This window comes from Comamonas sp. HJ-2, assembly GCF_053615495.1.
This window is the reverse complement of the sequence record NZ_JBSIFD010000019.1, coordinates 1-55,374: the sequence shown is the minus strand read 5'-3', so window position 1 is coordinate 55,374 and position 55,374 is coordinate 1. Positions and strand designations below refer to the sequence as shown.

Genomic DNA, 55,374 nt, shown 5'->3' with positions numbered 1-55,374 from the left:
AGGTTCATGCTGCCCCAGGGTGCCTGGCTGACGCCCCCCTCGCGCGAGGTGCAGATGGCATGCACGCCGGGCAGAGCCGGCCAGTCGGGGACCAGCCAGGAGTCAGGCCAGAGGTCCGGTGGACCCGGCCTATAGGTCTCGCTCATGACGCCCTCTTCACTCAGCATCCGGACAGGCCGAAGGATGGGCCTGCTGGAAAGCCGGCAAGGCGTTGCATCGCTCGACCACGTCCATCAGGCGCGGCAGAGCCTCGAGATTCACATTGAAGCGCTGGGCGTTGTAGATCTGCGGGACCAGGCAGCATTCGGCCAGCGTGGGCGCGTCACCCCAGCAAAACGTCGACGGCGCCAGGCCCATGGCCTTGCGTTCGGCATCCAGCAGCGCCAGCTGACGCTCGAAGGCTTCCAGGCCGGAGCGCACCCAGTGCGCATACCAGCCATTCTTGGCCTCGTCGCTGGCCCCCATTTGGTGCACCAGGTACTTGAGCACGCGCAGGTTGTTGAGCGGATGGATCTCGCAAGCCACCATCTGCGCCAATGCGCGCACATGGGCACGGCCCAGTGCATCCCTGGGCAGCAATGGTGTTTCAGCATGGGTCTCATCGAGATATTCGATGATGGCCATGGACTGCGTGAGCCAGTGCCCTTCGTCCGTCACCAGTGCGGGCACCAGCGCGTCACCCACATGGGAGGCATAGGCCGCAGCCTTTTGTTCGCCGCGCACCAGATGCACGGGCACGGAGTCATAGGACAGCCCCTTGAGTTGCAGCGCAATGCGCACACGATAAGAGGCGGAAGAACGGAAATAGGTATGCAGCTTCATGATGTGAGCAGCATAGCGCGAGCCGCACGGACTGGCATTTTCCCTAGGGCCGGAATACGTAAAAGCCGTCATCTGCCACGCCGTCTCCGGGCCTGCATCGTGGCACACTGCTTGCCACATCAACCATTGCTGATTTCAGCGCGTGTTCCTGCCGAGGACTTCATGAGTTACGTGTTCAATCCCCCTGCCGTTGCCAGCCTGCCTGTTGTGGGCCGCGGCGAGCGCTTTCCCATTCACCGCATCTACTGCGTGGGCCGCAACTATGAGGATCACGCCAAGGAAATGGGCTTTACCGGCCGCGAGCCGCCGTTCTTCTTCATGAAGCCTGCGGACGCGACCGTGGCAGTGGAAGCCGGCAGCACCACCACCGTGGCCTATCCCACGCTGACCCAGAATCTGCACCATGAAATCGAGCTGGTCGTTGCCATCGGCAAGGCCGGCAAGAACATCAAGGCAGCCGATGCACTGCAGTACATCTACGGCTATGCCGTGGGTCTGGACATGACACGTCGCGACCTGCAAAACGACATGAAGAAGCAAGGCCGCCCCTGGTGTATCGGCAAGGCTTTCGAGCAATCCGCCCCCGTAGGCCCCATCACACCAGCCGATCAGGCGGGAGACATCGTCAACGCCGAGATTTCGCTGCAGGTCAATGGTGACTATCGCCAGCGCAGCCACATCCACAAGCTGATCTGGAATATCGCCGAAACCATTGAGCATCTCTCCAGCGCCTGGGAGCTGCAGCCCGGCGACCTGATCATGACCGGCACCCCCGAGGGCGTGGCCGCCGTGGTCAAGGGCGATGTGCTGGAAGGCGCAGTCACCGGACTTGAATCCGTCAAGATCCAGATCGCTTAAGAATCCCTGGCGCACAGGCAGTTTGCGCCGGCCAGGTACTCCGGGAGTCGCACCGCAAGGTGTGACTCCCTTTTTCATAGCTGTTTGCGCATGTTGTACCTGCGCTAGCGGCCTGATTTGCTTATAGTTGCGGAATGATTTTTCGCAGCCCCATCAAGTTCTGCCGCAATTGCGGCACCGCAGTCACCTACCGCGTTCCTGACGATGGGGATACGCGCGAGCGTGCCGTTTGCCCGGCCTGCCACACCATCCACTATGAAAACCCGCTCAATGTGGTCGGCACCCTGCCCGTGATGGACGACGGGCGCGTGCTGCTGTGCAAGCGCAATATCGAGCCGCGCCGCGGCAAATGGACGCTGCCTGCAGGCTTCATGGAGCTGGCCGAAACCACCAGCCGCGGAGCCCAGCGCGAAACCGACGAGGAAGCCGGAGCCGACATCGAGCTGGGCAGGCTGTTCAGTCTCATCAACGTGCCCCAGGTAGGACAGGTCCATCTCTTCTATCTGGCCCGCCTCAGAAGCACGCAGTTCTACCCCGGCCCCGAGACCATGGAGGCCCAGTTGTTCGCTGAGGCAGACATCCCCTGGGAAGAAATCGCGTTTCGCACCGTCAAGCTCACCCTGGAGCGCTTCTTTGCCGACCGCAGGGCCGGCGTGCTGGAGCAGCCGCAAGTGCACTGCATGGACCTGCTCTGAATCTGCCAGATTGGTTACCCACTTTCTCACAGAAAACACCGCTCTGTCTTGGGGGGACAGTGGAAGTTGTCCGACGCCGGGTTCACTTCTACAGGCCAGAAATTACCAATAAATACAAATTGCGTGTGATCTGACATACCTCCTACGCAATACCGTGAAAGGTCAAGCCATGAGAGCGGGCATCGTGACGGTGTTCTGATCGTCAGCAGGCACATTGCCTTCTGGCAGTTTCATACCAGTCTGCCTTGTTGATGCCCTGACTCATGCATTTACAGTCAATTTACTGGATGAGGCGTCATGAAGGCATCTTTGAGCCCCACACTGAAGTCTCAACAATTGCTGCAGCGCGTCTGGGCTTTTGCGCTCCTGGCACTGATCCTGATGCTCAGCGCCAGCTGCAGCCTCTATCTGCTCTCCGCCGTGCGAGCTTTTGTCAACGGAGAAAGTCTCTGGTCCAAGGCCCAGAAAGATGCGATTTACTCGCTTTCCCGCTACGCGGATGAAGGCAACCCGATCGACTTCGCCCATTACCAGCGGGCCTTGCAGGTACCGCGTGGCGATGCCGAGGCACGTATTGCCCTCTACGACAAGCCCCTGCGCCTGGACCTGGCGCGCAAAGGCATAGAGCAAGGCCAGAACCACCCCGATGATGTCAGCTCCCTCATCTGGCTGCTGCGTACATTCCGCTATTTCAGCTGGGTGCAGGAACCCGTCGCGTACTGGAAGATGGGTGACGAATACCTGAATCAACTCGACACACTGGCCCAGGAAATCCGGCAAGGATACGAGGTCGGCAACATCAGCCGCGAAAACATTGCCACCTGGAAGCGCGAGATCGACCTGATCAACCAGGGCGTGACGGCCCTGACCAGAGCCTTCAGCGACTCTCTGGGCCAAAGCTCGCGCAACATCGTCTGGCTGCTGCTCGCCCTCAACGGCGCCCTGGCCATTGGCCTGGTGAGCCTGTGGGTCTGGAATACCTGGCGCCTGATCCTGCTGCGAGAGCAGGTTCAAGAGGGCCTCAACAGCGAAAAAGAGCGCGCGGAGACCACGCTGGCAGCGCTCAGCGATGCGGTCATCACCACCAATGCCAAGGGCATGGTCAACTATGTCAACCCCGCCGCCATAGGCCTGCTGGGTCTGCAAAAGCAAAGCTATCTGGACAAGCCCATCAAACAGGTGTTGCAGTTCTACACCATGGACGCCTCCATCACCAGCGAAGGCCTGCTCGCTCAGCTTGTCAATGACACCAGGGAGACCACCGTCGTGCGTGACGAGCAAACGCACTGGGTTCGCCGCACCGACCACAGCATCGTGCCAGTCAAGGTGCTGGGCTCCGCCATGCAGCGCGATGGCCAGGCATCAGGGGCGGTCTTCGTGCTGCGCGATGTGTCGCGCGAGCAGCAGTACATGGACCAGATCTCCTGGAATGCACGCCACGACACGCTGACGGGGCTGGAAAATCGGGGGGAATTCGAGCGACGGCTGCAAAAAATGCTGACCCAGGGTCTGCACCAGGTCAAGCCCTACGCTCTTCTCTACATCGACCTGGACCAGTTCAAGCTCATCAACGAAACCAGCGGCCATGCCGCCGGTGATGAGGTGCTGTGTGAAGTCTCTCGCATGTTGCAGGCCAATCTTCGCGAAACCGATTGCCTGGCGCGCATGGGCGGTGACGAGTTTGCCGTGCTGCTGGAGAACTGCCCTCCTTCCAACGTCGCGAGCATTGCCGAGAAGCTGCGCCTGGCGGCCCAGCAACTGCAAACCACCTGGGGAGAGAAGATATTGCGCACCGGTTTTTCCATCGGTGCCGTGCATGTTCCCGGTGATGCGGTCAATGCCTCCGATCTGCTGCGCATGGTCGATATGGCCTGCTATCAGGCCAAGGAGCGCGGGCGCAACAAGGTCTTTTTCTACAAGGCCGAGGACGGAATCTACAGCCGCTATGTCAGCGAAATGGAATGGGCCACACGCATTCGTACCGCACTGGACGAAGACCGCTTCTGCCTCTATGCCCAGAGCATCGCACCGCTACAGGCCCGCAAGCACAGCCGCCACAGCGGCATGCACTTCGAAGTCCTGCTGCGCCTGCGCGATGAAAACGGCCAGATCCTGGCCCCCGGACATTTCATACCCGCAGCCGAGCGCTACGGCCTGATGCCATCGCTTGACCGCTGGGTGATCACCAGGGCCCTGCAGACACTGGCGCAGCAGCCCGGACATGCCAAGCTGGTGGAAACCTGCGCCATCAACCTCTCCGGTCCCAGCCTGGATGACGACGGCCTGCTGGAATTTGTGAAGGAGCAGTTGCAGCAGCACGGAATTGCGCCGCAAAAGCTATGTTTCGAAATCACCGAAACCAGCGCCATTGGCAACCTCAGCAATGCCACACGGCTGATTCAGTCGCTGCGCGCCCTGGGTTGCCGTTTTGCCCTGGACGACTTCGGCGTCGGCATGTCGTCGCTGACCTATCTGAAGCAGTTGCCCGTCGACTATCTCAAGATCGACGGCGGCTTTGTGCGTGACATGCTCAAGGACAAGGGAGACCACGCCATGGTGGAGATGATCAATCGCATCGGCCAGACACTGGGCAAAAAGACCATTGCCGAGTTTGTCGAGAGCCGCGAGATTGCCGAGGAACTCATGACCATGGGCGTGGATTATGTGCAGGGCTACGCCATCGCCCGCCCCAAACCCATGACCAGCGAATACTTTGCCCCCACGCAGGAAAACCAGCTGCCGCAGTGGTGCGGGGCTCTGGCCATGGGCTGACAGCAGCGCACGCCAATACAAAAAACGACGCATCAAGCGTCGTTTTTTTGTCGGCGGCAGTCAGGCTTCAGCCATCAGCGCGGCTTGCGCGAACCCTGGCCCACTGGCTTGGCGGGCCTTGCCGCAGTTTTGAAACCGGGCTTGGCCTTGCCAGTCACACCCGCGCGCGGCGGCAGGCCGGTATGCTGGGTCAGCAGCTTGCCCGGTTGAGGCTGGCTGCTGCGGAAGCGCACATCGCCCTTGGGCTCCAGGCTCGCCTCTTCGCTGCGGCGTCGCACGGCCACGGCCTTGCCGTCCTTGTTGGTGGTGTAACCAATTCCGCCACCCGCCTTGGACGAGGTGCTGTTCTTCTTTCGTGCACTCTGATAGCTGCCGTCGACCAGGGGCTGGAAGGTCGGGATCAGGTGCTGCTTGCCGTTGCCGATCAGATCGGCGCGCCCCATGGTCTTGAGCGCCTCGCGCAGCAGCGGCCAGTTGTTCGGGTCGTGATAGCGCAGGAAAGCCTTGTGCAGACGGCGGCGCTTTTCACCGCGCACGATGTCCACGCGCTCCTCGGCCTCGTCGCGCATCTGGCGGCGCACCTTGGTCAGCGTGTTGCGGCCGCTGTGGTACATGGCCGTGGCCGTGGCCATGGGGCTCGGGTAGAAGGTCTGCACCTGATCGGCACGGAAGCCGTTCTTCTTGAGCCAGATGGCCAGATTCATCATGTCCTCATCGCTGGTGCCCGGGTGGGCGGCGATGAAATAGGGAATCAGAAACTGCTTCTTGCCGGCCTCTTCGCTGAACTTCTCGAACAGCTGCTTGAACTTGTCATAGCTGCCGATGCCCGGCTTCATCATCTTGGTCAGCGGACCTTGCTCGGTGTGCTCGGGCGCGATCTTGAGATAGCCGCCCACATGGTGCTGGACCAGTTCCTTGACGTACTCTGGCGACTTCACCGCCAGGTCGTAGCGCAGGCCGGAGCCGATCAGAATCTTCTTGATGCCAGGCAGCTTGCGCGCGCGGCGGTAGATCTTGATCAGCGGACCGTGGTCGGTGTGCAGGTTCTGGCAGATGCCGGGGAAGACACAGCTGGGCTTGCGGCAGGCCGCTTCGATCTGCGGGCTCTTGCAGCCCAGGCGGTACATATTGGCCGTGGGCCCGCCCAGGTCGGAGATCGTGCCGGTAAAGCCCTTGACCTTGTCGCGGATCTCCTCGAGCTCCTGGATGATGGAGTCTTCGGAACGGCTCTGGATGATGCGGCCCTCGTGCTCGGTGATGGAGCAGAAGGTGCAGCCGCCGAAACAGCCGCGCATGATGTTCACCGAGGTGCGAATCATCTCCCAGGCCGGAATCTTGGTGGCGCCCTCATGGCTGCCGCTTTCGTCGGCATAGACAGGATGCGGGCTGCGCGCGTACGGCAGGCCGAAGACCCAGTCCATTTCGGCCGTTGTGAGAGGAATGGGCGGCGGATTCATCCACACATCGCGGGCCGTGGTCCCCTCGCCGTGAGCCTGTACCAGCGCACGGGCATTGCCGGGGTTGGTTTCCAGGTGCAGCACGCGATTGGCGTGGGCATAGAGAATCGGATCGCTCTTGACCTCTTCGTAGCTGGGCAGACGCAGCACGGTGCGCTCGCGCGCAGGCAGCTTGGACTTGCTGCGCAGCGAGAGATTGGGCACGAACTGGATGGGCTGGACCTTGGCTACCGATGCGCCGTCATTGGGGCCGTCCGCTTCCGATTTCGCAGCATCTTCCTTGGAGCAGCTCTGGCCCTGGGCCTCGGCCTGCTCGCTGGTCGTCATATAGGGGTTGATATGGGGCTCGACCTCGCCGGGCTCGTCCACCGTGGTGGAATCGACCTCGAACCAGCCCTCCTCCGAAGCGCGGCGAAAGAACGAAGTGCCGCGCACATCGGTGATCTGCTCGACCGGCTCGCGCGCCGCGATGCGGTGCGCCACTTCGACCAGGGCACGTTCTGCATTGCCGTAGAGCAGGATGTCGCACTTGCTGTCCACCACGATGGAGCGGCGCACCTTGTCGCTCCAGTAGTCGTAGTGGGCAATGCGACGCAGCGAGCCCTCGATGCCGCCCAGCACGATGGGCACGTCCTTGTAGGCCTCGCGGCAGCGCTGGCTGTAGACGATGGCCGCGCGATCGGGGCGCTTGCCGGCCACATCGCCGGGGGTATAGGCATCGTCGCTGCGAATCTTGCGATCAGCCGTGTAACGGTTGATCATCGAGTCCATGTTGCCGGCCGTCACGCCCCAGAACAGATTGGGCTTGCCCAGGGCCTTGAAGGCCTCGGCGCTGGTCCAGTCGGGTTGGGCGATGATGCCCACGCGAAAGCCTTGCGCCTCCAGCACACGGCCGATGACCGCCATGCCGAAGCTGGGGTGATCCACATAGGCATCGCCCGTGACCAGAATGATGTCGCAGCTGTCCCAGCCGAGCTGATCCATCTCCGCACGGCTCATGGGCAGGAACGGCGCCGGACCGAAGCGCTTGGCCCAGTACGGCTTGTAGCTGGTCAGCGGCTTGGCATCGCGGAGGAAAAAGGAAACATCAACCGGGGCGTTCATGTGGATGGGCTTTATATGGCCTCATGGCCTATTCGGAGAAACAACCCGTCAGTGTACTTTTCCGCCCTCAGCCTTGCACGAGCAAGGTCTTGCAGAAACAGGGTTGAACTCTGAACTTCATAGCATCCAGCGCTTTCCTTCATTGAAATTCGATGCATAACACACCTTAAATCATTGAAATGCAAGCGCCAGGCACTCACTTCTTAATAGCACCAGAATCCAGATAACGCGCCGACTCAGTCCTTTTCCTGCCTCGTCACAGCGCCGGTGGCAGGATCAAGCCTGAGCTTCATGACCGTCTGATCGGCGCGCAGCATCTTGACCTTGTAGCTGGTCTTGCCCCAGTCCGAATCCAGCTGGGCCTCCAGCGGCTTGCCTGGCAAGGCGGCAACAGCTGCATCGACGGCCTGTACCAGCGTGATCCGGGCATCGGCCAGGCGCTTGGCATGCTTGCCCTCGGCTCGGCCCTTGTTCTCCTCCACTGCGGCATCGCCCGTGTTGGCATTCACGCGCAGCTTGATTTCCTCATTCACGGGCGAGATCAGGGTGACCGAGTAATAAGGCGCAGCGCCTTTCTTACCCTCTTCCAGCTCGACATCGATCGCTTTTCCGGGAGCAACGGCCTGGGCTTTTTCGACGGCCTGGCTCAAGCCGATCTGCACGGCACCTGTCAAGGCCAGCCATTCGGCAGCCGACTTGGCCAGGGCCGGAGCCGCACTCAATCCACTCAGGCTCAGGGCTGCAGATAGCAGCAAGGTGCTGGGACGCAATCTCATGGACCAATCCTCCTACAGTGGCAATGACTCCAGTCTGCCTGGATTCCGTGGCACGGCCTTGTCGGATATCAAGCCATATCGACTTGTGGAAAATCCATCTCAAGCTATTGATAGGCAAAGATTATCCGCTATGAAATCCGAGAGTCAGCACGCCGAGAACCCGCCAGGAACGAGCCTGAGCGGGTCGGGCTGACCGCCACGGACAAGCCTTTTGCTTACAGATCTTGCTGGGCCGCCGCAATCATTTCGCCAAACTGGCGGGCATCACCGAGCCGATTGGCTGCCAGCAGCGCCAGCTTGACCAGCAGCAGCTCGGACTTTTCGGCGCCCACGGCATCGATGGCGACAGCCAGCTGGTCGTACACGGTCTCCAGACCGGCGATATCAAGAGTGGTTTGGGTCATTTGAATCTCTCCTCAGGCTGGCAAGGCAGCTTTGAATGCGGCTTGCAAACGATTGGCGTCCAGCGCCATCCAGCGCGCACAGACATGCTGATCGGGGCGCAGCAGATAGGCGGCGCCGTCGGCCATCACTCCGTAGCGGGCGCGGCAGCGGCCTTCGGTGTCATCAAGTACCAGATCGGAACCTTCGACAATGCCTGAAGCGTGGCTGCTGACGGCGATCAGGCGCACGGCAACACCGCGAGCTCTGACCCCGGCCGCGACCGCTTGCAGTTCGGCGGGAATCGCCTGGCCGCTCGTGAAATACAGCAGATCGAAGCCGCCGCCCAGATGGTCGAGCAAATAGCTGTCCGGCGCAAAGCGCACGTTGAGAGGCGGCGCGCCATGGCCGGGGCCGGCCTTGAACAGCAGGTTGTCGTCACCCATGCTGTTGAGTGGCGAGCTGCCGTACTCATGCGGGCGCGAGGTGCGCCAGTGATAGAGCGGGCCGACAAAGGGCTGGCTCAGCGACAGAGACAGCACGGCATCGCGCAGCAGCCTGAAACCTCTGCTTGGCGGCGCCATGAAACGTGTGCTCTTGCCGGCCTCTTCCACAATCTCGCGGGCTGCGCCCACTCGCTCGCTGCTATAGCTTTGCAGCAGCGCTGCGCTGGCCGCGCCCTTGGCGACGAGTGCCAGACGCCAGCCCAGGCCCTGAGCATCCTGAAAACCGGTGTTGGCGCCGCGCACGCCGAAGATGGGCAGCATATGGGCTGCATCGCCCGCAAAGATCACACGGCCAAGCACATAGTCGGGCAGGGTCAGCGCGCGGGCCGAGTAGACGGAGCTCCAGTCCATCTCCCAGGGCGTGCCGCCAAAGCCTATCATCTCCAGTTGCGCATCGATGCGCGCCTTCAGCGACTCGGGCCTGAGCGCATCCTCGGGATCTTCGCCGGCAGGCAGCTGGTAGTCCACACGCCAGATGCCGTGCGGCTCGCGGTGCATGAGGATGGTGTTGCCCGGGTTCCATGTGGGATCGAAGAATGCGAGACGCTCGGTGGGCAGAGGCAGGTCGATGCGGATATCGGCAATCACGAAGCGGCCTTCGTAGGAAGCGCCTTCCATCAGCAGATTCATGGCCGTGCGAATCCCCGAACGCGCGCCGTCGCAGGCCACCAGCCAGTCGGCCCGCAGCTCGTAGCTGCCTTCCGGGGTATCCACCTCCACCAAAACCTGCTCGCCCTTTTGCTCAACCTTGTTCACGCGGTTGCCCCAGCGCAGCTCGATCAGCGGGTTGGCCTGCACTGCATCGACCAGGTATTCCTCCAGGTACTGCTGCTGCAGATTGATCATGGGAAAGAAGCGATCGTCGTCCGCCCGCGCGTTCTCCATGCGAAACACGCGCTGGCCGCGGTAAATGCTGTTGCCGTAGCACCAGGGCAGTCCGGTCTCCGTCACGCGCTGGGCCACGCCCACCTGCTGCAGGATTTCCATGGAGCGCCGCGTGAACACAATGGCACGGCTGCCTTCGGACACCTGCAATTCGGATTCGAGCACCACGCAGCGCTGGCCGTGGCGGGCAATCTCCAGCGCCGTGGTCAGGCCCACGGGGCCGGTGCCGACGATGACGATGGGGTGGCTTTGCTCGCCCGGATTCCGGGAGGCAAGCCAGGGCTGATGAACCTGGTACTGGTAGTAGATGGAGCGGCGTGGCTCGGCAAATGGCTGGTGCATGTTCTTGTCTCCTGGGGGCGCTGTCGTGGTCAAACCGGTGCGCTTTCATCCCCTTTCGGTCTGGCTTGAGATGCAGTGTAGAAAAGCAGCTCAAGGCCGATGTCACCAGATGGAGACAATGCCGACCGGCAACCGATACTCAAGTCGAATCAGCCTCCCGCCTTTACAGGTCAACCCCAAGCAGCTATCAAAGTTGACCATCGACAGCTTCAGCGGGCTCCATCAGCAGCGCAAACAGCTCGCGCTGCCCCTGCACGCCCAGCTTGGCGCAGACGCGTTTGACATAGGTGCGCGCGCTGCTGACGGTAATGCCCAGGCGCTGCGCCAGCGCATCGGCATCCAGGCCCTGGGCCAGTGCCCTCACCACGTCGAGGTCGCGCGGCGTCAGCTGCTCGAAGCGCCTTGCCAGTCGCGCCAGCACCAGCCCGACCAGGTCGTCCTGCAGCGTCTGCCCCGCGTAATGCAGACGCATGGCCTGCATGACCAGGGGTGCAAAGGCCTCGATCCGGGCAATGGCTGCGGCGTCGAAGCAGCCATGCTCCTCGCCTCGATACAGGTTCACGGAAAGCCAGCGCGCGTTTTCCTGCAGCATCAGCAGCGACAGCCGCTCGGCAATGCGCGGCAGCTCATAGCAGACATGGCGGTACTCGGGGTGCTGTACATCGTGCGGCCCCTGGCGATGCAGCCAGACGCGCGGCCTGGCATGCGGGTCCCTGGCAAGGCGCGCCAGCTCGGCCTGCATCACGCGCTGCGAACCATCGAGCGGATAAAAGCGCTCGCTGTAATCCTGGGAAATCATGGGCAGCGCCCCCGTGCGCGCCCTGTCGCCCATGCCCACCACGCGCGGCCTGGCCATGCCCTGGAAGGAGAATATCGTGCACTGCGCCAGCGGCACATGGCGCCCCAGCAGCTGCAGGATCTGCTCGGCCACGGCATCGCTGCTGCTGCGCCCCACTCTTTCCATCATGGCCGTCACATCGGCCAGGGCCACGGGCAGTTGCGCTGCCTGCGCGGCAGCCGGCAGCAGCATCCAGTGCGAAGAATCGGGAAACGGCGCAGGGCTAGCAGTCATGGCTGCGATTCTCGCCGCTGTATCGTGGCCGCGGACAGGAAAAACCGGCTCTCCCTTTCAGGAGCGGCCGGTCTGGCTTGAGACAGAAAATGCGCCCGGGCCTACCATTCGCCCACATTGCGTATGCGCTGCAGCAACTCCCATTCATCTTCGGGTGCCGCAGCCTGCAGAGCCTGGGGCTCTGCCAGCTCCTGCGCCAGCGGAGGCGGCGTGAAATGCTCGCGACCAAAAGTATGTTCGCTCAGGGACTGTGGATGCGGATTGTTCATGACGGCCTCCTTTGCTCAAAGCTTAAGGCTCGAGGCTTGCCGAAATTGTAGGAATTGGCTTAAGGACACTGTCGAGCAACCCCCACAAGCCGCGTCGTCATGTCATGGATAGGTCACAACTGCCGCTACCCGGCCCATGTACCGCAACGCTGCTCGGCCCCGACTTTGCGGTTATGCTGCCGCCGCTATGCCTCAGACTCTTCGTGCTCCCGTCTCCAGTGAACTGATCATCAAGAAAAGCCGCTTCATCGGCTGCGTTCAGCCGATGACGGACCGCTCCAGCGCGCAGGCCGTGGTGGATGCACTCTGGCGCGAGCACCCGGGCGCCGCCCATGTCTGCTGGGCCTTGCTGGCGGGCGGACAATCGGCGGCGGTGGATGATGGCGAGCCCAGCGGCACGGCCGGTCGCCCCATGCTGGACGTGCTGCGCCATCAGGATCTGGAGGGCGTGCTGGCCACCGTGGTGCGCTATTTTGGTGGCGTCAAGCTCGGTGCAGGCGGACTGGTGCGCGCCTATACCGACGCCGTGGCACAGGCCTTGCTGCAGGCCGAAAAAGTCGCCATTCAGCGCATGCAGATCCTGCAATGCACGGCTCCCTATCCGCTGGAGGGCCTGGTGCGGCGCATGGCCGATGCGGCGGGTGCCGAACTGCTGGAGGTCGATCACGGCAGTCTGGTGAGCTTCAAGCTGCAGATGCCTGAGCCCGACGCCGCCGAATTTGTCAGCGCACTCAATGAAAACGGTCAGGGCCGCATTGGCTGGCTCAAGCCGGACGAGCTGTAGATAGCAAAGAAAAACCCGCTTTGGGCGGGTTTCCGAGCGGGCAATTTCAGCAATTGCCTTTCTTGGCCTGGCCCGGTGGGCAGCCGTGGGGGTGAGGCTTTTTGTAGCCATCGTCGTAGTATCCGCCACGGCTGTCATAGACAGCGCAGCCGCTCAGCACAAACATGGCTGCGGCCAAAGCAAACATCGTTTTCATGGGGTGACCTTTTCAGATTTTTGAGGGTGTCAGTCTATAGGCGACCCCGCCCGCATTCTGTCAACAATCCTGTACGCGGCTTTCAATTGGCCGGCTGCTGCTGCTCGACCGCCACCTGCAGGTGCAGCAAGGTGAAATACAGGGTTACATCGCCCTGCTGGTCGATGAAGGTGCCTACGGCGCGCTGCAGGCGAGCGGCAATGCACATGCACTCCATGGCCTCTGGACGGCCGCCGGGAATCCGGGCCGTGGTCAGCAATGCCAGCTGGTTCTGTCGGCCGAACTCATGCACGACTTCCAGCGCTTGGCCATGCTGCTTGGGAATGGCTTCGTTGGCCCAGCTCCAGACAAAGCTGCCGTCCTGCTCGCTACTGGTGCCCACAAGGCAGACCGTAGCGATCACCTCATGCAGCGGAGCTTCCAGCGCCAGCAGGGCGCGGTCCAGATCCCAGCGGTAGCTGGGGCTGCCCTGCAAGCCAAATTCCAGCGGCCAGTCTGCATTGCGGGCCTGCATCATTTCAACGGCCTCACGGCTCCAGGCAGCCCAGTCGGTGGTTTGTGCGTCGTTGCTCATCGCGTATCCATTGCTTTTCAACAGACCGCATTGTCAGCCAATAAGCAGGCTGCCACTGTGTTTACACCCACTCCATTTGGACGATTCAGCTGGCGAGAGTCCCGCTGCAAACTGGTCTCAGGCACTCCCTTGGAGGCCGCCGCACAACAAATGGAGACTACTATGCCCCTCGTACCCACAGGACTGCGACGCGCCGCAGCCATTGCCACCCTGAGCACGCTGATTCTGTCCAGCTGGCCGACTGGCTTCGCGCAGACCCAGGTGTCTTCCAAAATGACGACAGGCTCTGCGGGACAAATGCTGGCTATCGAGCCGCTAGCCCCGGCCTTCAGCCTGGCAGATGCCGACAAGGCCTATGCCATCTGGTACTCATCAACCGATGGAACGGCCGCAGGCAACGACCAGGCGTCTCAGCTCACGACCTCGGGAGTCATCTTTCTGCCCAAGGGGCTGCCGCCTGCCGGTGGCTGGCCGGTAATAGCCTGGGCGCACGGCACCGTAGGCATCGGCGACAGCTGCGCCCCCTCCCGCAACCCACGCTCGGAGCGCGATGCGCAATATCTCAACAACTGGCTCAAGGAGGGCTATGCCATTGTCGCAACCGACTACCAGGGCCTGGGAACGCCCGGCCCTCATGCCTATCTGCACAGCCGCGCTGCGGCCTATGCCACGCTGGACTCGCTGCGCGCGACTCTCAACACCAAAGAGCTTCCACTCGGCAACAAGATAGTCATCGTGGGCCAGTCCCAGGGGGCGGCTGCCGCATTTGCGACTGCCGGCTTTGCCCCAGACTACGCCCCGGAGCTGAAGATTCTGGGCACGATCGCCACCGGTACACCCCACTCCGGCAGGCCCAGCAAGGACGGCAAGATCGCCTACCGCTCAAGCCCTGCCGAGCAGGAAAGCACGGACCCGTCCATTGCCTACATTCTTTACATCGCGGCGGTAGCCAACCAGTCCAAGCCGCGCTTGCCAGCCGAACAGGTGCTGAGCGAAAAAGGCCTTGGCGCCATGAAAGCCGCCGAAACCACCTGTGTGCAGCAGATGTTCGATGTGGTGAAAAAAGAGCAGTTAAGCTGGAGCAACACCTTCAAGTCGGACTTCATGAGCTATTACGCTCAACCTTTCAGCAAAGGCCAGTTTCCCACGCTGAAGATCGCCACGCCCGTGTTCTTTGGCATAGGAGGCGCGGACAGGGACGCACCGACCAAATTTCAGCAGGACCTGGCCGAGCAAAGCTGCGAGGCCGGCACGGTGGTTGAAGCCCACACCTACCCGGGCATGGACCATTCGCCGACCGTCAACAGCTCCTTCCCCAACTCGCGCCTGTTCGCACGCAAGCTGTTCAATGGGGAGAAGATTGCTGGCAACTGTGTTGCAAAGCAAGAGACGCTCAGCCTGCGCTGAACCGCGTGGGATATCCGTCTGCGTTCAGCCTTGCATCTGCAGCTGAATCCAGTCGACCAGAAGCTGCTGCACCGAGCCCGCCTCCCAACTCTGTACGGCCAGCAGACAGTATTGCGAGCCATCGGGTACAAAGCCCAGCGGCGCCACCAGCCGGCCGGCGGCGATATCGTCCCCCACCAGCAGTTGCGGGCCCAAGGCTACACCCAGGCCCGCTGCTGCGGCCTGCAAGCTCAGGTAGAAATGCTCAAGCACCAGATCACCGCCTGTTTGCGCCTGCCGGATCTGGGTGGGAGGCTGATCTGGCTGGGTTTTCCACCAATCCTCCCAGGCCTTGGGACGCGTCTTGCTATGCAAGAGCGTTGCATCGCCACGAAGCGCAAGGCCGCCATCGGACTGCAACGCAAAGAACTGCGCCAGACTGTCCGGATGGCAGACCGGCCCCATGCGCTCTGCGCACAAGGGCTGCATTTGGACATTGGGCCCCCAGTCAAAGTCGTTGCGCCGAATGGCCAGATCGATGCCGCGCCCCCATTCCACGGCGCCACCGCCCGCAACCAGATGCACGGTGTGCTGCGGGTAGCGCGCCTGGAAGTCGCCCCAGCGCGGAATCAGCCAGCGCATCAGCAACGTGGGCTCGCAGGACAGCAGCAGCGGCCTGCCTGCCACCTGCTGCCGCACCGCCTCGGCCGCACGTGCCATCTGGCTCAGACCGGCATGCACTCCGTCGAACAACAGCCTCCCCGCAACATTGAGAAAGACACGGCGATTGCGGCGCTCAAACAGCTGCGCCCCCAACTCATCCTCCACCGAGCGCACCGCGCGGCTGATAGCTCCATGGGTCAGGTGCAGCTCATCGGCAGCGCGGCTGAAGCTCTCCAGCCGCGCTGCCGCTTCAAAACAGCGTAAAGCGACCAGCGAAGGCATTCGTGGTGGACCGCCAGCAGAAATATGTGAGTTTGAATCACTATTTTCTTGAGAAATCATCGTTATTCAAAAAACTTTGACCGCCCTAGAGTTCTTAGCTGTAGAGCACTGCTTGCCATTCTCGTGCAACAGAGCCATCTCACAAACAGATATTTGAACTCAAGCAATACACAGTATGAACGCCTGGCCCACCGTGATTCTCGTTACCTCTCTCGCCGTCATCAGCCCCGGCGCCGATTTCGCCATGGTCACCCGCACCAGCCTGATGGAATCGCGCCGTGCGGGTCTCTGGGTGGCGCTGGGCATCGGCTGTGGCGTTCTGATCCATGTGGCCTACACCCTGCTGGGACTGGGTATGGTCCTGCAAGGACTGCCCTGGCTTTTCAATCTGCTCAAATATGCGGGCGCAGCCTATCTGGTATGGCTCGGAATTTGTCTCTGGCGCGACGCCAGCCGTGCAAATGACGATCTGCCAGATTCCCGGTCCAGCGCCGAACCCGGCCAGCGCAATGCACGCAAAGGCCATGCGCCAGGCCGCTCGCTTTTTGTCCTGGGCTTTCTGACCAATGCACTCAATCCCAAGACAGCGCTCTTCATCCTCAGCCTGTTCATGCAAATCGTCGGCCCTGCCGTGCCCATGCCCACCCAGTTGGCCTACGGCCTTTTCGTCGCCATGGCCCACGTGCTGTGGTTTGCGCTGGTAGCCTGTTTCTTCTCGGCCCCGGTGCTCCAGCCCAAGGTTCAAGCCATACGTCCCTGGGTAGATCGCAGTCTGGGCTGCGTACTGCTTGTCCTGGGCCTGCTGCTGATCGCCACCGGCACACCGGCCACGTCGAATCTGATGGATGCCAGCATCTGACGGGAAAAGCCTGACAGGCCCAATGCCGCAATAGCAGCATCTGCAACGCAAACGACAGCTTTGGAGCGCCCACCCGTGCCATGCTTGTCATGGTTGGCACATATCAGCAAAACTCCAAAGGAGACAGGCACCATGAAAAGCCGCTACCCCTTTCCCGATCTGAACAGCCTGCCTGAAGACATCAGGCAGCGCATCGCCGAGGTACAGCAAAAGTCGGGCTTTATTCCCAATGTTTTTCTGGCCTTTGCGCGCCGGCCGGCCGAGTGGCGCGCCTTCTTTGCCTACCACGATGCGCTGATGCTCAAGGAGGACGGCAGTCTCAGCAAGGGCGAGCGCGAAATGATCGTCACAGCCACCAGCGCTGCCAATCAGTGCCTGTATTGCGTGGTGGCTCATGGCGCCATCTTGCGCATCTATGAGAAAAAGCCGCTGATTGCCGACCAGGTGGCGGTCAATTACCGCAAGGCCGACATCAGCCCGCGCGAGCGGGCCATGCTGGACTTTGCCATGAAGGTCTGTCTGCACAGTGCCGAAATCGACGATGCCGACTACGAAGCCTTGTACCCTCACGGTTTTGACGACGAGGATATCTGGGACATTGCGGCCATTACGGCCTTCTTCGGACTGTCCAACCGGATGGCCAGCTTCGCGGGCATGCAGCCCAATCCCGAGTTCTATCTGATGGGCCGGGTGCCGCGCGAGAAAAAAGCCTGAAGCAACAAGCAGTAACTCGTGGGCTGCAATCGATGCAGCTTGCACGGGAATGACGCATCATCCCTCACAGAGCAGCGGCCAACCCGGCAAAATGCTGTTTGCCGGAGGTCATCCAGATGCGCAATACCGTTTGCTGCCTCGCCGCCCTGCTCGCCACGCTCTGCGCCACTGCAGCTCATGCCACCTCGTGGGAGCTCAAGCCCGGTGGCGATAACCGACTGGAATTCACCGCCACTTTCGAGCAAACGCCGGTCACCGGCGTGTTCAAAGACTTCCGGGTTCGCTTTGACTTCGACCCTCAAAAGCCAGACAGCAACAGGCTGAATGTCCTCATTCGCATCAGCAGCGCCGACATGGCCAATCCGGACATCAACCAGGCCATTGCCGGCAAGGACTGGTTTGACTTTGTGCGTTATCCCGAGGCAGTCTTTGATGCCAGGGAGATTCTTGACGCCCCCGGCGCAGCCCGCTATCTGGCACGTGGCACCCTGCTGCTCAAAGGCCGCAGACAGCCGCTTGTGCTGCCCTTCAGCTGGAAGCCCGAGGAACGCCGCATGGAAGGCGAATTCGTTACCCATCGCTCGATATTTGATATCGGCACAGGAGAGTGGAAGAGCAGCAATGCCGTGGGAGACGCCGTGACAGTGAAATTTCGCATCCAGCTGCGCGAGTTGCCATGACATTGCGCAGACAGCTGATTGCAGTCCTGCTGGCTCTGATCACAGGCTGCTCGCAACCAGGCATCGAGCCAGCCCAGCCTCCCGGCCCGACGGCAAGGCCTGCGGACTTTCCTGCGGCCTTCTATGCCGATGCTGCTGCACGGGGCCAGTCGGTGCTTCAGATCGATTCCTCGCATTCCCTGGTCTCGATCACCGTTCGACGCGCTGGCGCTCTGGCCAGACTGGGGCACGACCATGTGATTGCCAGCCATGAGCTGCAAGGCTATGTGGCCCCCCGGCTTGGCCGGGCCGATCTCTATGTGGCGCTGGACAGGCTATCGGTCGACGACCCCGCTTTGCGCGCCAAGGCGGCTCTGGACACCCAGCCCAGCGCAGCCGATATTGAAGCGACCCGTGCCAATATGCTGAACAAGCTGCTGCAAACCTCGCTCCATCCATTTGCACTTATCCAGGCACATGCTTCCCCCGAAGCGGACGGCGATGTATTGCTGGCCCTGGAACTCACTCTTCACGGCGTTACACGCAGCCTGAGCGTACCGGCCCGAATCAGGAGGACGCCGAGCGAATTCCATATCAGCGGCTCGCTGAGCATCGATCAATCGAGTTTTGGCATCACGCCTTTGTCCATCCTGGGCGGTGCAATCCAGGTCCGCGACAGGCTCGAGTTGAACTTCGAAGTACGCGCCGCTCCACCTTTGAAGCAGGAATCCCTGTCATGAGAACAGGGCTTGTCGGTGCCTGCGGCGCAGCTCTGACCCTGTTCTGCGGCGGTTTGCAGGTTTCGGCACAAGAGCTGCGCATAGAGACTGCCGAGCACAATGAGGCCATGACCGTGAACGCCTCGGCCGTCATGCAAGTTAGGCTGGCTACGGCCTGGAGCGTGATTTCCGACTACGAGCATCTGGCCGACTTTGTGCCGGATATGCAAAGTTCGCGCGTGCTGCAACGCGATGGCAACCAGGTGCTGCTGGAGCAAAAAGGCAGTCTGGGGTTTCTGTTTTTTCGCCAGGCAATCGAGGTCAGACTGGCTGTGACCGAATGGCCACAGCAGCGCATTGCCGCGCATGCAATAGGCGGCAATCTCAAGCAAATGGACGGCAGCTATACCCTGGAAACCCAAGCCGACGGCCGGGTACGCTTGGCTTACAGCGCTCGCCTGGTCCCGGCTTTCGCCATCCCGCCGCTGGTCGGGAAGCCAGTGCTGCGCCAGTTGTTGAGACGCCAGTTCAAGGCACTGGTGGATGAAATCCAGCGACGCGAGGCCCTGACGCCTCAAGAGCAGAAGCAGACACCAGGAAATTAGCAGCAGGCCGTTACAAGGGCAAGATGGCATTGGACGCATGCAAGCCCGGCCCCTGTGCCTCGGGTTGCCGTCATGACTGCGCAAGCATCTGCAAGAACAAAGACTTAAATCGCAGAGGCCCTGAGACGGCGCGTGAACTGCTCGAACTCTGCAGCCATGGGGGCAATGGCTGCCCTAGGCAGTACCAGAGCCTGCATAGCGTCGATGAACAGATAGTAGTTCACGTCATCTTCGGCAAGCGCCAGCACTCCTGACCACGGCAGTATCGTGTCACCTCGAACCGAAGCTACCCTGATGGCGTCCGACGAGAGCGTGACCGTTTGTCGCGACAGAAACGCTCCATCCGGCAGGAGCATGAGCTTGCGCATGGATGCCTGTGACAGGTATGGCATCGTCACGACGGCGATCAAAGCGACGACCAGAAGGCAGGCAACCACTCCCAGCGGGCGGGAGATCTCGGGAAACTCACGCATCAGTCGCGCGTAGGCTGCACCAGCGAGGCCAATGCAGAGCCACACCACAACCCTCAAGAGGAACGGCCAGGAAAGCATCCCTGCCTTCTGATGCCAGCGCCGCGAAACCATTTTCTGCAGGCGAACGAAGTCGGCGGGAACGAGAGTAAAGCTGGCGGTCATGTTCATGGTTGGCTCATGTGGCCACAGGCATGAGCGACCTGCAGCAGCGAGTATTGATCGAAAGGTGACTGCGGCATCTCACACGGTCGCTGACTCTGGTTCGTGAACGAATTCGTTACCGGCACTGCTAGCTGCACTATATGCCGGCGCACCGGGCATTACAGAGTGCGACCAGAGCGGTGCATGCGATACAAGCACAAGCCATGCAGCTGCAAGATGTGAAATTGCAGCAAATCGAGACAGCCATCTCCATGGCGTGACGGGTTTGAAGCACTGATCTGATTGCCTGCCACGTATCGATATCGCTCCATCTTCCTCGAACGCCCGAATAGTCGAACAGCCTTGCTGCCAGCACTTGGCCATCAGGCGCTGGCTGCAGCTTCAACATCAGGCCTTGAAAGTCAACCAAGGCTTCAACCGCACACTCGCACGGATCAGCCCCGCCTCTTCCTGCGCCTGCAGCACCGGCCCTACGGGTTTGTAGGCGCTGGGCGCTTCTTCGATCAGTCTCTCTTCACGCAAGGTGATGCACTGCCAGACGGATTCGACCAGCGGCTGCTTCATGCGCCGCGTGTCCTGCCTGCGCACCTGACGGCCCGCTCCGTGGCTGCAGGACCGCAGCCAGTCTTCATGGCCCAGACCTTTGACGAGAAAGGAGTAATCACCCATCGATCCCGGAATCAGCGCCCACTGGCCGTCATGCGCGGGAGTGGAGCCCTTGCGGTGCACATTGAACTCGCCCTCGGTCATCACCACATTGTGGGGCACATCCACAATCAGGCGCGATGCATCGGGCGCGGCAATGCCTGCCAGCTCTTTGCGCACCAGCTCCGCCAGCGCCATGCGGTTGAACCACGCATAGCGCGCAGCCACGCCCATCGCTTGCAGATAGTCCTGCGCCAGCACGCCGCTCAGGCCATACAGACCATGCTGAGGGTGTTTGATACCTTGCGGCCATTGCTGCCTGGCCAGGTCCATCCAGCGGCGACCGACATAAAAGCCGACATCGCGCGAGCCGGTGTGGATCATCACCGTGACATCGCCCTTCTTGAGCCCCGCAGCATAGGCGGCATGACGATCGTAGATTTCATCGACCACGCAGAACTCCAGAAAGTGGTTACCGCTTCCCAGGTCGGCAGCAGATGGCGGGCGCAGCAGCTCGCGCGCCTGCAACAGGGCTTCAGGCGCGTAGCGACTCTGTCCCGCAAAGCCTTGCAGGCCCACGCACTCGGCCAGTTCGGCCTGCAGCCGGTCGCGGTTCACACCTTGCCATAGACCCACGTCAGGCAACTGTTCAATAAAGGCCTCTGGGCCCTCATCAAACAGCGCCTTGAAGCCTGCGCTGCGCACGGGTACATCGCGCCCGTTCTGCAAGATGACGCGGGTCAGCCGCTGCACGATGGTGCTTTTGTGCAGCTCGGCCTGCGCCTGCGTCAGGCCCGTGCTCAGCAGGCGTATGCCGCAGTTGATGTCCGTGCCGATGGCCGCAGGAATCACGAAGTCTGGCGACGTGGCCACCACCGCCCCCACGGGCGCAATGCTGCCGGGGTGAAAGTCCGGCGTGGCACAGGCTTTGCAGACCGCGCCATGGCCTTGCGGGTCGGCAACCGAGGCGAAGTCCAGCAATTGACTAACGGCTTTGTGCTCCAGCGGCAGGCTGTCGGGCAGCAAAATGGTGGCTGCTGCCTGCTCGTTATGGATTTGATAGATATTGTCTCGGTAGGAGACCTGGATGCCCTGACGTGACAGGGCTTTTTGCAGTCGGGAAAGCTTCCCGGAAGAGTGCGGCATGATGCTGAGAAAAACAGGTACGCAACAGCACATCTCCGAATCTGGGAGATGCAACGCACCTTCGAGCAGCAGCATCAAGAAGGACTGATAAGCGATCTATTCTAATGAGTAAGCGCCGGGCCGCCTAACCGGCGTTGCTAATATGCTGCAATGCGCAATGCAACTCGGTCCTTTCAGATCCCCGCACCGCTGCAGACTTTGTATGACGCGGCTGCAGCCACAGGCCCGAAGTTCGGCCTGTCGCCCGAAGCCGTTTTTGGGGACTGCGGCCTGTGGCTGGAGATCCCCCCGTACCCAGTTACATCGGTTGGTGCACGCCGCGCAATGTGATGACGTTTGCAACCACGGGCTGCGACAGCGTTCATTACAGCTATCTGGTCGATGAGCGCCTGCCCGGTAGCGTCAGCCCCATCGTCATGACACTGCCCTGCGTGAACGAATTGAGCTGGGTGATTGCCGAGAACTTTCAGGAGTTCTTTGACTACGGCTACTACGTGGGCTGGCGCGAACTGGAACAGTTGTATTACGAAGATGAAAAAGGCGAAGCCTGCTTTCACGAGCCAAGCCAGTCATTGAACCATCCCGGCATGCAGCTGTTGCCGCTGCTGCACAAGGCGTTGAATATGCAAGCTGTGCTGCCGACACTGCAACGCTTTGGCGATCTGCAGAAAAAGTACCAAGCCCTATTGAATATTCCGCCCATGCCGGCAGAGCATGCCTGATTGCGTATCCATCAATCGTATTGATCTCCATATTCGCTGAGCGATACCGGTTTTCATCCGAAATTCAGTCCAGAAAGCGGGCAGCCACAGCAGGGTCCGGCATCATGCACTGCTCGCTTTTGCCAAACCAGTGATAGCGGTTTCTGGCAATCATGCGGTAGAGCGCATCGCGCAATGCAGCGGGTATCAACCTGATCACTGCCGTCAGTCGCCAGGGCCAGCCCAGTGCGTGCAGCACGCGCAGGATGGCATCCGTGTGCTGCCAGGAGCGCTGGCCGTCCACCAGCAGCAGGGTCTGCAGACCTTCCATGCGCAAGCCTGCATCGGCCAACAGCTTGCCGCCGACCTCGCCCTGTATGGCGGCGAACTGAAAAATGCCCCGCTTGTCGTGCTTGAGCAAGAACTGCACCCAGCCATTGCACAACAGACATTGCGCATCAAAGACCACAATCATGCTTTTTCCTCGGGCAGCAATAGATAGCCACGATAGCTGGCCACTACACCAATCAGGGGGACGGCCGCTTCGACACGAAATTGCATATGCTCCCCGGCTCCGGTTTCTTCGGCCACGATGCGCGGTGCCAGCCAGCCCGGGCATGGGAAGCCCAGAAAATACAAACGCTGCAGTCGCATGAGAAGCCGTCCATCCACCGCCTGCAAGGCAAAGCACAGTCGCGCCAGGCCAAGGCGCTCGATCAGGCAGCCATTGTGCAACTGCATGGTTGAACGCATGAGCTGCGAGGGGAAGATGCGAATCCAGGTTTCCACCTCGGGACTGGCCTGCAGTTCGAAATGAATCGTCCCCTCGCTGGCGGCGCGTGGCGTGCCCAGAGCCAGCGCCAGCAGCTTGGCCGCCAGAGTCCGGGGGGCGCCGGTCTGCACCCTGCCCTGAAGCTCATGCTCACCCTGCAGGCCGTGAAAGCGTTGCAGGGCGACATCGAGCTTGCAGAACTCATCGCCCATGGCCTGCTGAAACAAAGAGGCGCTCTGCATCATCAGGCAAGCTCCCGCATCTGAATATCCAGTCCCTGCGCTTCGGCTGCAAAGTCCTGCAGCGTCAGCAGCCCCATGCAAGGCCTGGCGCCCGGCTCCAGCGGTACACCCGCAGCCAGCTTGCGTACCAGCGCACTGGCGGCCAGCGTGGGAACATAAGGCCCGTCGCCCGAGCCCGCCATAAGCACCCAGCAGCGCAGGCAGGCTTGCCCCTTTGCATCCAGGCCACTGACCGTGACATGCATGGCCCCTGCATCGCTGCCCCAGTTCCTGAACCAGTCCGCCATGCGCTTGAGCCTGCGCGCATGTGCAGACCAGTCCTGCACCAGCCCTCTGTGAGCCAGCCAGGCCATGGCATTCATCCCGCGCTGCAAGAACGACAACTCAAGCCCAGCACCGAATCTGATGGAAGGACTGCCTTCATAGCGAAGCGGTAGCAGTGCGAGATCCGGTACATCGCAGGCCGACAGCAGCCGCCGCCCAACAGGGGCCGGATAGTCATGCCCATAGCTGCGCAGCCAGCCAATCACGGCTTGCTGCTGCCCGGAGCCAGGCAGCGGCTTGCCACAATAGCTGAGGATGGCAGCGACGGTGGACAGGCCTCTATCCGTACGATTGCCCGGGCTGATGCCTATGTCGATATCGCTGACGCGAGCCATGCCCGAAGCCAGCGCATCCACGACCGCCGAGGACAGAGCTGGCACCGAACTGGCACCGCTGAGCAGCAGCACGCCCGCAGTTTTGGCCTGCGGATCGAGCACATCGATGCCGCAGACAAAGTCACGCCCATCGGCCAGATCCACATAGTGGACGCCGGCGTAGGCACAGGCTCGGGCCACGCGGTAGTCCTGCCCCTGAAACGGGCCCGAAGTGTGAATGAGTGCGTCCACCTCCAGCATCTTGAGCCTGTCCTCCAGACCGGGCGCCATCACGTCCACCACTACGTGGCTCAGGCTTGAGCAAGCGTCCGGGGCCAGACTTTCAAGCAGCGCCTGCGCCGCAGAGGCAGAGCGCCCTGCCACCACGATGTGCAAACCGCTTTGCCTGGCCAGCCTGGCAACCAGCCGGCTGCCGAAGAAGCCGTAAGCACCGACGACCATGACCTTGAATTCACGCATGCCTCAGTGTAGCGGGACGCGGTTTCGCTCCGAAGCGCAAGCCCCGCAGCGGCGAGCCTGCTCAGCCGCGCTCATGGCTCGGTCACAGCCCGATCACAGTCCGTACTTGCGAATCTTGTCGTGCAGCGTGGTCTTGGGGGTGTGCAGCGCCTGCGCCGTGCGCGTCAGGCTGCCTTCGTTGTTGCGCAAGGCTTCGGAAATCAGGGAACGCTCTATGGACTCCATGGTTGCCGCAAGCGAAGCCGCTGCCTCGGGCGCCGTACCGGACGGGGACAGGCCGGCATCCAGCCCCAGCGTGATGCGCTCGGTCGTGTTGCGCAGCTCGCGCACATTGCCTGGCCAGTCGTGGGCAAGCAATGCCTGCAGACGCTGCGGCGTCAGCTCTGCCACGGGACGCTGGTGGCGAGCGGCGGCCTGCAACGCGAAATGCTCGAACAGCAGCGCAACATCCTCGCGGCGCTCGCGCAGCGGGGGCAGGTTCACCGTCACCACATTGAGACGGTAGTAGAGATCGGAGCGAAACAGGCCCTGACGGCTGAGTTCCAGCAAATCGACCTTGGTTGCAGCAACCACACGGCAGTCGACGGGAATGAGCGTATTCGAGCCCAGGCGCTCCAGCACTCTTTCCTGCAGCACGCGCAGCAGCTTGGCCTGCATGGGCAGGGGCATGCTTTCGATCTCGTCGAGAAACAAGGTACCGCCGCTGGCATGTTCGATCTTGCCGATGCGCTTTTTGCCCGCGCCGGTAAAGGCCCCGGCCTCGCTGCCGAACATTTCGCTGTCAAACAGCGTCTCCGGCAGGCCGCCGCAGTTGACGGCAACAAAATTGCCGCTCTTGCGCCGGCTGGATTCATGCAGGCTGCGCGCGACTCTTTCCTTGCCGGTGCCCGTTTCCCCCCAGATCAGCACATCGGCCTCGCTGGCCGCGAGGCTCTGCAATGTGCTGCGCAGCTGCTGCATGGGAAGCGAGCGCCCCAGCAACTGGTGCTGCAACACATCCCGACTTTGTAGCTGCTGGCGCAGGCTGCGCACCTCCAGCACCAGGCGACGGCGCTCCAGCGCACGGCGCACGGCTTCCACAAGGCGCTCGGGCGCAAACGGCTTTTCCAGAAAATCGGCGGCGCCATCCTTCATGGCTTGCACGGCCATGGAGATATCACCATGCCCGGTGATGAGAATCACGGGCAGTTCGGCATCCAGCACGCGGGCGGCGGCCAGCAGCCCAAGGCCGCTCATCTGCGGCAAGCGGATGTCGCTGACCACGATGCCGGCAAAATCCGGGGACAGGTGCTTTTGCGCCTGCTCGGCACTGCTCACGCAGATGCAGTCCAGACCTTCGAGGCGCATGGTCTGCTCGCAGGCCATGGCGACATCGGCATCGTCTTCAACGATCAGGACTTTGAGGGAAGGGTTCATGGGCTGCAGGCAATCAGGACAGCGGCCGAGTATCCACCAAGGGCAGGCTCAGCGTGAAGATGGCCCCGCCTTCCGGATGGTTGCCGCCGGTCAGGCTGCCGCCTGCGGCCTGGGCAATCTCGGCCGACAAAGGCAGGCCCAGACCCAGGCCCAGTCCCTCGGGCTTGGTCGTGAAAAAAGGCTCGAACAGTCGCGCTTGCGCCTGATCGCTGAGTCCGGGGCCATGATCGCGCACCGTGATCTGCGCCCAGGCACCGCAACGGTTGCAGGCAATTTCCACGCACCGCGTATTGCCGCCCTGCACGGCGTCCAGCGCATTGCTCAGCAGATTGATCAACACCTGCTGTACGCGATTGGCATCGCACCAGGCGCTCAGCTCAAGATCCGATGGCTGTCGCACGATCATGACGCCGCTTTGGGCAATGCGCGGCTCCATGAGGGACAGGGCGCCATCGACAACCTTGGCCAGTTCAACCTGCTCGGGCTGGCCGGCGGACTTGCGGGCAAAGTTGCGCAACTGCCCGGTAATACGCCCCATGCGCTCGGTCAGCTCGGCCATGCGCTGCAGATTGCTTTGAACCATCTCGCTCTGACCGCGCTCCAGAAAGCGCTGACTGTTGCCGGCAAGAGCCCGCAAGGCCGCCAGGGGCTGATTCAGCTCATGGGCCACTTCCGTGGAGAGCTGACCGATGACGGCCAGTTTGCCTGCCTGTACCAACTCGTCCTGCGCCGCGCGCAGCGTGGTCTCGGCCTGCATGCGCTCCATCACCTCCTGCTGCAGCGCCACATTGGCACTCTGCAGATCGGCTGTGCGCTGCTGCACCTTGTTTTCCAGCACCTCGTTGGCCTGTTTCAGAGCTTGCTGGGCCGCCAGTTGCTCACGCACATGTCTGCGCCGCTGGTACAGCAAAGCTCCCAGCAAGAGCATCAATGCAATCAGCGCCCCCGTCACCCAGGCGCGACTGGCCGCCAGCTGCAAGGCAACGCTCAGGGGGGAGAGCACGGTAATCTGCCAGGGCGTGCCGGCCATGGGTCTGGACTGGGCCAGAAAGCGGCCAGCGCTCTGGTCTGCCGCAGCGTCCTTGACATCGGGAATGCTCACCTGCCTGACGCCCGTGACACTGCTCATGCCACGCCAGCCCAGAGGCCGCAGGTTCAGGCGGTTGTATTTCTGCGAAGCTTCCAGCTCGGCACGCCTTGCCTCATCCAGCGGCAGCAAGGTGGCAAAGCGCCAGGCCGGCATGTTGCTGAGAATGACCACGGTATTTTCATCGCTGACCAGTACCGGAGACTCTGCGCTGGCCCAGGATTGCTCGAGCTGCGCCAGCCCGACCTTGACCACCACCACGCCATGCATCTCGCCCTGCCCCAGGGTAGTGGTCAGGTAATAGCCGGGCTCGCCGCGCGTGGTGCCCACGCCGAAGTAGCGCCCGCGCCCTTCTCGCAATGCCTGCTGGACATAGGGCCTGAAACCGAGGTTCTCGCCCACAAAGCTGTCGGCACGACGCCAATTGCTGGCAGCCAGCACATGACCGTCGCGATCGAGCATGTAGACGCTGAGGGTGCCCGCACGACGGCTCAACTCCTCCAGATAGAGATTGGCGCGAGACTGCAGTCTTTCGTCGTCCGGCGATTGCAGCAGCGACAGGATCTCGGGCTGCAGGGCCACTACATCGGGGAGAAAGGCAAATTTGTCGATCTCGCGCCGCAGGCTGGCAGCATAGAGATCGAGGCGGTTGTTGCCGGCAGCCACCACGGTCTCGAGACCGATCTTGACAAAGCCCTGATAGCCCAGCCAGCCCCCCAGGCTGCTTGCGGCCAGCCAGAGCAGGATCAGCAAAGCAGCACGCAGGCGCGGAGGCAGAAAAGCTAACATGGTGCGAACCATGGTAGCAGCGCCCGGCACCGCAGGGGACAGGAATCCGGGCAAGGGGACGATCAGGCTCGGGCGCGAATGGGCTCGGGCATCAGCTGTGGCTCGACAGCCAGATCTGCACACGACTCCTGCTCTTCGTCGCCTTCCCATTTGGCAACCACGGCCGTGGCAATGGCATTACCCAGCACATTGGTCAATGTACGGCCCATGTCCAGGAAATGGTCGATACCCAGAATCAGCAGGATGCCCGCTTCCGGCAAACCGAACATGGGCAGCACGGCGGCAACCACCACGAGCGAGGCACGAGGCACGCCGGCAATGCCCTTGCTGGAGATCATCAGCACCAGCAGCATGGTCAGCTGCGCGGTCAGCGACATCTCGATGCCATAGGCCTGAGAGATGAAGATGGCCAGGAAGGTGGTGTAGATCATGGAGCCATCGAGGTTGAACGAGTAACCCAGAGGCAGCACAAAGCCTGTGATACGTGGCTTGATGCCGAATTTTTCCAGCTGTTCCATGAGTTTGGGCAGCGTGGATTCGCTGCTGGCCGTGAAAAAGCCCACCAGCACCGGGCCGCGAATCAGCGACAGCAGACGGAAGACATCCTTGCCCAGCACCAGATAGCCGGCACCGATGAGCAGCACCCACAGCGCGGCCAGCGCAATATAGAAGCCCAGCAGGAATTTGCCGAACACCAGCAGCATGCCCAGTCCGTGGGTGGCAATGGTGCCGGCGACAGAGCCGAACACGCCCACGGGCGCAAAGCGCATCACGTACTCGGTCACGCGCAGCATGACATGCGAGGTCTCTTCCATCAGATCGACCAGCATGTGCTTTTTCTGATGGTTCAGGTAGCCCAGAGCGATACCGAAGAACAGCGCGAACACAAGGATCTGCAACACCTCATTGGTGGCCATGGCCTCGAAGATGTTCTTGGGGAAGACATGGGTGATGAAATCCTTGAAATTCAGCGCACCGGTCTTCAGACCCAGGCTCTCGGCATTCGTGGGAAGCTCCACCGTCAGGCCGTGGCCGGGCTGCAACACATTGGCAAAAACCAGACCCAGAAACAGCGAGCAGAACGATGCCGCGATAAACCAGCCCAGCGCACGACCACCCACGCGGCCCACAGAGCCGGCATCGCCCATATTGGCCAGCCCCGCCACCAGCGTGGCAAACACCAGGGGCGCGATGATCATCTTGATCATGCGCAGAAATACGTCGGTGAGAATGCCGAAATAGCCGGCAATGTCTTTGGCTGTCTCCGGTGTCGCGGCGTTGGCGTGGACGAGATAGCCCACAACCACACCCAGAACCATGGCCAGCAGAACCATGATGGTCAGGCGATTGGATTTCATTTCTTGGAATCTTGGTATGCGTTGTTTGAGCCGCTGCCTGAATCCGGGCCATGCAGGCACCGGGTTCCGGCAGCGACAACAAACCGAGACGGACCGCCGACGGAACCGAGGTTTCGTCAGCAAGGCCCAGCCCCAGTCTCACTTGGTCAGCCGCAGTGAAGCGGCGTGCCGTCCTTTAAGCACATACCGTGCCAGCCAAAAAATCACGTCCAAGTCTTTGATTTGCTTATATTCAAAATACTTTTTTGCATAACCACAATCGGTTTTCCGGACGATATTCGAAGCGATATACGGAATTCCGAACGGGACTCAGGCCGTTACCGCCGAAAGTATCCAGTCCGGCAGCGCAGCGGCTTTCTGCCGGGGGAAATCCACCCAGATCACCGTGCCTCCGCCAGCGGCGCAGATGACTCCCGGCTGCGCCAGGCGCTCCATGGTGGCCCAGGTCTCAAAAGTGGTGCGCGCGGGATCGCTGACAAACATCTTGAGCAGCACCTCGTCGGGATACGCAAGCTGCTGATAGAAATTGCAAAAGGCGTTGACGATGACCGGCCCCTGCCCCGCGGGGTCCGGATTCAGGCCCATGCCGCGCATCCAGTCGATGCGCGCAGTTTCCAGATAGCGAAAGTACTGGGCATTGTTGACATGCCCCATGGCGTCCATATCGCCCCAGCGTACGGGAAAACGCGTTTCATAGACTTGCTTCTTCAGCTCGGGCAGCTCGATTTTCATGCCGGTATGTCTCCTGATTGAACGAGATTTGCAACTGCATCACCACCTTGTTCTAGTTTCTTTGAGGGATGGCACGCCCTGGGGCGATCACTAGCCTATGGACTTTGCCGCAACACCGATTGATGCGCTGTCGCCAAATCTGCACGGTCGTGCCGGGCTGTCAGCATAGAATCGCCCGCATCGCGGTTTTTGCAGACGCACCTGCCAAGGCCGCGCACGCCAGTTTTCCCAATCCAATATCAAGCGAGACTTTCCCGATGACAAACGAAGAGATCCTGGCCCAGTACGGCCCGCGAGAGGCCATGGAATATGACGTGGTGGTGGTGGGCGGTGGCCCCGGTGGCCTGGCCACTGCCATTCGCCTCAAGCAGCTGGCGGCCGAAAAAGGTCAGGATGTATCCGTAGTCGTGCTGGAAAAAGGCTCCGAGCCTGGCGCACACACGCTGTCTGGCGCCATCATGGATCCTCGCGCGCTGACCGAGCTGATCCCCGACTGGAAGGAAAAGGGTGCTCCCCTGAACCAGCCCGTGACCGAAGACGCCATGGTCTTCCTCGGCGAGAAGAGCTCCTTGCGCACGCCCAACTGGCTGCTGCCCAAGTGCTTCCATAACGAAGGCAACTACATCGTTCGCCTGGGCTTTGTTACCAAGTGGCTGGCAGAGCAGGCCGAAGCCCTGGGCGTGGAAATCTTCCCCGGCTTTACCGCGGCCGAAGTGCTCTACAACGAAGACGGCTCCGTCAAGGGCGTGGCCACCGGCAATATGGGCATCAGCAAGGAAGGCGAGCCCACAGGCGACTTCCAGCTGGGCATGGAGCTGCACGGCAAGTACACCATCTTTGCCGAAGGTGCGCGCGGCCACCTCGGCAAGCAGATCATCGCCAAGTACTCCCTGGACGCCAACCGCGACCCGCAGACTTACGGTCTGGGCATCAAGGAACTCTGGGAAATCGACCCCAAGCGTCACAAGCCCGGCATGGTGCTGCACACCGCAGGCTGGCCCATGAAGAGCGACACCTACGGCGGTGCCTTCCTCTATCACCTGGAAGACAATCTGGTCACACTGGGCTTCATCACCGGCCTGGATTACTCCAACCCCTATCTGTCTCCATTCGAGGAGATGCAGCGCTGGAAAACCCATCCCAATATCCGCTACTACCTGGAAGGCGACGAAGCCAATGGCATCAAGCCCGGCAAGCGTATCTCCTACGGTGCCCGTGCCATCACGGCCGGCGGCATCTCCAGCCTGCCCCGCTTTGTCTTCCCCGGCGGCGCGCTGGTGGGCTGCGAAGCCGGCTTCCTCAACGTCAGCCGCATCAAGGGCAGCCATGCCGCGATCAAGACCGGCATGCTGGCCGCAGAAGCTGCCTACGCCGCCATCGTCGCAGGTCGCCAGAGCGACGAACTGACCGCCTACACCTATGCGTTCGAGAACAGCTGGCTGTATGAGGAGCTGTGGAAGGCACGCAACTTCAAGGCTTGGTTCAAGAAAGGCCTGACCACCGCCTCGATCATGAACGGCCTGGAGCAGTTCGTTCTGCGCGGCAACATTCCCTGGACGCTGCATCGCAACAAGCCCGACCATGCCTATCTGAAGCCTGCGGCCGATTGCACGCCCATCGAGTATCCCAAGCCCGATGGCAAGCTGACCTTCGACCGTCTCTCCAGCGTGTTCATCAGCAGCACCAATCATGCAGAGAACCAACCAGCTCACCTGACGCTCAAGGACGCCAGCGTTCCTGTCGACGTGAACCTGACCAAGTTCGCCGGTCCCGAGCAGCGCTACTGCCCCGCAGGCGTCTATGAATTCGTCGAGGACGAAGCCAATGCCGGCAAGCAGCGCCTGCAGATCAATGCACAGAACTGCGTGCACTGCAAGACCTGCGACATCAAGGACCCGACACAGAACATCGTCTGGGTGACACCCGAAGGCGGCGGCGGCCCCAACTACTCAGGCATGTAACACGTCCGCGATTGCATTCGGCAGCAGCTGCTCCGGATGCTGCGCCACAAAGCCTGCGCCAGCCATTGCTGGGCAGGCTTTTTTCATGGGCTGAATGTTTTTAGCAACGCAGGCCGCCAAATGTCCACAAATTTGCAGCATCACAGAAAAAACGCATGCCACCGCAATCGCCGCAAATCACTCATTGAAGATCGCTTGACGGCGCAGAAAGAGCCATGTTCAAAAAACAGGCAATTGCATCAATATGCCTGCCCATATCGCATCATGCGCAGGAAAAATGCGGCACAAAACCTAAATCAGGCACCACTCAACGCAATATTGCGCGCCATAGCCCTGCTTCCACACACACTAACTCCTGCCAATTAGCGCTTTGCGCAGCTTTCATGCCATTTTTTCGCGATCATCGTATAGGGATAAACAAGGTTATCTCAATCGCGAAGACAGCCAGATCGGTGCAGTAGACTTTGCCGCGAGGCGACGCGCATCACGCACTGCCGTCTTAATTCACCTGCAACACACAACAAACGCTGGAGATACACATGAAGCAGCTGTCCTTGGCCCGCATGGGCGCACTGGCCCTGGCAATTTCCGCCATGTCGGGTGCCTATGCCGCCGATACCAAGTCCGTGGCCGTGACCGCCATTGTTGAACACCCCGCCCTGGATGCGGTGCGCGACGGCGTCAAGGATGCCCTGAAGGCAGCCGGCTACGAAGAAGGCAAGTCCCTGAAGTGGCAGTACCAGAGTGCACAGGGCAATACCGGTACGGCTGCCCAGATCGCGCGCAAGTTCGTGGGTGACAAGCCCGATGCCATCGTCGCCATCGCCACGCCTTCCGCCCAGGCCGTGATCGCGTCGACCAAGACCGTGCCTGTCGTGTTCTCTGCCGTGACCGACCCCGTGGCCGCCAAGCTGGTCGCCAGCTGGGAACCCTCCAAGAACAATGTGACCGGCGTTTCCGACCTGCTGGCCCTGGACAAGCAGATGGATCTGGTCAAGCAGGTCGTGCCCAATGCCAAGCGCATCGGCATGGTCTACAACCCCGGTGAAGCCAACTCCGCCGTGGTCGTGAAGGAACTGCAGGCCCTGCTGCCCAAGATGGGCTGGACTCTGGTGACTGCTGCGGCTCCCCGCTCGGTGGACGTCTCCAGCGCCGCACGCTCGCTGGTGGGCAAGGTGGACGTGATCTACACCAACACCGACAACAACGTGGTGTCGGCCTATGAATCGCTGGTCAAGGTTGGCCAGGACGCCAAGATTCCTCTGGTGGCTTCTGACACCGACTCCGTCAAGCGCGGCGCCGTGGCCGCCTACGGCATTAACTACCGCGATCTGGGCGAGCAGACCGGCCGCATGGTGGTGCGCATTCTCAAGGGCGAGAAGCCCGGCGACATCAAGCCCGAAGTCTCTACCAAGATGGAACTGTTCGTGAACCCCGGCGCCGCTGAAAAGCAAGGCGTGAAGCTGTCCGACGCGCTGATCAAGTCCGCCGCTACCGTGGTCAAGTAATCCACTCCCTGTCGCCAGCACTGCCGCTCTCAGGCGGTGCCAGCACAGCGGCAGGTGCCGTGGCAACATGGCCCTGCCGATTTTTTTAGACGTTTGCCGCGCCTGTCGCTCTCTCTATGTCTCTATTTTCCATCCTCGGTGCCATTGAAATTGGCCTGATCTTCAGCCTGGTGGCGCTGGGCGTCTTCATCTCCTTTCGCTTGCTGCGTTTCCCCGATCTGACGGTCGACGGCAGCTTTCCCCTTGGCGGTGCGGTGTGCGCCATTCTGATTTCCACGGGCACCAACCCCTGGCTGGCCACGCTGGCCGGCACGGCAGCCGGTGCCGTGGCGGGCTTCATCACAGGCTGGCTCAACGTCAAGCTCAAGATCATGGACCTGCTGGCCTCCATCCTGATGATGATCGGCCTGTACTCGGTCAACCTGCGAATCATGGGCGGCCCCAATGTGCCGCTGATCAACGAACCCACGCTGTTCACCATGCTGCAGCCGGCGAACATTGACGACTATGTGATGCGCCCTCTCATCATGCTGGGCTTCGTCATCGTGGCCAAGCTGGCTCTGGACTGGTTCTTTGCCACCGAACGCGGTCTGGCCATCCGCTCCACGGGCTCCAACGCCCGCATGGCCCGCGCCCAGGGCGTCAACACCGGCGCCATGATTTTGCTGGGCATGGCAATTTCCAATGGCCTGGTCGGTCTGGCCGGAGCGCTGTTCGTGCAGACGCAGGGCGGCTCCGACATCTCCATGGGCATCGGCACCATCGTCATCGGTCTGGCGGCCGTGATTGTGGGCGAGACCATCCTGCCCTCGCGCAAGATCATCTGGGCCACGCTGGCCGTGGTGCTCGGCGCCGTGGTCTACCGCTTCTTCATCGCTGCGGCCCTCAATATCGATGCCATCGGCCTCAAGGCACAGGACTTGAATCTGGTGACGGCAGTGCTGGTGACCATCGCACTGGTGATTCCGCAAATCAAGAAAAAGCTGAAGAGAAAGTAACCCCCTGAGCGGCTTTGCCGCGTCCCCCAAGGGGGACGATGGCCTTTGCTGCGGGGCGGCCCTTGCTGGCCCTCTCGCCAAGGAACTGCAGCACTAACAAATGCTGCGCCCTCAGTGACTGATCGGAATACATCATGCTGAACGCACAAAACCTCGAACTCACCTTCAATCCCGGCACGCCGATCGAAACCCGCGCCCTGCGCGGCCTGTCGCTGTCCATCCCCGACGGTCAGTTCGTGACCGTCATCGGCTCCAACGGCGCAGGCAAGTCCACATTTCTGAACTGCGTCTCGGGCGACCAGAGCGTGGACAAGGGCAAGATCGAAATTGCCGGCATCGACATGACGCGCATGCCGGTATGGTCCCGCTCCAAGCAGGTGGCCCGCGTGTTTCAGGACCCCATGGCCGGCACCTGTGAAGACCTTTCCATCGAAGAGAACATGGCGCTGGCGCACGAGCGCGGCAACCTCCGCGGCCTGTCCAAGGCAGTGAAGGCCAGCAATCGCGAGCTGTACCGCGACCGTCTGGCCACGCTGGGCCTGGGTCTGGAAAATCGCCTGACCGACCGCATCGGTCTGCTCTCGGGCGGACAGCGCCAGGCCGTGAGCCTGCTGATGGCGGCGCTGCAGCCTTCGCGCATTCTGCTGCTGGACGAACACACGGCAGCTCTTGACCCGCGCACCGCGGACTTTGTGCTGCAGCTGACGGCACGCATCGTGCAGGAAGCCAATCTGACCACCATGATGGTGACGCACAGCATGCGCCAGGCGCTGGATGTGGGCACGCGTACCGTCATGCTGCACCAGGGCAATGTGGTGCTGGACGTCAGCGGCGAAGAGCGCTCCAAAATGGACGTGCCCGACCTGCTGCATATGTTCGAGAAGGTGCGTGGCGAGAAGCTCGCGGATGACGCCTTGCTGCTCAGTTGATGGAGGCCGGACGGCCTGACCGCACACAGTTCACTATCAAAAAAGAAGCTGCCAGTCCTTGATAACCATTGGCTGGCGGCTTTTTTCATCTCAAGATAGAAACTATCGACAACCAACATTGACATTTCGGCATTTATTTTTGACGAAATTGACAATAAAACAATCAAATAGACAGATCCATGCCGAATGCACGCCAAGTATGAAGCCGCTCTCGTCGACGATTTGACGAAGATTTAAGGATATTTTTTGGAATTCCTGATCCAGTCATTAATTCTGAAATATCAAACACTTAGATATCGATTCAAGCCATGGCTGCCCTAATCCACAGCTCACGCTGTACGGCTCATGCGCAAATCGCTCACAATCTGCACCCTATCGGAAGCCACTGAGCACGATGCATGTCATCGCCGTTCACGCTGACCGCGTTGATACCCGGGGACTCCTGATATCAGGGCGCAACAAACGGGCATGGGGCCCAGGCTTTTACCAGCCAGGACCGCCAAGGCTTCATGATCCGCAAAAAACCAATATCTCTCATGAGCGATAGCCAAGCAAAAACTGACAACGGTGGCTTGCACCGTTCCCTCAAGGCCCGACATATGTCGATGATCGCCATCGGCGGCTCCATCGGCACCGGCCTTTTTGTCGCCTCTGGCGCAACCATCTCGCAAGCAGGCCCCGGCGGCGCATTGCTGGCCTACATGATTGTGGGCCTGATGGTCTATTTCCTGATGACCAGTCTGGGCGAGATGGCTGCACACATGCCAGTCTCCGGCTCTTTTGCCACCTATGGCGCCAAGTACGTGGATGAAGGCTTTGGCTTCGCCCTGGGCTGGAACTACTGGTACAACTGGGCCGTGACCATTGCCGTGGACCTGGTTGCGGCGCAGTTGGTGATGGCCTACTGGTTCCCCGGCACCAACGGCGTGCTGTGGAGTGCACTGTTTCTGGCACTGATGTTCGGCCTGAATGCACTGTCCGCCAAGGGCTTTGGCGAGTCCGAGTTCTGGTTTGCCGCCATCAAGGTCACAACGGTGCTGGTCTTCATCGCCATCGGCGTGCTGATGATCTTCGGTATTTTGCAAGGCGGCGCGCCTGACGGTATCTGGGGCAATATCGCCAACCTGAGCACAGGCGACGCGCCGTTTGCGGGTGGTTTTGCAGCCTTGATCGGCGTGGCCATGGTGGTGGGCTTTTCCTTCCAGGGCACGGAGCTGATCGGCATCGCTGCCGGCGAATCCGAAGATCCCGCCAAGAATGTGCCCAAGGCCGTGCGCAAGGTGTTCTGGCGCATTTTGCTGTTCTACGTCTTTGCCATCCTCATCATCGGCCTGCTGATTCCCTATACCGATCCCAAGTTGCTGCGCAACGATCTGGGCGATATCGCCGTCAGCCCCTTCACACTGGTGTTCGAACGTGCCGGCCTGCTGGGTGCCGCTGCCGTGATGAACGCCGTGGTGCTGACCTCCGTGCTGTCGGCCGGCAACTCCGGCATGTATGCCTCCACCCGCATGCTGTATGCGCTGGCCAAGCAGGGCATGGCGCCCAAGCTGTTTGCCCAGGTCAACACGCGCGGCGTGCCCGTGCTGGCATTGATCGCCACCACCGTGATTGCCGCCCTGTGCTTTCTGACCAATATCTTCAGCCCCGAAGTGGTCTACATCTGGCTGCTGAATCTGTCCGGCATGTGCGGCTTTGTCGCCTGGCTGGGCATTGCCATCAGCCACTACCGTTTCCGCAAGGGCTGCGAAGTGCAGAACTACGATATGAACCAGCTGCCTTACAAGGCAGCGGCCTTCCCCTTCGGCCCCATCTTCGCCTTTGTGCTGTGCCTGATCATCACCTTGGGCCAGAACTATGAAAACCTGATCAAGGACCAGATCGACTGGGTCGGTGCCATCGCCACCTATATCGGCCTGCCTCTCTTCCTGGTCATCTGGTTTGGCTACAAATGGGTCAAAGGCACCAAGATCGTCAAATACTCGGAAATGGATCTGAACGGCTCGCGTTAATACCTAGTCATTTTTGATCCCACCCAAGGCAGCGCCGGCAACGGCGCTGCCTTTTTTGCGTCCCGGGCCTGCCTCGAATGCCGTCGATTAGTCCCAACAGACGATTCATGTCATGACAAATATCTGAAGAATAAATGCTCACAGGCAACGGCCTGCAAGGTTTTTTCACTAGGAAAACAAGAGCAATGCAACAAAAGACGATGAGCACAGCACTGATGCTGTGCATAGGTTTGCTGAGCGCAGGAGCCGCCTGTGCCAAGGTTCTCGCCACGGAAGCCGACAAGCTGGGCAAGGAGCTGACCTGCACCGGCGCCATCAAAGCCGGCAATGCCGACGGCAGCATCCCGCCATTCACGGGCAAGATCCTGGGCGTTCCTCCCGGCGTGAAGTTCACCAAGTCAGTGGGACAGTTCCAGCCCGATATCTACGCCAACGAAAAGCCGCTGTTCGAAATCACGGCCGCCAACATGGCGCAATATGGCGACAAGCTCAGCGCCGGCCAGAAGGCGCTACTCGCCAAGTTCCCCACCACCATGCGCATTCCCGTCTATCCGGGCCACCGCGACTTCCGTTATGACGACGACATCTGCGCCGTCATCAAGCGCAATGCACTGGAAGCCGAGGTAGTCAACGACGGCAATGGAGTCAAGGGCTTCATGGGCGCTCTGCCCTTCCCCATTCCAAAGACCGGCCTGGAACTGCTATGGAACAACCTCATGCCCAGCCGCGCCAGCACCGAAGAGGTGGAACGCGACATGGCACTGGTGGGCGCAAGCGGCGATATCGCCTGGGGCCGCACCAGCTATATCCAGCTCAGTCGTTATGACTCCAAGGAAAATCTGGGCAAGCCCAACGAAGGCAAATACGCCTATGTGACGAATTTCTCCATCTTGCCCGAGCGCGAAAAAGGCGGAGTGATTCTGTCCATCGAGCCCATGAACTTCGGCACGGACAAGCGCCTGGCCTGGAATTACGATCCCGGCACTCGCCGCGTGCGCCAACTGCCCGAGTTCGGCTATGACCAGCCCTCCCCCGGCACCAGCGGCAAGGCGACCATCGACTCCGAGCGCCTGTTCAACGGCGGCTCCGAGCGCTACGAGTGGACCATGCACGGCAAGCGCGAGATGTTCATTCCTGCGAACACCTTCCGCATCAACCAGCAGATGAAATACGCCGATCTGCTCAAGCCCGGTCATCCCAACCCTGCCTACACCCGCTATGAACTGCGCCGCGTCTGGGTGCTGGAGGGCAAGCTCAAGCCCGGCTTCCGTCACCTGTACTCCAAGCGTGTGATGTTCATCGACGAAGACACCGGTCACGCCGTCTCGGGCGACTTCTACGACGCACGCGGCCAGTTGTGGCAGCACGGTGAAATCAATTACTACTATGCCTACGACATCAAGAAATGGCATGCGGGCACATCGTTCTACTATGACCTGAATGCCGGCTCCTATGTGAGCATGAATCTGGTCCAGGAGCGCCCCAAGGCACCGATTCTGGGCAAGGACGACCTCAAGCCCAGCCAGTACACTCCCGAGGCGATTCGCAACCTGGGCAACTGATAGACAACAGGTGGCTCAGCCACCGCGCGCACCGCACCGCAAGGTGCAAAGAGAGGCCATGAGCCTCTCTTTTTTATGGCCGCTGCCGCCCCGAAACTGGTGCGCACCCCGGCATATGCGCGGGCTGCGTGCTAGGATGAAACACGGTGCCAGCATTGAAAACCATAGCAGCTGGCGTCGTTTTTTCTGTCTTCGAGTCGATTTCAACGTGAACATCATTCACAAGCAGCCAACGACCCACCCGGTCGCATGGCAGGGCACGGATCTGGCGGGCGACCCCTTCCGGACTCATCGGCCATCCGCCGACACCCTTGCCGCCATCGCTGCCATGCGGGCCCGGTTCGAACAACGCCTCGAGTCACTTTGGAACAAGGCGTCCCGCTCGGCCAAGGTCGCAGCCTCGTCCTGTTTTAATCCCTGCACAACAAAGCCCGACTAAGCTTGCAGACGATTTAGTTCGCCGCAATCATGACTTCCATGCAATCCCTGGCCCGATGGCTGCCCTTTCTTAATTGGCCCAAACCGACTTTCGGCCTGCTGCGCGGCGAGTTCTGGGCCGGCTTGACCGTGGGCCTGATGTTGCTGCCCCAGGGCGTGGCTTACGCCGCGCTGGCGGGCATGCCGCTGATTACTGGCATCTATGCCTCCATCATTCCTGCTGCGGTGGCCATCCTCTTCAGTCCGTCGCCCCGCCTGGGCGTGGGGCCGACGGCGCTGAGCGCCTTGCTGATCGGCGCCTCTCTGACCGGCATGGCCGAACCGGGTTCGGCCCAGTGGGTGGTGCTCGCTGCATGGATGGCCATTCTGTCGGGCCTGGTTCAATGGAGTCTGGGCGTGGTACGCGCGGGCTGGCTGCTCAATCTGGTCACCTCGCCGGTACTGGCAGGTTTTACCCAGGCTGCTGCGCTGCTGATTCTGGCTTCGCAGCTGCCCACCCTGCTGGGCATGCGCGCTGACTGGTCCACCGTCTGGCATTCGCCGTCCATCTATCTGTTCAGCATCCAATCCATCGCCTACGGTCTGGTCAGCATGGGCTTGCTGATGTTGGCCAAGAAATGGCGTCCTGCTTTTCCCTCGGCCATTTTCATCATCGGTCTGAGCGGGTTCATCAGCTGGCTCACGGGCTTCGCCGATGCGGGCGGAGCCGTGATCGGCCACCTGCCTGCGGGACTGCCCAGCTTCCAATGGCCCGGCATGCTGGACTGGGAGCAGTTCGGCGCCCTCGTCATGCCTGTGCTGGTCATCTCCATGGTCAGCTTTCTGGAAACCGCGTCCAGCGCCCAGGTCGAACATCAGCAGGCCGGCACGCGCTGGAACGAGAACCAGGATTTGATCGCCCAGGGCCTGTCCAAGATCAGCGCCGGCCTGTTCGGCAGCTTTGCCACCAGCGCATCTTTCTCACGCTCTGCCGTCAATCTGCTCGCAGGCGCCAGGACCGGCTATGCCAACGTCTTTTCCATTTTGCTGGTGGTTGTGGTCGTGCTCTGGTTCATTCCCTGGCTCTACCATGTGCCCCAGGCAACGCTTGCTGCCATCGTGATCACCGCCGTGCTCAACCTGGTCAAGCCCAGCGCGATTCTCAAGCTTTTCAGGATCTCCAAGGTCGAAGCCAGCATCAGCGTCGCCACGCTGGTGCTGACCATCGTCACCGCCCCGCGCATGTACTGGGGTGTGTTCGCGGGCATCATGCTCAGCCAGGCTTACTACCTCTATCACCATCTGCACCCGCGCATCATCGAGGTCGGCGAGCATCCCGACGGCAGCCTGCGCAGCCGTCTGCTTTGGCAATTGCCACCCCTGGCACCTGAAGTCGTGGCTCTGCGCATGGATGCAGACCTGGACTTTGCCACGGCCACGGCACTTGAGCGCTACGCGGCCGATGCCCTGCAGCAAACGCCCCAGGCCAAAGACCTGGCACTGCTGATGCAGTCCATCAACAGCATAGACATCACCGGAGTCGAAACATTTGCCCGACTGGAACGCCTGGTCGCATTGCGCGGCGGTCTGCTGCACGTGGTGGGATTGAAGTTGCCGGCCGAGCAACGGCTGGAACGCGCCGGACTGCTGCACAAGGAAGGCAGCCCCATCAGGCTCTATCGCACGGATGCCGACTTTCTGCGAACGCTTGGCAATTTCCCCACAGAACTGAGTCGGATCAACGCTGACGAAAAGCCTACATCCACAAAAAGCTAGGGGTCGCTGCTACACTGACGGTCATCATTGATAGTTTGTCGTGACTTCATCCGCCCCCCACCAATCTGTGTTTTTGCGCGATCTGCGCCTTGCCACCGCACACAATCTGGTGACTCGCGCGGGCGGTAGCGATAACCGTCTGCCCACTGACACTCCCACCCATTACCTGCAAGCACTCATTGATGGCTTGTGCGCACTGTCTTTGCGCGCCCCCCTCACGGGGCTGGCCAACCGACGCCATTTCCGCTCCGTGATCGAGCGCGAAATCGACCGCGTGGCCCGCTCCGGAGAAACCGCACTGCTGCTGATGCTGGACATCGACCATTTCAAGCAGATCAACGACGAGCACGGTCATATTGCTGGCGATATGGTGCTGCAATCCGTGGCACAGACCCTGTCCGAAATCATTCGCCCCATGGACACCCTGGCGCGCTTCGGTGGTGAAGAATTCGCCATAGTGCTTCCGGTGTGCCCTGCGCATCAGGGCCGCGCGGTCGCCGAGCGCCTGCGCCAGGCCATCGAAAGCAACTCCATCGCTTTGTCCTCGGGCCAATCGCTGAAGGTCACTGTGAGTATCGGCGGGGTCTACGCCCAGCAATGGATTCGCAGCACGGCGCAACTGTGGACCGAGCGTGCCGATCGCCAGCTCTACCTGGCCAAATCGGCGGGACGCAACTGCGTCTGCGTGGAGGATCCGCCCGACAGTACGGTGAGTGCCGAGGAAAAAAGCCTGCTTTTCAGCCCTTTGCCTGCCGCTTCGTTAGAGGAAAATGTCTCTGACAATACAGCATCAGACGTAAACACCGACGCCGCAAGCCAGGTCATAACGCCTTGAGACGATGGACACCTTGGCCCCTCACCCTACTTTGCCCGCTCATATATCCATGGAAGATGCCCTGCGGGCGCCTGGCCGCAACAAGCAGGCCCACATCATTGCCGTCACCAGCGGCAAAGGCGGTGTCGGCAAGACTTTCGTCTCGGCCAATCTGGCTGCTGCGCTGACGCGTCATGGCTTCAGCGTGCTGGTATTGGACGCGGACCTGGGCCTGGCCAATCTGGATGTAGTGCTCAACCTCTACCCCAAGGTCACGCTGCACGATGTGTTCACGGGTCGCTCCACGCTGGAAGATGCCATTCTGACCACGCCGGGCGGCTATTCCGTGCTGCTGGCCGGCTCGGGCATGATCGAGTACTCGCGCCTGACCCCCGAGATTCGTTCCCAGTTCATGCGCACGGTGGAGTTGCTGCGCCCGCGCTACGACATCATCCTGCTCGACACCGGTGCCGGCATCTCGGATGTGGTGCTGTTCTCCGTCTCTCTGGCAACCGAAGTGCTGGTCGTGGCCACGCCCGAGCCCACTTCGCTGACCGATGCCTACGCTGCCATCAAGGTGCTGGCCCTGCAGCAAAAGCGCCAGCAGATCCGTCTGGTCATCAACCAGGCGCAACGCCCCGGCGATGGCCGCGCCATCACGGGCCAGTTGCAGCAGGTGCTCAACCGCTTCGTGACCACCGAGTCCGGCCAGCCGCTGCAGCTGACCCACTGGGGCGATATTCCGGTCGACTCCGCCGTGCGCGAGGCCGTGATGCGCCGCCAGCTGCTGCTGCAGGCCATGCCCGGAGCACCCGCATCCCTCGCAGTGGCACAGCTGTCCAATAAAATCAAGGCAGAGCTGACGGCCCCGGTCTGAGCTGCATCACCGTCGATGCAGCAGCCGCGCGGCCGCCCCCCCGGATATCGACGTGGCCGACATACTCAACATCTCCTGCTACAAATTCACGCCCCTGCCCGACGCCGACCAGTTGCGCCAGACGCTGCTGGAGCGTGCACATGACCTAAGCCTCAAGGGCACGGTGCTGCTGGCCGAAGAAGGCATCAACTTTTTCCTGGCCGGCCCTGCCCAGGCCGTGCGCAGTTTTGTGGACCAGCTGAAGCAAGACCCGCGTTTTGCCGACCTGGCTCCCAAGGAAAGCTGGTCCGAGACCGCGCCCTTTCGCAAAATGCTGGTCAAGGTCAAGAACGAGATCATCCGCATGGATCATCCCGCCATTCGACCCGCCCATGGCCGTGCGCCATCGGTCAGCCCGGCCACGCTGCGCCGCTGGCTGGAGCAAGGCCATGACGACGAGGGCCGCGAGGTGGTGACGCTGGACACGCGCAACGACTACGAAGTGGACGAAGGCGCGTTTGCCGGCACCATCGACTGGCGCCTGAGCAAGTTCACCGAATTCCCGCCCGCACTGCGCCAGCACAAGGACGAATTCGCCGGCAAGACCGTGGTCAGCTATTGCACTGGCGGCATCCGCTGCGAAAAGGCCGCCATCCTCATGCAGGACGAAGGCATCGAAAACGTCTACCAGCTCGAAGGCGGCATCCTCAAATATTTCGAGGAGACCGACGGCAAGTTCTACGACGGCGGCTGCTTCGTCTTTGACGGTCGCGACTCGCTGGGCACCGATCTGTCGCGCACCGAGCTGGTTCACCCCCGCCCCATCAAAAAGCATCTGATGGAACAGGACGCGGAGTAAGCAGCGCCAAGGTGGCGCTCAGCGCTACTATCAAAAACTAAGCGGCTAGCGCTGACTCAAGCTAAGTTTCAGAAACATTCATCCCTGAAACCCATGCAGGGCCATCGCTATCCGCTTTGAATTGGATAGCACCCAATTTAGCTGAACGCTTATCTGGCCCAGCGTGCTGCGGCCTTGGCCACACGCTCGCCAAACTGGCGTGCGGTTTCCAGATCACCGCCGGCCATCTCGCCGGCCGATGAGTCAGAGGGCGACTGCGCCATGGCACCGCAGAAACTGCCCATCCAGTTCACATCGTTGCGCTGGGCGGCCTTGGTATTCGAAGGCAGCAGGCCCAGTCCCACCCACACGCCGCCATGCTGCATGGCCAGGTGGTAGAAATAATCGAGCGTGACCTGCTTGTCGCCCTGCACGCTCGCGCTGTTGGTAAAGCCGGCAAACAGCTTGTCCTTCCAGGCCTGGGCAAACCAGGCCTTGGACGAGGCATCGGCAAATTTCTTGAATTGCCAGCTCGGAGCAGCCATATAGGTCGGCGCGCCGAAGACGATGGCATCGGCCGCGGCCAGTTGCTCCCAGCCGCCCTCGGGCAGATTGCCATCGGCGTCGATGGCCAGCAACTGTGCGCCCGCGCCCTGGGCCACGGATTGCGCCATGCGCTGGGTATGGCCGTAGCCTGAGTGGTAGACCACAACGATATTGCTCATGATTTCTTCTTTCCTGCTTGCATCGGCGCGGCCATCCGCCGCACCATCCTGTATCTGTGCCAAATAAAGGCCCGCCGGATTGACACCCGGCGGGCCTTGTCTTTCGAGAGCGCGCTAGCTTAACAAAGCTATGACCGCTTGCGCACTTTCAGCCTGCGCTGCCTCATGCTTCAGCCTTTGCGGCCGTCCATGCTCCAGGCGCCTGCCCCATGGGCGGCGTAGCCAAGCAGGCCCCCGACCACGGCGATGTTCTTCCAGAACAGCAGCTGCTGCATCATGGCGGCCTCTGCGGGCACGCCCCAGAAGTTATGGAAGAAGAAGCTGGCGATCAGCGTGAAAAATCCCAGGATCAAGGCCGCGCAGCGCGTGTGCCAACCCAGCAATATGGCCAGACCGCCCACGATCTCGATCACCAGGCCCACCGCCACCGCTACCTGAGGCATGGGCATGCCCGCCGATGCGGCATAACCCACGGTGCCCGCAAAGCCACTGATTTTCTGAATGCCTGCTGGCAGAAACAGCAGGGCAATCAGCACACGGCCCACCAGGTCCAGAGGATTTCGCAATTGATTCAACATTTAAACTCCAGTCATTGCGACCCAGGGCCGCGTTGGTTCATATCAGTACAAGCCTTGAAATTGTCAGACTCAAGGTTCCAGGTCAAACACCAGAACTTCCGCAGCCCGGCCATTGGCAAGGCGCAGGCGCTCCTCATTTTCAATAAGTGCAGCGTCGCCGCTTGTCAGCTTTTGTCCATTCACGTCCAGCTCGCCACGCACCAGGTGCACATAGGTCTTGCGACCGGCTGGCAGGGCCACATCGGCAGCCTCTTCTGCATCGAACAGACCGGCATACAGGCGTGCATCGGCATTCATGGGAACCGAGCCCTCGGCACCGTCGGGTGAAGCCACCAGACACAGACGTCCACGCTTTTGCGCCTCGCTGAATGTCTTCTGGGCATAGCCTGGCTCGATACCCGTCCGTGCGGGCAGCAGCCAGATCTGCAGAAAGTGCGTGGTCTGCTCCTTGGCGTAGTTCTGCTCGCTGTGCACCACCCCCGAGCCCGCACTCATGCGCTGCACCTCTCCAGGCAGGATGGGGGTTTCATTGCCCATGCTGTCCTTGTGCGAGAGCGCACCTTCGAGCACATAGCTGATGATTTCCATATCGCGGTGGCCGTGCGAGCCAAAACCTGTGCCGGGGGCAATCCGGTCTTCGTTGATCACGCGCAGATTGCCGAACCCCATATGGCGCGGGTCGTAGTAACCGGCAAACGAAAAGCTGTGATAGGACTTGAGCCAGCCGTGGTCGGCGTAGCCGCGTTCCTGGGATTTGCGCAGAGTCATCATGGTGTGCTTCCTTTCGTTCAAGTGACTGTCTCTATGGGCTCTACTGTAGAAGTCACCTGCCAGGCTGTGGCTGAACGGCGTTGATGGCATCATTCAAACTGTTTGAATCATCAATCTCACCATGCCCAGCTCCCGCGATGTGCTCACCCCCGACAGCCTGGCCATGCTGCAGGCCATTGCCGAAACCGGCAGCTTTGCCGCCGCTGCGCGCTCCCTGGGCCTGGTACCCAGTGCGCTGACCTACCGCGTGCGCCAGATCGAAGATGCGCTCGATGTGCTGCTGTTTGACCGCAGCTCGCGCCATGCCCAGGCCACGGAGGCCGGCCAGGCCCTGCTGCGCGAAGGCGCCCGCCTGCTGCAGGAGATCGATGCCGTCGCGCACCGCGTCAAGCGCGTGGCCACGGGCTGGGAGCCGCAGCTGACCATCGTCATCGACGGGGCCGTGGCCCGCACGCCCATCTTCGAGCTGGTCGAAGCCTTCTATGCGCTGACCCCGCCCACCACGCTCAAGCTGCGTGATGGCATTCTCAACGGCACACTGGAAGTGCTGACCAGCGGCCATGCCGATCTGGCCATTGGAGTGGCGGTCAACACCAGCAATGTCTCCGAGCTGCAGACGCGCGAAATCGGGGAGATGGATTTCGTCTTCGCCGTCGCGCCGCACCACCCCCTGGCCGGACTCGACGAGCCGCTGTCCGACGAGTTGCTGCTGCAGCATCGCATGGTGGCCGTGGCCGACTCCGGCGTGCGCACCAACACCAGCTTTGGCCTGGTCAACGGCCAGGACGTGCTCACCGTGGACAGCATGCAGGCCAAGCTGGAGGCCCAGATACGCGGCATTGGCGCCGGCTTTCTGCCACGCGGCATGGTTCAGGCCTATCTGGATGCCGGCCTGCTGGTCACAAGACAGGTGCAGCGCGCCAGTCGCAATCTGCGCCTGCACTATGCATGGCCCGGCCCCGCCCACCGTACGCCTGGACGTGCCCTCCAGTGGTGGCTGACGCAACTGGAAAGCCCCGCCACGCGCAAGGCGCTTATGGAAAACCATCACCGTCAATAAGCTGCTGCGCGTCGCAGCCATCACGCGGGAGGTGTAGAGTGAGTTGCGCTGCAACAATTCAGCACAAGCAGCACTTGCTATCTTTTGGATAGCTGCTACGCTAGAACTCAAACGGTGTCGAAAAGGCTTTTTCATGAATGCTTCCCGCACTCACGCGTCCGCAACTGCCTCCGCTTCTTCCCCTTCCCCGCATACCGGTGCCAAGCGCATTGCCGTCATCGGCGCGGGCATTGCAGGTCTGGCCTGTGCCCGCACGCTGATGCAGGCCGGGCACGACGTCCATGTCTATGAGCGCCTGACCCAGGCCGGCGGACGCATGCGCTCGGTCAGCGGCCCCTACGGCAGCTTTGACATCGGCGCCCAGTTCTTCACCGTACGCGACCCGCGCTTTCAGCAAGTGCTGGACACCACGCCCGGCAATCTGCGCGCCTGGAGCCTGAACAGCGTGCAGACCCGCAACGCCCAGGGCCGCAGAGTCGACAAGCACACGCCGGTGCGCGAGACCCACTGGGTCGGCATGCCCGATATGCAATCGCTGCCACTGGCCTGGGCAGCGCCGCTATGGGATGCCGGACGCCTGCATCTGGGCCAGTCCCTGCGCGCCATGAGCCACCACATTGCCAGCGGCAGCAGCCACAGTCGCCACCAATGGTCCCTGATGCTGGATACCGAAGACCACGGCCCGCAGATTGCTGCCGACTTCGATGCCGTGGTGCTGGCCGTGCCGGCGCCCGTGGCCGCGCAGCTTCTGCAGACCGCGCCTCAGGGTGCGGCCCTGGCCAGGACACTGGCCCCTGTGGAAATGGCCCCCTGCTGGGCCATGACGCTGTCCTACCCCATGGCTGCTCAGGCCGGCCTGACCACACTGGGCCCGCAGTGGAATGCCGCACGCAGCACGCATGAGCGCGTTGCCTGGGTGGCCCGCGAGTCCTCCAAACCCGGCCGCGCCCAGACCGAGCGCTGGACGATTCATGCCAACCCACTGTGGTCCAACGAGCACCGCCACGACGACGCCACGCGCGTGCTTGCCAAGCTGCAAAAGGCCTTCGGCGAGATCACGGGCATCCGCGTTGCGCCGCGCCATGCCAGCGTCTACCTCTGGCAGCATGCCCAGACGCTGGCACCCCTGGGCAGGCCGTTCAGCCACGACCCCTCGGTCGGCCTGAGCCTGTGCGGGGACTGGTGCATAGGCATGCGGGTGGAAGACGCTTTTGTCTCTGGTCTGGAAATGGGGCTGGCCCTGGCCTGAGCCAACTGCGCGCAGTCAAGGGGCGTAAGATGGCGTCCCTCATGACTGCGGCCCTCTCCCGTTCCTCCTCCAGCGCTCCCTGCACGGGGCCATATATCGGGCGCTTTGCGCCCTCTCCCACCGGGCCGCTGCATGCAGGCTCTCTGGTCGCGGCACTGGCCAGCTGGCTGGATGCACGCGCCCACCACGGACGCTGGCTGATTCGCATCGAAGACATCGATCCGCCACGCTGCCAGGCTGGCGCCGACCAGGAAATCCTGCGCCAGCTGGCCGCCTGCGGCCTGCATTCCGATGCCCCCGTGGTCTGGCAGTCGCAGCGCCACGCACTCTATGAAAAAGCGCTGCAACAACTGCAGGCGCAAAAAATGGCCTACCCCTGCGGCTGCACGCGCAAGGACATCGAAGCCGCCTGGCTGGCACAGGGACTGACTCACGAACGCCATGTGGAGCGGCCCTACCCCGGCACCTGCCGTCATGGCCTGCAGGGCAAGCCTGCCAGAGCCTGGCGCTTTGCGCTGGAGCAGCAGGTATATGACTTACAAGAGAATCAACCCGAAATACCCTACCAACAAGCGCAAGCAGCTACGCAAAGCATAGCAATCGGGCACTCTTTCCTGGAAAGCAAGCGTCCCGTGCTGCACTGGCAGGACCGGCGTCTGGGCGCGCAGCAGCAAGACCTGCTCGCCAGCGTGGGCGACTTTGTGCTGCGCCGAGCGGACGGGCTCTGGGCCTACCAGCTGGCCGTGGTCGTCGACGATGCCGAGCAAGCCATCACCGATGTGGTGCGCGGCGAAGACCTGGCCGACAACACCCCTCGCCAGATCGTGCTGCAGCACGCCCTTGGTCTGACCCAGCCGCGCTATCTGCACACGCCGCTGGTCTGCATGGAAAACGGAGAAAAGCTCTCCAAACAGCATGGCGCACCCGCCGTGGATGTCAGCCAGCCGCTGACCGTGCTTTCTGCCGCAGCGCAGCAGCTGGGCCTGCCACAAGCGCCCGCAGCCGCATCCTGCAGCAGCGAAAGCCCCGCAAGCGCCTTGCCTTTGGCACTGGACTTCTGGGTCCGATGCTGGCGCCAAACCTACAATATTGCCCCGTGACTTCTTCAAATCCAACACCTACCACCGATATGGCCGAAAACGTGCCAGCCGCTGACGCATCCGCAGCATCTCAAGGCCAGGCGCCCGAAGGCGTGGCCTATCCCAAGACCATCAAGAGCTATGTACGCCGCGCCGGCCGCACCACCACGGGCCAGGCCAAGGCTTTTGAAGAAGTGGGTCCGCGCTTCCTGCTGCAATACCAGAAGGCTCCTCTGGACGCCGCTGCCGCCTATGGCCGCGACGGCAAGCTGATTCTGGAGATCGGCTTCGGCATGGGTGAAGCCACCGCTCATATCGCCCGCGTGCGCCCCGACGATAATTTCCTGTGCTGCGAAGTGCACGAGCCCGGCGTGGGCGCGCTGCTCAAGCGCATTGGCGAGCAGGAGATCGAGAACATCCGCATCCTGCAGCACGATGCCGTGGAAGTCATCGACAACATGCTGCCCGAAGCCTCGATCGACGGCGTGCACATCTTCTTCCCCGATCCCTGGCACAAGAAAAAGCACAACAAGCGCCGCCTGATCCAGAGCCCGCTGATCGCCAAGCTGGCTGCTCGCATCAAGCCCGGCGGCTACATCCACTGCGCCACCGACTGGGAACCCTATGCGGTGCAGATCCTGGAAGTGCTGAACGCAGAACCCATGCTGCAGAACACGGCTGAGAACTACGCCGAAAAGCCCGACTACCGCCCGCTGACCAAGTTCGAAAACCGTGGCATTCGCCTCGGTCATGGCGTCTGGGATCTGGTGTTCAGGAAGAAGTAACCCCCTGAGGCGCTTTGCGCCTTCCCCCTTTTCTCTACGCGCTTCGCGATAAGGAAAGGGGGACGACACCCTCGGTGCGGGGCGGCGCGGCCGGCCCAGGCCCTTCCTCGGTGTCTCCGACTTGGGTTATGCCAGTTTCCAAGGGTTCGCTCCAACAATAAAAAACGCTCCTCATTGAGGAGCGTTTTGTTTTGGGTCAAGGCAGCCCCAGCTGCCTTTTCCGATGCGCTTACAGGCGCTCGGCCACCCAGGCTTGCACGCTGGCCAGCGCTGCGGGCACGGCTGCGGCATCGGTGCCGCCGGCCATGGCCATATCGGGCTTGCCACCGCCCTTGCCGCCCACTTGCTGGGCCACAAAGTTCACCAGCTCGCCGGCCTTGACCTTGGCTGTTTCAGCCTTGGTCACGCCTGCAGCCAGTTGCACCTTGTCGCCATCCACGGCAGCCAGCACGATCACGGCTGCGCCCAGCTTGTCCTTGAGCTTGTCCATGGTGTCGCGCAAGGTCTTGGCATCGGCGCCTTCGAGCTTGGCTGCCAGCACCTTGACGCCATTGACGTCGGCAGCCTGCGTGGCCAGCTCATCACCCTGGCTGGAAGCCAGCTTGCCCTTGAGCGCAGCAATTTCCTTTTCCAGCGCCTTGATCTGATCCAGCGCACCGCCGATGCGGTTGGTCAGCTCGGCCGCAGGGGCCTTGAAAGCGGCTGCGGCCTGGTCCACGGTGGACTCCAGCGACTGCAGATAGGCCAGCGCGTTCTCGCCGGTAATGCCTTCGATACGGCGCACGCCAGCGGCCACGCCGGATTCGCCCACCACCTTGAACAGGCCGATGTCGCCGGTACGGCTGACGTGAGTGCCGCCACAGAGCTCGCGGCTGGAGCCGATGTCCAGCACGCGCACGGTTTCGCCGTACTTCTCGCCGAACAGCATCATGGCGCCGGTCTTCTGGGCGCTTTCGATGTCCATCACGCGGGCGTCGGTGGCGGTGTTGGCCAGCACCTCGGCATTCACGCGGGCTTCGATCTCGCGGATCTGCTCGGCCGTCACCGGGGCATTGTGCGCAAAGTCGAAGCGGGTGCGCTCGGCATTGACCAGCGAGCCCTTTTGCTGCACATGGCCGCCCAGCACTTCGCGCAAGGCCTTGTGCATGATGTGGGTGACCGAGTGGTTGCGCATGGTCGCGGCGCGCACGGCCGTATCCACCTGTGCTTCAACGGCATCGCCCACCTTCAGGCTGCCGGCTTCCAACACGCCGTGGTGACCGAATACATCGGCCTTGATCTTGAGCGTGTCTTCCACAGCAAAGCGGTTGCCGCCTGCGGCAATCACGCCCTGGTCGCCGACCTGGCCGCCGGATTCGGCGTAGAAGGGGGTCGTGTCCAGCACCACGACACCGCTTTGGCCGGCCTTGAGTTCATTCACGCTCACGCCATCGGCGTACAGCGCGACGATCTTGGCAGCCTCGGCCAGCTTGTCGTAGCCGGTGAACACATTGGCGTCCCCCGTGTATTCCAGCGCGCGGTCCATCTTGAACTTGCCGGCTGCGCGCGCCGTTTCCTTCTGGTGCTGCATGGCTGCGTTGAAGCCTGCCTCGTCCACAGTCACGCCACGCTCGCGCGCCACGTCGTTGGACAGGTCCAGCGGGAAGCCGTAGGTGTCGTGCAGCTTGAAGGCCACATCGCCGGGCAGCACCTTGACGTCACCGGCCAGCGCGCTGTCCAGGATTTCCATGCCGTTGGCCAGGGTCTCGAAGAAACGCTCTTCCTCGGCCTTGAGCACGCTGGTGATATGCGCTTCCTGCTCCTTGAGCTTGGGGTAGGCATCGCCCATCTGCACCACCAGGTCGGCCACCAGCTTGTGGAAGAAGGGAGTCTTCTGGCCCAGCTTGTAGCCGTGACGGATGGCGCGGCGGATGATGCGGCGCTGCACATAGCCGCGACCTTCGTTGGAAGGAATCACGCCGTCGGACACCAGGAAGGAGGTGGCACGGATATGGTCGGCAATCACCTTCAGCGAAGGAGTGCTCAGATCTTCGGTGCTGGTTTCGCGGCCGGCAGCCTTGATCAATGCCTGGAACAGGTCGATCTCGTAGTTGCTGTGCACATGCTGCAGAATGGCAGCCAGGCGCTCCAGGCCCATGCCGGTGTCCACGCAAGGTGCGGGCAGCTTCACCACGGAGCCGTCTTCCTTCATGTCGAACTGCATGAACACGTGGTTCCAGATCTCGATGAAGCGGTCGCCATCTTCGTCAGGCGAGCCGGGAGGGCCGCCGGCAATGTGCTCGCCGTGGTCGTAGAAGATTTCCGAGCAGGGGCCGCAGGGGCCGGTGTCGGCCATCATCCAGAAGTTGTCGCTCTTGTACTTGCCGCCCTTGTTGTCGCCGATGCGGATGATGCGCTCGGCAGGCAGGCCGATGACGTTCTTCCAGATGTCATAGGCCTCGTCGTCTTCGTGATAGACCGTGGCCAGCAGCTTCTCGGCGGGCAGGCCGAAAACCTTGGTCAGCAGCTCCCAGCCCCACTCGATGGACTCCTTCTTGAAGTAGTCGCCGAAGGACCAGTTGCCCAGCATTTCGAAGAACGTGTGGTGGCGCGCGGTGTAGCCCACGTTTTCCAGGTCGTTGTGCTTGCCGCCAGCGCGCAGGCAGGCCTGCACCGAAGTTGCGCGGTTGTAGGGGCGCTTGTCCGTGCCCAGGAACACGTCCTTGAACTGCACCATGCCGGAGTTGGTGAACATCAGCGTCGGATCGTTGCCGGGAACCAGCGAGCTGGACGCGACAACCGTGTGGCCCTTGGAAGCGTAGAAATCCAGGAACGTCTTGCGGATGTCCGCAACGGAAAAAGTGGGTGTACTCATGGTGTTTGGTATGAAGACGCCTGCATGACGCCTGCGATCAGTACGGCCCGGCGCTGCTTTTTCAGGAGCTGCGCAGACAGGCAAATCAGCCGAACATTATAGGTTTGCGGCCACATACCCGCGCGGCCTTGTGCCGATAACAGCGATCATGAATTTTCATGCGTTGCATTAATGTCTTCATCATCGGCTTGCGGATAATCGGCAACCACTATGAGCGATACACCCCAAACCGAGACCTCCAAGCCCCCTGCCCCTGCCAAAAACCGCCTAGTGGTCTGGCTCATCGCCCTGCCCGTGATCATCTTTGGCGCGCTCATGCTCATCGGCCAGTTCATGGACGATCCACTCAGCAAGCAGCGCTGGACGGAAGCAGAAACCATCAAGATCTGCTGGAAACAGACGGCCAAGCCCGAGGCCGAGCGCAAGACCCAGGAGTTCAAAACCCCTCAGGACTGCGAACGCCTGGAGTTCGATTTCAAGACCCGCTACGGCGAAAACCCTTGAGGCAGCCGCGTCGCGGCAGGCCCGGGGCAGGCGTCCTGGGTAACTGAGGGGCTTACTCTTCGCCCCAGTCTTCGTCCATGCCCTCTTCCTCTTCTGCTGCAGCCAGCGCGATCATGCGATCGAAGGTCTCGATGATCGCGATGCGGCGGTCCTGCTTGTAGCCCTCCTCGGGCTCCAGCTCGTCGATGCTCTGGTCCCAGGCCTGCAGATAAGTGGCTTTCCATTGCTCCAGCGTCTGCAGATCAGGCCACAGCGGATGCATGCCGCCCTCGGCCATGGCGCACAGCAGCTCGATGCGGCAGGGAACCAGATCGGACTCAGACTCGCCTGCCTGCAAGGCCTCGGGCGAGTCCAGGGCCTCGGCAATTTCATCGATGAGCTGGCCCGTGATATCGGCCAGCCAGTCCAATGCGGTGTCGTTATCGAAATTGCCGTGCGACCAAGTGCCCATGACCAAACTCCTTGCTGCGATATGTCAGTAAAGCAAGGCCCAACATAGCGGGCCTTGATGTCAGAACTGTGTCAGTGCGGAAGATCGATCCAGGCGCGGCAGGTCAACGGTTGCGGTTTTTCATGGCGCGCTCCACCTCGCGCTTGCCTTCGCGGTCCTTGATCACGTCGCGCTTGTCATGCTCGGCCTTGCCCTTGGCCAGGGCGATCTCGCATTTCACGTATCCGTTCTTCCAATGCAGATTGATGGGCACCAGGGTATAGCCCTTTTGCTCGACCTTTCCGACGAGGCGCTTGATCTCGTCCTTTTTCAAGAGCAGCTTCTTGATACGTGCCGAGTCGGGATTGACGTGTGTGGAAGCCGTCTTGAGCGGGTTGATCTGGCAGCCCAGCAGGAACAGCTCGCCGTCCTTGATCAGCACATAGCCATCGGTGAGCTGCACCTTGCCGCTGCGCAGGGCCTTGACCTCCCAGCCGTGCAGCACCATGCCGGCTTCGTGGCGCTCCTCGAAGAAATAGTTGAAAGCTGCTTTTTTATTGTCGGCAATGCGCGACGATGTTTCTGGTTTCTTGGCCATGGAATATTAGTTGCAGGCGGACCGGAGATGAAAGCTCTCCCTACAATACTGGATTGCCGTCTCGCCTCTGAGCGATGATTTTAGTTTCGCATCGCGCCTCTGGGTGCATTGGCCTAGGCCAATTCCCTGCTCTTGCGCCCTGCTGATTGCTCTTTGTTCATGAAAAACGTCAACAAGTCCGTCCTCATCTGGTACAGCCCCGAAGAAATGTTTGCCCTCGTGACGGATGTGGCCCACTATGCCGACTTTCTGCCCTGGTGCGATCATGCCAAGATTCTGGAGCAGGACGACACAGGCATGACAGCCGAGGTGGGTATTGCGTTCAGCGGACTGCGCAAGTCTTTCGTGACGCGCAACACGAACAGTAGCATGGATGACGGCGGCAAGCAGGTCAGCATGCGTCTGGTCAAGGGACCTTTCTCGCGTCTTGAAGGCCACTGGCGCTTTCATCCTGTAGGCGACGGCACGCAGCGCGCCTGCAAGGTCGAGCTGCAACTGGACTACGGCTTCGAGAACGGTGCCGTAGCCGCCATCATCGGCCCGGTCTTCGACCGCATCGCAGGCTCCATGGTTGACGCCTTCATCAAGCGAGCCGAGCAAATCTATGGCTGATGCCCTGCCGGAGGTGATCGACATCACGGTCTGCATCTCGCCCTGCTCCGGCACCGTGCAGGAAGCCTTGTTGCAGCTTCCCGCAGGTAGCACCGTCCAGCAGGCGCTGGATGCCGTGACCGCTTCAACAGCATTGCCGGACCTGCAACTGCCCGAACCCTTGGCCGGCATGGTCGGCATCTGGGGCAAGGTCGCGAATCCGGGCCAGGTTCTCAAACATGGCGATCGCCTGGAAGTCTATCGCCCGCTGACCGTGGACCCCAAGGTTGCCCGACGCGAACGCTTTGCCCGCCAGGGCGCGCGCAGCGCCGGACTTTTCAAACGTCAGAGAGACGGAGCCAAGGCGGGTTACTAGCCAACAGTGACCCGTCCTAGATTAGGTTGACACCTAGAGCGGTAATTCAAGCCGGCAGATACCGGCCAGGGACGCCCGATGC

Annotated in this window: 56 protein-coding genes (1 of these 56 only partly in view); 30 read left to right on the top strand and 26 right to left on the bottom strand. The window is 61.4% G+C overall.

Going from position 1 to position 55,374, the window contains the following annotated elements; genetic code table 11:
• Both ACWGXF_RS16280 and maiA read right to left on the bottom strand, forming a co-directional pair.
• A protein-coding gene (locus ACWGXF_RS16280; RefSeq protein ID WP_054075642.1) for a polyphenol oxidase family protein crosses the window boundary here: on the bottom strand, positions 1–146 show its 5' end (the start). Its footprint begins 772 nt before the window's first position; only the first 146 of its 918 coding nucleotides appear in the window; its start codon is at positions 144–146; the stop codon falls past the left edge of the window.
• Positions 147–156: 10 nt separating this feature from the next.
• A complete protein-coding gene (gene maiA / locus ACWGXF_RS16275) occupies positions 157–822 on the bottom strand; it encodes a maleylacetoacetate isomerase (protein WP_034355595.1) in 666 nt (221 codons plus the stop codon).
• Between the two features lie 162 nt (positions 823–984).
• On the opposite strand from maiA, the gene ACWGXF_RS16270 reads away from it, so the two are divergent.
• The 3 genes from ACWGXF_RS16270 (at position 985) to ACWGXF_RS16260 (ending at position 5,147) form a co-directional block, all read left to right on the top strand.
• On the top strand, positions 985–1,680 hold the full coding sequence (locus tag ACWGXF_RS16270; protein ID WP_256630576.1) for a fumarylacetoacetate hydrolase family protein: 696 nt from the start codon (positions 985–987) through the stop codon (positions 1,678–1,680).
• Between the two features lie 134 nt (positions 1,681–1,814).
• Positions 1,815–2,375 (top strand): NUDIX hydrolase, encoded by a 561-nt coding sequence (locus ACWGXF_RS16265; RefSeq protein WP_012838408.1) that lies wholly within the window; start codon positions 1,815–1,817, stop codon positions 2,373–2,375.
• 297 nt (positions 2,376–2,672) lie between these two features.
• Positions 2,673–5,147: a putative bifunctional diguanylate cyclase/phosphodiesterase gene (locus ACWGXF_RS16260; protein ID WP_452102111.1), complete on the top strand. Its 2,475-nt coding sequence runs from the start codon at positions 2,673–2,675 to the stop codon at positions 5,145–5,147.
• Between the two features lie 74 nt (positions 5,148–5,221).
• Here ACWGXF_RS16260 and ACWGXF_RS16255 read toward each other — a convergent pair whose 3' ends face one another.
• The 6 genes from ACWGXF_RS16255 to ACWGXF_RS16230 form a co-directional block, all read right to left on the bottom strand.
• Positions 5,222–7,708, bottom strand: coding sequence for a YgiQ family radical SAM protein (locus ACWGXF_RS16255; protein ID WP_452102110.1), 2,487 nt, complete (start codon positions 7,706–7,708; stop codon positions 5,222–5,224).
• A 236-nt stretch (positions 7,709–7,944) separates the two neighbouring features.
• Complete coding sequence (locus tag ACWGXF_RS16250) at positions 7,945–8,484, bottom strand: PepSY domain-containing protein (protein WP_054075637.1); 540 nt, start codon at positions 8,482–8,484, stop codon at positions 7,945–7,947.
• A 215-nt stretch (positions 8,485–8,699) separates the two neighbouring features.
• Positions 8,700–8,888: a DUF2783 domain-containing protein gene (locus tag ACWGXF_RS16245; protein ID WP_179626187.1), complete on the bottom strand. Its 189-nt coding sequence runs from the start codon at positions 8,886–8,888 to the stop codon at positions 8,700–8,702.
• A 12-nt stretch (positions 8,889–8,900) separates the two neighbouring features.
• Positions 8,901–10,598: an FAD-dependent monooxygenase gene (locus ACWGXF_RS16240; protein ID WP_256630578.1), complete on the bottom strand. Its 1,698-nt coding sequence runs from the start codon at positions 10,596–10,598 to the stop codon at positions 8,901–8,903.
• Between the two features lie 187 nt (positions 10,599–10,785).
• Positions 10,786–11,670 carry a helix-turn-helix transcriptional regulator gene (locus ACWGXF_RS16235; protein WP_034355483.1) on the bottom strand — a complete coding sequence of 295 codons (885 nt, stop codon included), beginning with the start codon at positions 11,668–11,670 and terminating at the stop codon, positions 10,786–10,788.
• Positions 11,671–11,771: 101 nt separating this feature from the next.
• Positions 11,772–11,939 carry a hypothetical protein gene (locus ACWGXF_RS16230; RefSeq protein ID WP_003064951.1) on the bottom strand — a complete coding sequence of 56 codons (168 nt, stop codon included), beginning with the start codon at positions 11,937–11,939 and terminating at the stop codon, positions 11,772–11,774.
• A 187-nt stretch (positions 11,940–12,126) separates the two neighbouring features.
• Here ACWGXF_RS16230 and ACWGXF_RS16225 point away from each other — a divergent pair, with 187 nt between their 5' ends.
• Entirely contained in the window at positions 12,127–12,723 is a 597-nt protein-coding gene (locus ACWGXF_RS16225; protein ID WP_003064949.1) for an IMPACT family protein, read from the top strand.
• A 46-nt stretch (positions 12,724–12,769) separates the two neighbouring features.
• Here ACWGXF_RS16225 and ACWGXF_RS16220 read toward each other — a convergent pair whose 3' ends face one another.
• Together ACWGXF_RS16220 and ACWGXF_RS16215 are read right to left on the bottom strand one after the other, a co-directional pair.
• Positions 12,770–12,919 carry a hypothetical protein gene (locus ACWGXF_RS16220; protein WP_003064948.1) on the bottom strand — a complete coding sequence of 50 codons (150 nt, stop codon included), beginning with the start codon at positions 12,917–12,919 and terminating at the stop codon, positions 12,770–12,772.
• A gap of 82 nt (positions 12,920–13,001) precedes the next feature.
• On the bottom strand, positions 13,002–13,493 hold the full coding sequence (locus tag ACWGXF_RS16215) for a DUF6882 domain-containing protein (RefSeq protein WP_452102109.1): 492 nt from the start codon (positions 13,491–13,493) through the stop codon (positions 13,002–13,004).
• Positions 13,494–13,655: 162 nt separating this feature from the next.
• Here ACWGXF_RS16215 and ACWGXF_RS16210 point away from each other — a divergent pair, with 162 nt between their 5' ends.
• Positions 13,656–14,900 (top strand): alpha/beta fold hydrolase, encoded by a 1,245-nt coding sequence (locus tag ACWGXF_RS16210; protein WP_452102108.1) that lies wholly within the window; start codon positions 13,656–13,658, stop codon positions 14,898–14,900.
• Positions 14,901–14,924: 24 nt separating this feature from the next.
• Here the strand turns inward: ACWGXF_RS16210 and ACWGXF_RS16205 are convergent, their stop codons facing one another.
• Positions 14,925–15,824: a LysR substrate-binding domain-containing protein gene (locus ACWGXF_RS16205; RefSeq protein ID WP_452102107.1), complete on the bottom strand. Its 900-nt coding sequence runs from the start codon at positions 15,822–15,824 to the stop codon at positions 14,925–14,927.
• Positions 15,825–15,999: 175 nt separating this feature from the next.
• On the opposite strand from ACWGXF_RS16205, the gene ACWGXF_RS16200 reads away from it, so the two are divergent.
• The 5 genes from ACWGXF_RS16200 (at position 16,000) to ACWGXF_RS16180 (ending at position 19,380) form a co-directional block, all read left to right on the top strand.
• Positions 16,000–16,683 (top strand): LysE family translocator, encoded by a 684-nt coding sequence (locus ACWGXF_RS16200; protein ID WP_452102106.1) that lies wholly within the window; start codon positions 16,000–16,002, stop codon positions 16,681–16,683.
• 132 nt (positions 16,684–16,815) lie between these two features.
• A complete protein-coding gene (locus tag ACWGXF_RS16195; RefSeq protein WP_012838418.1) occupies positions 16,816–17,397 on the top strand; it encodes a peroxidase-related enzyme in 582 nt (193 codons plus the stop codon).
• 116 nt (positions 17,398–17,513) lie between these two features.
• Positions 17,514–18,077 (top strand): YceI family protein, encoded by a 564-nt coding sequence (locus ACWGXF_RS16190; RefSeq protein ID WP_256630582.1) that lies wholly within the window; start codon positions 17,514–17,516, stop codon positions 18,075–18,077.
• Positions 18,074–18,796, top strand: a complete 723-nt coding sequence (locus ACWGXF_RS16185; RefSeq protein ID WP_256630583.1) for a YceI family protein — start codon at positions 18,074–18,076, stop codon at positions 18,794–18,796. Before ACWGXF_RS16190 ends, ACWGXF_RS16185 begins: the two co-directional genes overlap by 4 nt.
• A complete protein-coding gene (locus ACWGXF_RS16180; protein ID WP_256630584.1) occupies positions 18,793–19,380 on the top strand; it encodes an SRPBCC family protein in 588 nt (195 codons plus the stop codon). The genes ACWGXF_RS16185 and ACWGXF_RS16180 overlap by 4 nt, the downstream gene beginning before the upstream one ends.
• A gap of 104 nt (positions 19,381–19,484) precedes the next feature.
• Here ACWGXF_RS16180 and ACWGXF_RS16175 read toward each other — a convergent pair whose 3' ends face one another.
• Both ACWGXF_RS16175 and ACWGXF_RS16170 read right to left on the bottom strand, forming a co-directional pair.
• Positions 19,485–20,021, bottom strand: coding sequence for a YcxB family protein (locus ACWGXF_RS16175; RefSeq protein WP_054075629.1), 537 nt, complete (start codon positions 20,019–20,021; stop codon positions 19,485–19,487).
• A gap of 381 nt (positions 20,022–20,402) precedes the next feature.
• Entirely contained in the window at positions 20,403–21,881 is a 1,479-nt protein-coding gene (locus ACWGXF_RS16170) for an RtcB family protein (RefSeq protein ID WP_370466603.1), read from the bottom strand.
• Between the two features lie 197 nt (positions 21,882–22,078).
• On the opposite strand from ACWGXF_RS16170, the gene ACWGXF_RS16165 reads away from it, so the two are divergent.
• On the top strand, positions 22,079–22,528 hold the full coding sequence (locus ACWGXF_RS16165; RefSeq protein ID WP_452102105.1) for a hypothetical protein: 450 nt from the start codon (positions 22,079–22,081) through the stop codon (positions 22,526–22,528).
• A gap of 64 nt (positions 22,529–22,592) precedes the next feature.
• Here ACWGXF_RS16165 and ACWGXF_RS16160 read toward each other — a convergent pair whose 3' ends face one another.
• The 7 genes from ACWGXF_RS16160 to ACWGXF_RS16130 form a co-directional block, all read right to left on the bottom strand.
• The gene (locus tag ACWGXF_RS16160) at positions 22,593–22,982 is read right to left on the bottom strand and encodes a thiol-disulfide oxidoreductase DCC family protein (protein WP_087864562.1); all 390 of its coding nucleotides are present in this window, start codon (positions 22,980–22,982) and stop codon (positions 22,593–22,595) included.
• Positions 22,979–23,524 (bottom strand): DUF4166 domain-containing protein, encoded by a 546-nt coding sequence (locus ACWGXF_RS16155; RefSeq protein ID WP_256630587.1) that lies wholly within the window; start codon positions 23,522–23,524, stop codon positions 22,979–22,981. Before ACWGXF_RS16155 ends, ACWGXF_RS16160 begins: the two co-directional genes overlap by 4 nt.
• A complete protein-coding gene (locus tag ACWGXF_RS16150; RefSeq protein WP_256630588.1) occupies positions 23,524–24,639 on the bottom strand; it encodes a saccharopine dehydrogenase family protein in 1,116 nt (371 codons plus the stop codon). The genes ACWGXF_RS16155 and ACWGXF_RS16150 overlap by 1 nt, the downstream gene beginning before the upstream one ends.
• 93 nt (positions 24,640–24,732) lie before the next feature.
• On the bottom strand, positions 24,733–26,055 hold the full coding sequence (locus ACWGXF_RS16145; RefSeq protein ID WP_054075624.1) for a sigma-54-dependent transcriptional regulator: 1,323 nt from the start codon (positions 26,053–26,055) through the stop codon (positions 24,733–24,735).
• A gap of 13 nt (positions 26,056–26,068) precedes the next feature.
• Positions 26,069–27,931, bottom strand: a complete 1,863-nt coding sequence (locus ACWGXF_RS16140; RefSeq protein ID WP_256630589.1) for a sensor histidine kinase — start codon at positions 27,929–27,931, stop codon at positions 26,069–26,071.
• A 62-nt stretch (positions 27,932–27,993) separates the two neighbouring features.
• Entirely contained in the window at positions 27,994–29,289 is a 1,296-nt protein-coding gene (locus tag ACWGXF_RS16135) for a dicarboxylate/amino acid:cation symporter (RefSeq protein WP_039050781.1), read from the bottom strand.
• 309 nt (positions 29,290–29,598) lie between these two features.
• The gene (locus ACWGXF_RS16130; RefSeq protein WP_256630590.1) at positions 29,599–30,021 is read right to left on the bottom strand and encodes an acyl-CoA thioesterase; all 423 of its coding nucleotides are present in this window, start codon (positions 30,019–30,021) and stop codon (positions 29,599–29,601) included.
• A 257-nt stretch (positions 30,022–30,278) separates the two neighbouring features.
• Here ACWGXF_RS16130 and ACWGXF_RS16125 point away from each other — a divergent pair, with 257 nt between their 5' ends.
• From ACWGXF_RS16125 to ACWGXF_RS16070, 12 genes are all read left to right on the top strand, one after another.
• Positions 30,279–31,982, top strand: coding sequence for an electron transfer flavoprotein-ubiquinone oxidoreductase (locus ACWGXF_RS16125; RefSeq protein ID WP_034355525.1), 1,704 nt, complete (start codon positions 30,279–30,281; stop codon positions 31,980–31,982).
• Positions 31,983–32,018: 36 nt separating this feature from the next.
• A complete protein-coding gene (locus ACWGXF_RS16120; protein WP_256630591.1) occupies positions 32,019–32,348 on the top strand; it encodes a hypothetical protein in 330 nt (109 codons plus the stop codon).
• 173 nt (positions 32,349–32,521) lie between these two features.
• A complete protein-coding gene (locus tag ACWGXF_RS16115) occupies positions 32,522–33,490 on the top strand; it encodes an ABC transporter substrate-binding protein (protein ID WP_039050780.1) in 969 nt (322 codons plus the stop codon).
• 116 nt (positions 33,491–33,606) lie between these two features.
• Positions 33,607–34,488 (top strand): ABC transporter permease, encoded by an 882-nt coding sequence (locus ACWGXF_RS16110; protein ID WP_012838434.1) that lies wholly within the window; start codon positions 33,607–33,609, stop codon positions 34,486–34,488.
• A gap of 134 nt (positions 34,489–34,622) precedes the next feature.
• The gene (locus ACWGXF_RS16105) at positions 34,623–35,417 is read left to right on the top strand and encodes an ABC transporter ATP-binding protein (RefSeq protein ID WP_003064901.1); all 795 of its coding nucleotides are present in this window, start codon (positions 34,623–34,625) and stop codon (positions 35,415–35,417) included.
• A gap of 599 nt (positions 35,418–36,016) precedes the next feature.
• Entirely contained in the window at positions 36,017–37,429 is a 1,413-nt protein-coding gene (locus tag ACWGXF_RS16100) for an amino acid permease (protein WP_003064899.1), read from the top strand.
• A gap of 185 nt (positions 37,430–37,614) precedes the next feature.
• A complete protein-coding gene (locus ACWGXF_RS16095; protein WP_256630592.1) occupies positions 37,615–38,991 on the top strand; it encodes a DUF1329 domain-containing protein in 1,377 nt (458 codons plus the stop codon).
• Positions 38,992–39,049: 58 nt separating this feature from the next.
• On the top strand, positions 39,050–39,430 hold the full coding sequence (locus ACWGXF_RS16090) for a hypothetical protein (RefSeq protein WP_164091599.1): 381 nt from the start codon (positions 39,050–39,052) through the stop codon (positions 39,428–39,430).
• Positions 39,431–39,468: 38 nt separating this feature from the next.
• Positions 39,469–41,184 (top strand): SulP family inorganic anion transporter, encoded by a 1,716-nt coding sequence (locus tag ACWGXF_RS16085; protein WP_452102133.1) that lies wholly within the window; start codon positions 39,469–39,471, stop codon positions 41,182–41,184.
• Positions 41,185–41,224: 40 nt separating this feature from the next.
• Entirely contained in the window at positions 41,225–42,019 is a 795-nt protein-coding gene (locus ACWGXF_RS16080; RefSeq protein WP_452102104.1) for a GGDEF domain-containing protein, read from the top strand.
• Between the two features lie 4 nt (positions 42,020–42,023).
• Positions 42,024–42,875 (top strand): MinD/ParA family protein, encoded by an 852-nt coding sequence (locus ACWGXF_RS16075; protein ID WP_012838439.1) that lies wholly within the window; start codon positions 42,024–42,026, stop codon positions 42,873–42,875.
• 52 nt (positions 42,876–42,927) lie between these two features.
• Positions 42,928–43,713: a sulfurtransferase gene (locus ACWGXF_RS16070; RefSeq protein ID WP_256631250.1), complete on the top strand. Its 786-nt coding sequence runs from the start codon at positions 42,928–42,930 to the stop codon at positions 43,711–43,713.
• Positions 43,714–43,862: 149 nt separating this feature from the next.
• Here ACWGXF_RS16070 and ACWGXF_RS16065 read toward each other — a convergent pair whose 3' ends face one another.
• From ACWGXF_RS16065 to ACWGXF_RS16055, 3 genes are all read right to left on the bottom strand, one after another.
• Positions 43,863–44,417: a flavodoxin family protein gene (locus ACWGXF_RS16065; protein WP_034355547.1), complete on the bottom strand. Its 555-nt coding sequence runs from the start codon at positions 44,415–44,417 to the stop codon at positions 43,863–43,865.
• A gap of 170 nt (positions 44,418–44,587) precedes the next feature.
• Positions 44,588–44,995 (bottom strand): DoxX family protein, encoded by a 408-nt coding sequence (locus tag ACWGXF_RS16060; RefSeq protein ID WP_003064883.1) that lies wholly within the window; start codon positions 44,993–44,995, stop codon positions 44,588–44,590.
• A 69-nt stretch (positions 44,996–45,064) separates the two neighbouring features.
• Positions 45,065–45,766: a pirin family protein gene (locus tag ACWGXF_RS16055; RefSeq protein WP_003064881.1), complete on the bottom strand. Its 702-nt coding sequence runs from the start codon at positions 45,764–45,766 to the stop codon at positions 45,065–45,067.
• 121 nt (positions 45,767–45,887) lie between these two features.
• Between ACWGXF_RS16055 and ACWGXF_RS16050 the strand changes: the two genes are divergently transcribed.
• From ACWGXF_RS16050 to trmB, 4 genes are all read left to right on the top strand, one after another.
• Positions 45,888–46,826, top strand: coding sequence for a LysR family transcriptional regulator (locus ACWGXF_RS16050; RefSeq protein WP_256630594.1), 939 nt, complete (start codon positions 45,888–45,890; stop codon positions 46,824–46,826).
• Between the two features lie 133 nt (positions 46,827–46,959).
• Positions 46,960–48,075 carry an NAD(P)/FAD-dependent oxidoreductase gene (locus ACWGXF_RS16045; protein ID WP_039050777.1) on the top strand — a complete coding sequence of 372 codons (1,116 nt, stop codon included), beginning with the start codon at positions 46,960–46,962 and terminating at the stop codon, positions 48,073–48,075.
• A 41-nt stretch (positions 48,076–48,116) separates the two neighbouring features.
• Positions 48,117–49,175, top strand: coding sequence for a tRNA glutamyl-Q(34) synthetase GluQRS (gene gluQRS, locus ACWGXF_RS16040; protein WP_256630595.1), 1,059 nt, complete (start codon positions 48,117–48,119; stop codon positions 49,173–49,175).
• 29 nt (positions 49,176–49,204) lie between these two features.
• Positions 49,205–49,939: a tRNA (guanosine(46)-N7)-methyltransferase TrmB gene (gene trmB / locus ACWGXF_RS16035; protein WP_256631251.1), complete on the top strand. Its 735-nt coding sequence runs from the start codon at positions 49,205–49,207 to the stop codon at positions 49,937–49,939.
• 229 nt (positions 49,940–50,168) lie between these two features.
• On the opposite strand, the gene alaS is transcribed toward trmB, so the two are convergent.
• On the bottom strand, positions 50,169–52,793 hold the full coding sequence (gene alaS / locus ACWGXF_RS16030; RefSeq protein ID WP_041744126.1) for an alanine--tRNA ligase: 2,625 nt from the start codon (positions 52,791–52,793) through the stop codon (positions 50,169–50,171).
• Between the two features lie 210 nt (positions 52,794–53,003).
• Here alaS and ACWGXF_RS16025 point away from each other — a divergent pair, with 210 nt between their 5' ends.
• Positions 53,004–53,297: a hypothetical protein gene (locus ACWGXF_RS16025; protein ID WP_039050774.1), complete on the top strand. Its 294-nt coding sequence runs from the start codon at positions 53,004–53,006 to the stop codon at positions 53,295–53,297.
• Between the two features lie 52 nt (positions 53,298–53,349).
• Here the strand turns inward: ACWGXF_RS16025 and ACWGXF_RS16020 are convergent, their stop codons facing one another.
• A complete protein-coding gene (locus ACWGXF_RS16020; RefSeq protein WP_039050773.1) occupies positions 53,350–53,748 on the bottom strand; it encodes a DUF4259 domain-containing protein in 399 nt (132 codons plus the stop codon).
• Positions 53,749–53,851: 103 nt separating this feature from the next.
• On the bottom strand, positions 53,852–54,325 hold the full coding sequence (gene smpB, locus ACWGXF_RS16015) for an SsrA-binding protein SmpB (protein WP_003054725.1): 474 nt from the start codon (positions 54,323–54,325) through the stop codon (positions 53,852–53,854).
• A gap of 159 nt (positions 54,326–54,484) precedes the next feature.
• Here smpB and ACWGXF_RS16010 point away from each other — a divergent pair, with 159 nt between their 5' ends.
• On the top strand, positions 54,485–54,937 hold the full coding sequence (locus ACWGXF_RS16010) for a type II toxin-antitoxin system RatA family toxin (protein ID WP_003064868.1): 453 nt from the start codon (positions 54,485–54,487) through the stop codon (positions 54,935–54,937).
• Complete coding sequence (locus tag ACWGXF_RS16005; protein ID WP_012838448.1) at positions 54,930–55,292, top strand: RnfH family protein; 363 nt, start codon at positions 54,930–54,932, stop codon at positions 55,290–55,292. Before ACWGXF_RS16010 ends, ACWGXF_RS16005 begins: the two co-directional genes overlap by 8 nt.
• Positions 55,293–55,374: the final 82 nt, after the last annotated feature.

Bases quoted from the DNA above. Each gene is read 5' to 3' on its own strand.
- ACWGXF_RS16010 (WP_003064868.1), top strand. From the start codon at position 54,485: ATGAAAAACGTCAACAAGTCCGTCCTCATCTGGTACAGCCCCGAAGAA.
- ACWGXF_RS16200 (WP_452102106.1), top strand. From the start codon at position 16,000: ATGAACGCCTGGCCCACCGTGATTCTCGTTACCTCTCTCGCCGTCATC.
- ACWGXF_RS16120 (WP_256630591.1), top strand. From the start codon at position 32,019: ATGCTGCGCCACAAAGCCTGCGCCAGCCATTGCTGGGCAGGCTTTTTT.
- ACWGXF_RS16115 (WP_039050780.1), top strand. From the start codon at position 32,522: ATGAAGCAGCTGTCCTTGGCCCGCATGGGCGCACTGGCCCTGGCAATT.
- ACWGXF_RS16205 (WP_452102107.1), bottom strand. From the start codon at position 15,824: ATGCCTTCGCTGGTCGCTTTACGCTGTTTTGAAGCGGCAGCGCGGCTG.
- maiA (WP_034355595.1), bottom strand. From the start codon at position 822: ATGAAGCTGCATACCTATTTCCGTTCTTCCGCCTCTTATCGTGTGCGC.
- ACWGXF_RS16170 (WP_370466603.1), bottom strand. From the start codon at position 21,881: ATGCTGCTGCTCGAAGGTGCGTTGCATCTCCCAGATTCGGAGATGTGC.
- gluQRS (WP_256630595.1), top strand. From the start codon at position 48,117: ATGACTGCGGCCCTCTCCCGTTCCTCCTCCAGCGCTCCCTGCACGGGG.
- ACWGXF_RS16180 (WP_256630584.1), top strand. From the start codon at position 18,793: ATGAGAACAGGGCTTGTCGGTGCCTGCGGCGCAGCTCTGACCCTGTTC.
- ACWGXF_RS16175 (WP_054075629.1), bottom strand. From the start codon at position 20,021: ATGAACATGACCGCCAGCTTTACTCTCGTTCCCGCCGACTTCGTTCGC.
- ACWGXF_RS16220 (WP_003064948.1), bottom strand. From the start codon at position 12,919: ATGAAAACGATGTTTGCTTTGGCCGCAGCCATGTTTGTGCTGAGCGGC.
- ACWGXF_RS16150 (WP_256630588.1), bottom strand. From the start codon at position 24,639: ATGCGTGAATTCAAGGTCATGGTCGTCGGTGCTTACGGCTTCTTCGGC.
- ACWGXF_RS16060 (WP_003064883.1), bottom strand. From the start codon at position 44,995: ATGTTGAATCAATTGCGAAATCCTCTGGACCTGGTGGGCCGTGTGCTG.
- ACWGXF_RS16255 (WP_452102110.1), bottom strand. From the start codon at position 7,708: ATGAACGCCCCGGTTGATGTTTCCTTTTTCCTCCGCGATGCCAAGCCG.
- ACWGXF_RS16110 (WP_012838434.1), top strand. From the start codon at position 33,607: ATGTCTCTATTTTCCATCCTCGGTGCCATTGAAATTGGCCTGATCTTC.
- ACWGXF_RS16215 (WP_452102109.1), bottom strand. From the start codon at position 13,493: ATGAGCAACGACGCACAAACCACCGACTGGGCTGCCTGGAGCCGTGAG.
- alaS (WP_041744126.1), bottom strand. From the start codon at position 52,793: ATGAGTACACCCACTTTTTCCGTTGCGGACATCCGCAAGACGTTCCTG.
- ACWGXF_RS16135 (WP_039050781.1), bottom strand. From the start codon at position 29,289: ATGAAATCCAATCGCCTGACCATCATGGTTCTGCTGGCCATGGTTCTG.
- ACWGXF_RS16190 (WP_256630582.1), top strand. From the start codon at position 17,514: ATGCGCAATACCGTTTGCTGCCTCGCCGCCCTGCTCGCCACGCTCTGC.
- ACWGXF_RS16155 (WP_256630587.1), bottom strand. From the start codon at position 23,524: ATGATGCAGAGCGCCTCTTTGTTTCAGCAGGCCATGGGCGATGAGTTC.
- ACWGXF_RS16100 (WP_003064899.1), top strand. From the start codon at position 36,017: ATGTCGATGATCGCCATCGGCGGCTCCATCGGCACCGGCCTTTTTGTC.
- ACWGXF_RS16025 (WP_039050774.1), top strand. From the start codon at position 53,004: ATGAGCGATACACCCCAAACCGAGACCTCCAAGCCCCCTGCCCCTGCC.
- ACWGXF_RS16090 (WP_164091599.1), top strand. From the start codon at position 39,050: ATGAGCCTCTCTTTTTTATGGCCGCTGCCGCCCCGAAACTGGTGCGCA.
- ACWGXF_RS16050 (WP_256630594.1), top strand. From the start codon at position 45,888: ATGCCCAGCTCCCGCGATGTGCTCACCCCCGACAGCCTGGCCATGCTG.
- ACWGXF_RS16225 (WP_003064949.1), top strand. From the start codon at position 12,127: ATGCCTCAGACTCTTCGTGCTCCCGTCTCCAGTGAACTGATCATCAAG.
- ACWGXF_RS16185 (WP_256630583.1), top strand. From the start codon at position 18,074: ATGACATTGCGCAGACAGCTGATTGCAGTCCTGCTGGCTCTGATCACA.
- ACWGXF_RS16230 (WP_003064951.1), bottom strand. From the start codon at position 11,939: ATGAACAATCCGCATCCACAGTCCCTGAGCGAACATACTTTTGGTCGC.
- ACWGXF_RS16245 (WP_179626187.1), bottom strand. From the start codon at position 8,888: ATGACCCAAACCACTCTTGATATCGCCGGTCTGGAGACCGTGTACGAC.
- ACWGXF_RS16105 (WP_003064901.1), top strand. From the start codon at position 34,623: ATGCTGAACGCACAAAACCTCGAACTCACCTTCAATCCCGGCACGCCG.
- ACWGXF_RS16130 (WP_256630590.1), bottom strand. From the start codon at position 30,021: ATGAAAATCGAGCTGCCCGAGCTGAAGAAGCAAGTCTATGAAACGCGT.
- ACWGXF_RS16045 (WP_039050777.1), top strand. From the start codon at position 46,960: ATGAATGCTTCCCGCACTCACGCGTCCGCAACTGCCTCCGCTTCTTCC.
- ACWGXF_RS16095 (WP_256630592.1), top strand. From the start codon at position 37,615: ATGCAACAAAAGACGATGAGCACAGCACTGATGCTGTGCATAGGTTTG.
- ACWGXF_RS16270 (WP_256630576.1), top strand. From the start codon at position 985: ATGAGTTACGTGTTCAATCCCCCTGCCGTTGCCAGCCTGCCTGTTGTG.
- ACWGXF_RS16260 (WP_452102111.1), top strand. From the start codon at position 2,673: ATGAAGGCATCTTTGAGCCCCACACTGAAGTCTCAACAATTGCTGCAG.
- ACWGXF_RS16005 (WP_012838448.1), top strand. From the start codon at position 54,930: ATGGCTGATGCCCTGCCGGAGGTGATCGACATCACGGTCTGCATCTCG.
- smpB (WP_003054725.1), bottom strand. From the start codon at position 54,325: ATGGCCAAGAAACCAGAAACATCGTCGCGCATTGCCGACAATAAAAAA.
- ACWGXF_RS16055 (WP_003064881.1), bottom strand. From the start codon at position 45,766: ATGATGACTCTGCGCAAATCCCAGGAACGCGGCTACGCCGACCACGGC.
- trmB (WP_256631251.1), top strand. From the start codon at position 49,205: ATGGCCGAAAACGTGCCAGCCGCTGACGCATCCGCAGCATCTCAAGGC.
- ACWGXF_RS16210 (WP_452102108.1), top strand. From the start codon at position 13,656: ATGCCCCTCGTACCCACAGGACTGCGACGCGCCGCAGCCATTGCCACC.
- ACWGXF_RS16125 (WP_034355525.1), top strand. From the start codon at position 30,279: ATGACAAACGAAGAGATCCTGGCCCAGTACGGCCCGCGAGAGGCCATG.
- ACWGXF_RS16085 (WP_452102133.1), top strand. From the start codon at position 39,469: ATGCAATCCCTGGCCCGATGGCTGCCCTTTCTTAATTGGCCCAAACCG.
- ACWGXF_RS16020 (WP_039050773.1), bottom strand. From the start codon at position 53,748: ATGGGCACTTGGTCGCACGGCAATTTCGATAACGACACCGCATTGGAC.
- ACWGXF_RS16195 (WP_012838418.1), top strand. From the start codon at position 16,816: ATGAAAAGCCGCTACCCCTTTCCCGATCTGAACAGCCTGCCTGAAGAC.
- ACWGXF_RS16250 (WP_054075637.1), bottom strand. From the start codon at position 8,484: ATGAGATTGCGTCCCAGCACCTTGCTGCTATCTGCAGCCCTGAGCCTG.
- ACWGXF_RS16235 (WP_034355483.1), bottom strand. From the start codon at position 11,670: ATGACTGCTAGCCCTGCGCCGTTTCCCGATTCTTCGCACTGGATGCTG.
- ACWGXF_RS16065 (WP_034355547.1), bottom strand. From the start codon at position 44,417: ATGAGCAATATCGTTGTGGTCTACCACTCAGGCTACGGCCATACCCAG.
- ACWGXF_RS16075 (WP_012838439.1), top strand. From the start codon at position 42,024: ATGGACACCTTGGCCCCTCACCCTACTTTGCCCGCTCATATATCCATG.
- ACWGXF_RS16265 (WP_012838408.1), top strand. From the start codon at position 1,815: ATGATTTTTCGCAGCCCCATCAAGTTCTGCCGCAATTGCGGCACCGCA.
- ACWGXF_RS16145 (WP_054075624.1), bottom strand. From the start codon at position 26,055: ATGAACCCTTCCCTCAAAGTCCTGATCGTTGAAGACGATGCCGATGTC.
- ACWGXF_RS16160 (WP_087864562.1), bottom strand. From the start codon at position 22,982: ATGATTGTGGTCTTTGATGCGCAATGTCTGTTGTGCAATGGCTGGGTG.
- ACWGXF_RS16240 (WP_256630578.1), bottom strand. From the start codon at position 10,598: ATGCACCAGCCATTTGCCGAGCCACGCCGCTCCATCTACTACCAGTAC.
- ACWGXF_RS16140 (WP_256630589.1), bottom strand. From the start codon at position 27,931: ATGTTAGCTTTTCTGCCTCCGCGCCTGCGTGCTGCTTTGCTGATCCTG.